53 protein-coding genes (2 of these 53 only partly in view) are annotated in these 57485 nt (G+C 58.9%); 36 read left to right on the plus strand and 17 right to left on the minus strand.

Annotated features, from left to right (window positions below; all coding sequences use genetic code 11):
* Nucleotides 1–398, plus strand: the 3' portion of a protein-coding gene (locus ACLBWT_RS08160; RefSeq protein ID WP_447662563.1) for a ThuA domain-containing protein. Its footprint begins 241 nt before the window's first position; only the last 398 of its 639 coding nucleotides appear in the window; its start codon lies beyond the left edge, outside the window; the stop codon is at nt 396–398.
* Between the two features lie 73 nt (nt 399–471).
* Here the strand turns inward: ACLBWT_RS08160 and ACLBWT_RS08165 are convergent, their stop codons facing one another.
* On the minus strand, nt 472–1137 hold the full coding sequence (locus ACLBWT_RS08165) for a DUF2306 domain-containing protein (RefSeq protein ID WP_447662564.1): 666 nt from the start codon (nt 1135–1137) through the stop codon (nt 472–474).
* A 150-nt stretch (nt 1138–1287) separates the two neighbouring features.
* Between ACLBWT_RS08165 and ACLBWT_RS08170 the strand changes: the two genes are divergently transcribed.
* From ACLBWT_RS08170 to ACLBWT_RS08235, 14 genes are all read left to right on the plus strand, one after another.
* The gene (locus tag ACLBWT_RS08170; RefSeq protein WP_447662565.1) at nt 1288–1764 is read left to right on the plus strand and encodes a MarR family winged helix-turn-helix transcriptional regulator; all 477 of its coding nucleotides are present in this window, start codon (nt 1288–1290) and stop codon (nt 1762–1764) included.
* Nucleotides 1761–2972, plus strand: a complete 1212-nt coding sequence (locus ACLBWT_RS08175) for an MFS transporter (protein ID WP_447662566.1) — start codon at nt 1761–1763, stop codon at nt 2970–2972. Before ACLBWT_RS08170 ends, ACLBWT_RS08175 begins: the two co-directional genes overlap by 4 nt.
* Nucleotides 2973–3032: 60 nt before the next feature.
* Nucleotides 3033–3395, plus strand: a complete 363-nt coding sequence (locus ACLBWT_RS08180; RefSeq protein WP_447662567.1) for a hypothetical protein — start codon at nt 3033–3035, stop codon at nt 3393–3395.
* A 174-nt stretch (nt 3396–3569) separates the two neighbouring features.
* The gene (locus ACLBWT_RS08185; protein ID WP_447662568.1) at nt 3570–4565 is read left to right on the plus strand and encodes a Gfo/Idh/MocA family protein; all 996 of its coding nucleotides are present in this window, start codon (nt 3570–3572) and stop codon (nt 4563–4565) included.
* Nucleotides 4566–4583: 18 nt separating this feature from the next.
* Nucleotides 4584–4718: a hypothetical protein gene (locus ACLBWT_RS08190; protein ID WP_447662569.1), complete on the plus strand. Its 135-nt coding sequence runs from the start codon at nt 4584–4586 to the stop codon at nt 4716–4718.
* 186 nt (nt 4719–4904) lie between these two features.
* Nucleotides 4905–5066 (plus strand): hypothetical protein, encoded by a 162-nt coding sequence (locus ACLBWT_RS08195; RefSeq protein WP_447662570.1) that lies wholly within the window; start codon nt 4905–4907, stop codon nt 5064–5066.
* 480 nt (nt 5067–5546) lie between these two features.
* Nucleotides 5547–6536 carry an ABC transporter ATP-binding protein gene (locus tag ACLBWT_RS08200; RefSeq protein ID WP_447662571.1) on the plus strand — a complete coding sequence of 330 codons (990 nt, stop codon included), beginning with the start codon at nt 5547–5549 and terminating at the stop codon, nt 6534–6536.
* Nucleotides 6533–7585, plus strand: coding sequence for an ABC transporter ATP-binding protein (locus tag ACLBWT_RS08205; RefSeq protein WP_447662572.1), 1053 nt, complete (start codon nt 6533–6535; stop codon nt 7583–7585). Before ACLBWT_RS08200 ends, ACLBWT_RS08205 begins: the two co-directional genes overlap by 4 nt.
* A 12-nt stretch (nt 7586–7597) precedes the next feature.
* Nucleotides 7598–9283 (plus strand): ABC transporter substrate-binding protein, encoded by a 1686-nt coding sequence (locus ACLBWT_RS08210; RefSeq protein WP_447662743.1) that lies wholly within the window; start codon nt 7598–7600, stop codon nt 9281–9283.
* 89 nt (nt 9284–9372) lie between these two features.
* Nucleotides 9373–10377: an ABC transporter permease gene (locus tag ACLBWT_RS08215; protein ID WP_447662573.1), complete on the plus strand. Its 1005-nt coding sequence runs from the start codon at nt 9373–9375 to the stop codon at nt 10375–10377.
* An 11-nt stretch (nt 10378–10388) separates the two neighbouring features.
* The gene (locus ACLBWT_RS08220; protein WP_447662574.1) at nt 10389–11282 is read left to right on the plus strand and encodes an ABC transporter permease; all 894 of its coding nucleotides are present in this window, start codon (nt 10389–10391) and stop codon (nt 11280–11282) included.
* A 274-nt stretch (nt 11283–11556) separates the two neighbouring features.
* Nucleotides 11557–12873, plus strand: coding sequence for an ABC transporter substrate-binding protein (locus ACLBWT_RS08225; protein ID WP_447662575.1), 1317 nt, complete (start codon nt 11557–11559; stop codon nt 12871–12873).
* Between the two features lie 31 nt (nt 12874–12904).
* A complete protein-coding gene (locus ACLBWT_RS08230; RefSeq protein WP_447662576.1) occupies nt 12905–13783 on the plus strand; it encodes a carbohydrate ABC transporter permease in 879 nt (292 codons plus the stop codon).
* Between the two features lie 13 nt (nt 13784–13796).
* Nucleotides 13797–14633, plus strand: coding sequence for a carbohydrate ABC transporter permease (locus ACLBWT_RS08235; RefSeq protein ID WP_447662577.1), 837 nt, complete (start codon nt 13797–13799; stop codon nt 14631–14633).
* On the opposite strand, the gene ACLBWT_RS08240 is transcribed toward ACLBWT_RS08235, so the two are convergent.
* A complete protein-coding gene (locus ACLBWT_RS08240; RefSeq protein ID WP_447662578.1) occupies nt 14623–15579 on the minus strand; it encodes a helix-turn-helix domain-containing protein in 957 nt (318 codons plus the stop codon). The two genes, ACLBWT_RS08235 and ACLBWT_RS08240, sit on opposite strands and share 11 nt — an antisense overlap.
* A 122-nt stretch (nt 15580–15701) precedes the next feature.
* Between ACLBWT_RS08240 and ACLBWT_RS08245 the strand changes: the two genes are divergently transcribed.
* On the plus strand, nt 15702–17009 hold the full coding sequence (locus tag ACLBWT_RS08245; protein ID WP_447662579.1) for a hypothetical protein: 1308 nt from the start codon (nt 15702–15704) through the stop codon (nt 17007–17009).
* Nucleotides 17010–17152: 143 nt separating this feature from the next.
* Here ACLBWT_RS08245 and ACLBWT_RS08250 read toward each other — a convergent pair whose 3' ends face one another.
* Nucleotides 17153–18085 (minus strand): catalase family peroxidase, encoded by a 933-nt coding sequence (locus ACLBWT_RS08250; RefSeq protein ID WP_447662580.1) that lies wholly within the window; start codon nt 18083–18085, stop codon nt 17153–17155.
* Nucleotides 18086–18200: 115 nt separating this feature from the next.
* On the opposite strand from ACLBWT_RS08250, the gene ACLBWT_RS08255 reads away from it, so the two are divergent.
* From ACLBWT_RS08255 to ACLBWT_RS08275, 5 genes are all read left to right on the plus strand, one after another.
* Nucleotides 18201–18773, plus strand: a complete 573-nt coding sequence (locus ACLBWT_RS08255; protein WP_447662581.1) for a putative glycolipid-binding domain-containing protein — start codon at nt 18201–18203, stop codon at nt 18771–18773.
* A 267-nt stretch (nt 18774–19040) separates the two neighbouring features.
* Nucleotides 19041–20087 (plus strand): ROK family protein, encoded by a 1047-nt coding sequence (locus ACLBWT_RS08260; RefSeq protein ID WP_447662582.1) that lies wholly within the window; start codon nt 19041–19043, stop codon nt 20085–20087.
* Between the two features lie 4 nt (nt 20088–20091).
* Entirely contained in the window at nt 20092–21288 is a 1197-nt protein-coding gene (locus tag ACLBWT_RS08265; protein ID WP_447662583.1) for an MFS transporter, read from the plus strand.
* Between the two features lie 20 nt (nt 21289–21308).
* Nucleotides 21309–22256 carry a hypothetical protein gene (locus ACLBWT_RS08270; protein ID WP_447662584.1) on the plus strand — a complete coding sequence of 316 codons (948 nt, stop codon included), beginning with the start codon at nt 21309–21311 and terminating at the stop codon, nt 22254–22256.
* Between the two features lie 73 nt (nt 22257–22329).
* Nucleotides 22330–22575, plus strand: coding sequence for an NHLP leader peptide family RiPP precursor (locus ACLBWT_RS08275; RefSeq protein WP_447662585.1), 246 nt, complete (start codon nt 22330–22332; stop codon nt 22573–22575).
* Nucleotides 22576–22577: 2 nt separating this feature from the next.
* On the opposite strand, the gene ACLBWT_RS08280 is transcribed toward ACLBWT_RS08275, so the two are convergent.
* From ACLBWT_RS08280 to ACLBWT_RS08290, 3 genes are all read right to left on the minus strand, one after another.
* A complete protein-coding gene (locus ACLBWT_RS08280) occupies nt 22578–22961 on the minus strand; it encodes an ATP-binding protein (RefSeq protein WP_447662744.1) in 384 nt (127 codons plus the stop codon).
* Complete coding sequence (locus ACLBWT_RS08285) at nt 22945–24456, minus strand: histidine kinase dimerization/phospho-acceptor domain-containing protein (RefSeq protein ID WP_447662586.1); 1512 nt, start codon at nt 24454–24456, stop codon at nt 22945–22947. The genes ACLBWT_RS08280 and ACLBWT_RS08285 overlap by 17 nt, the downstream gene beginning before the upstream one ends.
* Before the next feature lie 300 nt (nt 24457–24756).
* A complete protein-coding gene (locus ACLBWT_RS08290; RefSeq protein WP_447662587.1) occupies nt 24757–25731 on the minus strand; it encodes a glycoside hydrolase family 43 protein in 975 nt (324 codons plus the stop codon).
* 199 nt (nt 25732–25930) lie between these two features.
* Here ACLBWT_RS08290 and ACLBWT_RS08295 point away from each other — a divergent pair, with 199 nt between their 5' ends.
* From ACLBWT_RS08295 to ACLBWT_RS08320, 6 genes are all read left to right on the plus strand, one after another.
* Nucleotides 25931–27733: a cache domain-containing sensor histidine kinase gene (locus tag ACLBWT_RS08295; RefSeq protein ID WP_447662745.1), complete on the plus strand. Its 1803-nt coding sequence runs from the start codon at nt 25931–25933 to the stop codon at nt 27731–27733.
* A complete protein-coding gene (locus ACLBWT_RS08300) occupies nt 27730–28518 on the plus strand; it encodes a response regulator transcription factor (RefSeq protein ID WP_447662588.1) in 789 nt (262 codons plus the stop codon). Before ACLBWT_RS08295 ends, ACLBWT_RS08300 begins: the two co-directional genes overlap by 4 nt.
* 108 nt (nt 28519–28626) lie before the next feature.
* A complete protein-coding gene (locus ACLBWT_RS08305; protein ID WP_447662589.1) occupies nt 28627–30024 on the plus strand; it encodes an ABC transporter substrate-binding protein in 1398 nt (465 codons plus the stop codon).
* Nucleotides 30025–30087: 63 nt separating this feature from the next.
* The gene (locus ACLBWT_RS08310; protein ID WP_447662590.1) at nt 30088–31056 is read left to right on the plus strand and encodes a carbohydrate ABC transporter permease; all 969 of its coding nucleotides are present in this window, start codon (nt 30088–30090) and stop codon (nt 31054–31056) included.
* 3 nt (nt 31057–31059) lie between these two features.
* Complete coding sequence (locus ACLBWT_RS08315; protein WP_447662591.1) at nt 31060–31914, plus strand: carbohydrate ABC transporter permease; 855 nt, start codon at nt 31060–31062, stop codon at nt 31912–31914.
* Between the two features lie 49 nt (nt 31915–31963).
* Entirely contained in the window at nt 31964–33286 is a 1323-nt protein-coding gene (locus ACLBWT_RS08320; RefSeq protein WP_447662592.1) for an extracellular solute-binding protein, read from the plus strand.
* Nucleotides 33287–33542: 256 nt separating this feature from the next.
* Here the strand turns inward: ACLBWT_RS08320 and acnA are convergent, their stop codons facing one another.
* The gene (acnA, locus tag ACLBWT_RS08325) at nt 33543–36257 is read right to left on the minus strand and encodes an aconitate hydratase AcnA (protein ID WP_447662593.1); all 2715 of its coding nucleotides are present in this window, start codon (nt 36255–36257) and stop codon (nt 33543–33545) included.
* Between the two features lie 340 nt (nt 36258–36597).
* Here acnA and ACLBWT_RS08330 point away from each other — a divergent pair, with 340 nt between their 5' ends.
* Nucleotides 36598–37791: an AI-2E family transporter gene (locus ACLBWT_RS08330; RefSeq protein WP_447662594.1), complete on the plus strand. Its 1194-nt coding sequence runs from the start codon at nt 36598–36600 to the stop codon at nt 37789–37791.
* A 77-nt stretch (nt 37792–37868) separates the two neighbouring features.
* On the opposite strand, the gene ACLBWT_RS08335 is transcribed toward ACLBWT_RS08330, so the two are convergent.
* The 3 genes from ACLBWT_RS08335 to ACLBWT_RS08345 all read right to left on the minus strand — a co-directional run bounded on the left by ACLBWT_RS08335 (nt 37869) and on the right by ACLBWT_RS08345 (nt 40338).
* Nucleotides 37869–38219, minus strand: coding sequence for a hypothetical protein (locus ACLBWT_RS08335; RefSeq protein WP_447662595.1), 351 nt, complete (start codon nt 38217–38219; stop codon nt 37869–37871).
* A gap of 206 nt (nt 38220–38425) precedes the next feature.
* Nucleotides 38426–39283 (minus strand): sugar phosphate isomerase/epimerase family protein, encoded by an 858-nt coding sequence (locus ACLBWT_RS08340; RefSeq protein WP_447662596.1) that lies wholly within the window; start codon nt 39281–39283, stop codon nt 38426–38428.
* The gene (locus tag ACLBWT_RS08345; RefSeq protein ID WP_447662597.1) at nt 39280–40338 is read right to left on the minus strand and encodes a Gfo/Idh/MocA family protein; all 1059 of its coding nucleotides are present in this window, start codon (nt 40336–40338) and stop codon (nt 39280–39282) included. The genes ACLBWT_RS08340 and ACLBWT_RS08345 overlap by 4 nt, the downstream gene beginning before the upstream one ends.
* 161 nt (nt 40339–40499) lie before the next feature.
* Here ACLBWT_RS08345 and ACLBWT_RS08350 point away from each other — a divergent pair, with 161 nt between their 5' ends.
* Nucleotides 40500–41369, plus strand: a complete 870-nt coding sequence (locus ACLBWT_RS08350; protein ID WP_447662598.1) for a helix-turn-helix domain-containing protein — start codon at nt 40500–40502, stop codon at nt 41367–41369.
* Between the two features lie 89 nt (nt 41370–41458).
* On the opposite strand, the gene ACLBWT_RS08355 is transcribed toward ACLBWT_RS08350, so the two are convergent.
* Nucleotides 41459–42148, minus strand: a complete 690-nt coding sequence (locus ACLBWT_RS08355; protein WP_447662599.1) for an AIM24 family protein — start codon at nt 42146–42148, stop codon at nt 41459–41461.
* Nucleotides 42145–42639 (minus strand): hypothetical protein, encoded by a 495-nt coding sequence (locus ACLBWT_RS08360; protein WP_447662600.1) that lies wholly within the window; start codon nt 42637–42639, stop codon nt 42145–42147. Before ACLBWT_RS08360 ends, ACLBWT_RS08355 begins: the two co-directional genes overlap by 4 nt.
* 279 nt (nt 42640–42918) lie before the next feature.
* Here ACLBWT_RS08360 and ACLBWT_RS08365 point away from each other — a divergent pair, with 279 nt between their 5' ends.
* Together ACLBWT_RS08365 and ACLBWT_RS08370 are read left to right on the plus strand one after the other, a co-directional pair.
* Entirely contained in the window at nt 42919–44001 is a 1083-nt protein-coding gene (locus ACLBWT_RS08365; RefSeq protein WP_447662601.1) for a lactonase family protein, read from the plus strand.
* Nucleotides 44002–44126: 125 nt separating this feature from the next.
* Nucleotides 44127–45359, plus strand: coding sequence for an MFS transporter (locus ACLBWT_RS08370; protein WP_447662602.1), 1233 nt, complete (start codon nt 44127–44129; stop codon nt 45357–45359).
* Between the two features lie 219 nt (nt 45360–45578).
* On the opposite strand, the gene ACLBWT_RS08375 is transcribed toward ACLBWT_RS08370, so the two are convergent.
* A complete protein-coding gene (locus tag ACLBWT_RS08375) occupies nt 45579–46805 on the minus strand; it encodes an MFS transporter (protein ID WP_447662603.1) in 1227 nt (408 codons plus the stop codon).
* A gap of 120 nt (nt 46806–46925) precedes the next feature.
* Nucleotides 46926–47543, minus strand: coding sequence for an NUDIX hydrolase (locus ACLBWT_RS08380; RefSeq protein ID WP_447662604.1), 618 nt, complete (start codon nt 47541–47543; stop codon nt 46926–46928).
* Nucleotides 47544–47896: 353 nt separating this feature from the next.
* Between ACLBWT_RS08380 and ACLBWT_RS08385 the strand changes: the two genes are divergently transcribed.
* Nucleotides 47897–48661, plus strand: a complete 765-nt coding sequence (locus tag ACLBWT_RS08385; RefSeq protein ID WP_447662605.1) for a ThuA domain-containing protein — start codon at nt 47897–47899, stop codon at nt 48659–48661.
* Nucleotides 48662–48849: 188 nt separating this feature from the next.
* Here the strand turns inward: ACLBWT_RS08385 and ACLBWT_RS08390 are convergent, their stop codons facing one another.
* Nucleotides 48850–50454 (minus strand): catalase, encoded by a 1605-nt coding sequence (locus ACLBWT_RS08390; RefSeq protein WP_447662606.1) that lies wholly within the window; start codon nt 50452–50454, stop codon nt 48850–48852.
* Between the two features lie 166 nt (nt 50455–50620).
* On the opposite strand from ACLBWT_RS08390, the gene ACLBWT_RS08395 reads away from it, so the two are divergent.
* Entirely contained in the window at nt 50621–51985 is a 1365-nt protein-coding gene (locus ACLBWT_RS08395) for a sodium-dependent transporter (RefSeq protein WP_447662607.1), read from the plus strand.
* Between the two features lie 131 nt (nt 51986–52116).
* On the opposite strand, the gene ACLBWT_RS08400 is transcribed toward ACLBWT_RS08395, so the two are convergent.
* On the minus strand, nt 52117–53307 hold the full coding sequence (locus tag ACLBWT_RS08400) for an ROK family protein (RefSeq protein ID WP_447662608.1): 1191 nt from the start codon (nt 53305–53307) through the stop codon (nt 52117–52119).
* A gap of 213 nt (nt 53308–53520) precedes the next feature.
* On the opposite strand from ACLBWT_RS08400, the gene xylA reads away from it, so the two are divergent.
* From xylA to ACLBWT_RS08415, 3 genes are all read left to right on the plus strand, one after another.
* Complete coding sequence (gene xylA, locus ACLBWT_RS08405) at nt 53521–54834, plus strand: xylose isomerase (protein ID WP_076359798.1); 1314 nt, start codon at nt 53521–53523, stop codon at nt 54832–54834.
* Entirely contained in the window at nt 54827–56323 is a 1497-nt protein-coding gene (gene xylB / locus ACLBWT_RS08410) for a xylulokinase (RefSeq protein WP_447662609.1), read from the plus strand. The genes xylA and xylB overlap by 8 nt, the downstream gene beginning before the upstream one ends.
* Nucleotides 56324–56522: 199 nt before the next feature.
* Nucleotides 56523–56924 (plus strand): hypothetical protein, encoded by a 402-nt coding sequence (locus tag ACLBWT_RS08415; RefSeq protein WP_447662610.1) that lies wholly within the window; start codon nt 56523–56525, stop codon nt 56922–56924.
* Nucleotides 56925–57049: 125 nt separating this feature from the next.
* Here the strand turns inward: ACLBWT_RS08415 and ACLBWT_RS08420 are convergent, their stop codons facing one another.
* Nucleotides 57050–57485 carry the 3' end of an NAD(P)/FAD-dependent oxidoreductase gene (locus ACLBWT_RS08420; protein ID WP_447662611.1) on the minus strand. Its footprint extends 848 nt past the window's final position, so the window shows 436 of its 1284 coding nt (coding positions 849–1284); its start codon lies off the right edge, out of view — the gene reads right to left on this strand; it ends in the stop codon at nt 57050–57052.

Consider the following 57485-nt stretch of genomic DNA (forward strand, 5'->3'; position numbering starts at 1 on the left):
GCGGGGGCGGGGGGCTGCTTGTCGTCCATAACGGCATTTCGCTGCAGGCGGACCCCGAGCTGGCTCAGCTGATCGGCGGCCAGTTCACCGGCCACCCCGATTACGGTCCGCTGGCGTTTTCGGTGAAGCAGGATGCGGAGGCTCATCCCGTCATGCAGGGAATCCGGGCATTTACGATGGGCGAGGAGCCTTACCGCTTCACGATGGATCCGATTGGTCCGGCCCAAATTCTGATGGAATACAGCCATGAGGGCAGCAGCTGGCCAGCCGCGTGGGCGCATGAATTCGGCCTTGGCAAGGTCGTCTATTTGATGCCCGGACATCATCGGCAGTCGTTCCGGCATCCGGAATACCGCAGGCTTATCGTCCAGGCGGCGGCATGGGCCTCGCATGCCTGAGAATGGCGGAGGATAGGTAACAAGCATGAAAAGAAGCCGGAGCGCACATGGGCGCTCCGGCTTCTTCGTCTCTCTAGGCTCCGGGCAAGGCGCCGCCGTTGACCGAGGAGCGCCGGAGCCGGATGAAGAGCTCCGCAGCCGCCGCAAGAAAGGCGATGGAGGCATACACGCCGGCGATGTAGCTGGCCTCATAGGGAAGCCCTGCTCCGCGATAAAGAACAAAGGCGAAGAAGTGGATGCAGGAATTCGTGAAGCAGAAGACATAGCTGCGCAGCATCCACTCCCGGTGCGGCATGTACCGTCCTTGCCGCGCATGGCGGATGGAGATGACGGCCATCGCGGGCCAGGCGATGTTGAGCAGGTTGAATGGAACGCTCGCCCATTTCCCGCCGGTCGCGTAAGGCGCAAGATATCCTGATGTCAGGGATACGGCTAGAATCGAGATCAAGTAGGCATACCCGTTGGCGCGATGCAGCTTGACGCTGCGCCGGCGCAGCCGGGTAGAGAAGTTGAGAGCTCCGCAGGCTGCCGCCAGACAGGCGAAGGCGACGTGCACGCGCATGGCCCCGAGCCAGGCGGGTACAGGCACGGCTTGATTCAGCCCGGTTTTGACGCCAAGGAAAAAGTCGGCGCGGGGATCGAAGACATAGTTCTTAAGCAGGGAATAACCGATTACTGCAGCTGCGATAAGGGCCAGCACGGCGGGGCCGCGCCTCGGCTTGGGCTTAGTTCTGGACAAGGAAGCATCTCCTGAAATGGCTTGCTGTAAGCCGGATTTCTTCATTTTACCATGAATGATCGGCATTCAAAATGAAAGACTATGGATTGACAAAAACGAATAACAATCATATGGTTGTCATAACAACTACTTGCGAAGCGGAGGCTTTTTATGCCGGATCCGGTATTCAACGATAAGGAAGAATCAGGGCAATTGGATCAGTCCGTCGGCTTTCTGATGGGGGTCGCTTATCGCAGAATCAGCCTGCTCCTGCAGCAGCGGCTGAAGCCCTGGGAGATTACGAGCGAGCAGTGGTCGATGCTGTTCCGCGTCTGCGAGCGGGAAGGGCTCATTCAGAAGGAGCTGGCCGACTGGTCCGCCAAGGATAAGCCGACGACGACGAGGATTCTGGACAATCTCGAAGCCAAGGGCCTGATCGAGAGACGTCCGGACGACAGGGACCGCCGTTCCTTGAGAATCCATGCGAGCGAAGCAGGGCGCCGACTCATCGACGAGACCGTTTCCGTGGAAGCGGAGGCGGTTGCCGGGATCACCGCAGGGATGCGGGCTGAAGAGCAGGAGATGCTGCGCCGCTTGATCCGTCAGCTTATCCGCAACGCGAATTCACAACTGGAGGTAACCTCATGATGGAAGATGCCGGCAACGCGGGCCGATTATGGACCCGCTCTTTTATTGTTCTTACGCTTGGAGCTTTCCTGCTGTTCCTTAGCCTTCAAATGCTGCTCTCGCCTTTGCCGTCCTATGTGAAAGACACGTTCGATCCAGGCTCCTTCGTCATCAGCCTCGTCACCAGCCTGTTCGCCCTAGCGGCGATCGCCTCCCGCTTCGGTACGGCATGGCTGCTGCGGCATGTAGGCCGGAACACGATACTGTTCATCGGGCTTGGCTTGGCTGCAGCATCGACCGCGCTGTACGGCGAAGCTGCCAGCATCGGAATGCTGCTGCTGCTGAGGGTCCTGTTCGGAATCGGATTCGGCATGGCGAGCACGGTGCTGCCGACGGTCGTAACGCAGATCATTCCCCCGTCTCGGCTTGGCGAGGGCGTCGGCTATTTCGGCCTGTCGACCAGCATCGCCATGTCGCTCGGTCCGATGATCGGCCTGTCCATCATGGGCTCCTTCGGATTCGGAACGCTTTCCTTGACCGGAGGCGCTGCCGCGCTGCTCATCATTCCGCTGCTGCTGGCTTTCAGAGCGATCCCGCCCCTGCCTTCCATCGCCAAGCCTGTGCTGCCCGCAGCTGCGAATCCTTCGCCCTCCAAGCAGCGCTCCGGAAGCATCTGGATGCCGGCTGCGCTCAATGCGCTCATGGCCGTTACGTATGGATCGGTGCTCAGCTACATCGTTCTCTTCGGAGAGGAGCGCCATCTCGCGAATGTAGGGTTGTTCTTCCTATTTAACGCGCTGACCGTGCTGCTTGTAAGGCCGATCTCGGGGCGGCTGTTCGACCGGCACGGGCCGGCAGTCATTCTTATTCCAGGTGCCGTCATCCTTATGGCCAGCTTGACTCTCCTGTCCTACTCCCAGCATATGGGACTGCTCATTGTATCGGCTTTGCTGTATGGACTCGGCTTCGGTTCCATTCAGCCATCGGCGCAAGCATGGATGCTGCGCTCGACTCCCCGCGAGCGGCATGCCTCGGCGAACAGCCTGTTTTATAATTCCACCGATTTCGGCGTCGCATGCGGATCGATGGTGCTCGGGGCAGCCGCAGCTTCACTCGGCTATGCCGCCATGTATCGTTTTTCAGCTGGCGTCATGGGTCTTTTCCTTGTTGTCTATCTGATCTATTGGTCGTCCTCGAAGAAGAGTGCCGTATTGGCGTCAGCAAAATAGTCATCATTTGGATGAACATGAATTTGAACCGGCCGAATATCCTGCGTCCTGCTGCTTGTCATGGGCAGCGCCATTTCGGTCGGCCAATACGGCAGGCAGGCAGTCGCTGCGGCCAGCTACGATTCGGACAACGATCTGCAGGAAGCGCAGATCGTTGTCAGCGCGGCGGGAATCACCCCCGAACGGGTAGATTTCAAGCGGGGGGCCATGATCAAGGCGGTATTTATCGTGAAGGCCGATGCGGGAAGAGGACTCACGCTTGACGCGGGCAGCCTCGGTGCCGGAATCGCTCTGAGCAAAGGAGAGAACGTCATCGTTCTCAACAATCCCCAGCCTGGCAGCTATTCCTTGACCGTCAAGGGAGGACGCTTCGGAGATAAAGGCGTCGGCGCTCTCTTCCAGATCGCCAATGAAAAAGACTAAGCGAACCGGTATCCGCAGCTGCGGATACCGGTTTTTTTGCGGTTTCGGCGAGTGCGGAAGCCGTCTGGCACATGCCGTGGCGCTGATGATGCATGTGGCCTGTCGTGGAGGACAATAGTTGCGGATGTCGAACAAACCGTATGAAGAGCTGGATAATAGAGAGGATGAAGCCGAGTGAACGAAGGAGCACCGAGCACGATTCGTTGGGGCATCATGGGACCGGGCGGCATGTCGGGAGGGTTCGTACGGGATTTGGCGCATGCGCCCGGTGCCGTCGTAACGGCAGTGGCGGGCCGCGATCCGGAGAAGACGAAGTCTTTTGCAGAGACATACGGCATCCCCCGCACGTATGGCAGCGCCGCAGAGCTGGCCGCCGATCCGGAAGTCGATATCGTCTACATCGGAACGATCCATCCCGTGCACAAGGAGAATGTGCTGGAATGCCTGGCGGGAGGCAAGCATGTACTGTGCGAGAAGCCGTTCACGATGAACGCGGACGAGGCGCGGGAGATCGAGGCAGCGGCAGCAGGCAAAGGGCTTTTCGTCATGGAGGCCATGTGGACCCGCTTCCTGCCTCCGATTGCCGCCGTCCGGAAGTGGCTGGCCGCCGGCGCTGTCGGAGAGATCAAGCTGCTCAAGGCCGAATTCGGATTCGACGCGGGCTGGAACCCGGAGGGCAGGCTGTTGAACAAGCAGCTTGGCGGAGGCGCGCTGCTGGATGCCGGCATATACCCGGTTTCTTTCGCTTCCCTCGTTTTCGGGGCGCAGCCCTCGCGGATTCAAAGCACGGTCTACATCGGGGAAACGGGCGTAGACGAGAGATTCTCGCTCCTGTTCGATTACGAGGGGGGAGCGGCTGCTTCCCTGCATGCGTCCATCCGTCTTGGCATGAACAACGATGCCTGGATATATGGTACGAAGGGCCGTATCCATATTCCCGGATTTCTGTGGACCCGCCGGTCCGAGCTCCATATTGACGGCCAAGAGCCTGTGATCGTCGAGGACAACCGCGATTTTTCCGGACATGCCTATCAGGCGATTGAAGCGATGGATTGCATCCGCAGCAGCCGGACAGCCAGCGATATCATGCCCCTGAATGAAAGCGTGGAGATCATGGGGACGCTGGACGCGATTCGCGCCCAATGGGGGCTGGAGCATGGCAGCTTTTAAACGTACGGAACAATCGGGATGAATGCCATGATCGGCGCGGTCTTCCGCAAGCTTCTTTCCGCATATGCAGCCACGCTGCTTGCAGCTTCGCTCAGTCTATTCGTTCCGGTTTACGGAGCAGAAGCGGCAGGGGTGTTCGAGCTGGCAGGATGAGTCTTTCTGTCCATTCTAAATGGAGGTACGGTCCTGGCTGTCTGCGGCACGCTGGTCTCCTTTCTCCTGGAGTGGTCTTGCAGAAAATGGCTGCCCGGAAGAAAGGCTCCCTATATCCTTCTCCATGCGTCATGCGGTGCAGGACTCGGCACGCTGCTTCAGCCAGCCTCCGGCGGCGCAGCATGGATGGCGGGGCTGCTCGGCTGCCTCGCCGGCGCGCTGTTGGCCGGAATGGACCTGCTTCTGGACAATTGGCAGGCAAGTCCAGGCAAGCTGGCGGCTGTGATTGCTTCACCGGTCCTGATACTCGTTGTCGCGTTTTGGCTAAGCGCGCAAATGTTGAAATAGGGCTCATTCTATCCGCCATCCAAGCCAAAGGATAGGGTTGTCTTATCAAGTAAAGGAAAATTATTCTTCGAAATGAATGAGGTTTGAAATTTATGTATTGCTCTTAGCACCCGGTTTTTAGGAAAATCGGCCATCCCTTCATCGAAGGTGAAGTTAGATAAAGTACCATCGATAACCTGTTAATGGATGTGAATGCTTCCAGAGTGAAGCTTCTCCCTTTTGACATCGTTTCCATTTGAATTTTTATGTAAGAAAATTTATTTTTAAATCGTATTTACGAACCATGCATCTATGTATTACAATCAATGTTAACTAAGTTTGCATTTAATTATTGTAATTGCCAGAACAATCCGTGTTTATTTTCGATGGATTTTAATCCAAGCATTCAGCGGTATGCAGGAAATTAGTGGATGTTTGCTTTTGAGATACATTAATGCATTAAAGTACGAAACAGATTGAATGGTAAAGGAGACCGGGCGCATGGGTTCGACGCTGCTTGAGATTAAGGATTTGCGCACTCATTTCGTAACGGACCAAGGCGAGATTCCCGCGGTCGACGGCATGGATTTACTCATACACAAAGGCGAAATCGTAGGCGTAGTCGGAGAATCGGGCTGCGGCAAAAGCGTCACCTCCTTGTCGGTCATGCGGCTGATTCCGCAGCCGCCCGGCAAATACGCCGGAGGATCGATCCTGTTCAAGGGCGAGGACCTCATCAAGGCCAAGGAGAAGCGGATGAAGCAGATTCGCGGCGATGAGATCTCGATGATCTTCCAGGAGCCTATGACATCCCTGAACCCGCTGCTTACGATCGGGGATCAGATCGTCGAGACGCTGAGGGTCCACCGCAGCATGAGCCGCAAGGAAGCGTCCTCGCAAGCGCTGGAAATGTTGAAGAAGGTCGGCATCGCCAGAGCGGAGACGATTCTCAGGGGCTACCCGCATCAGCTGTCCGGCGGCATGCGGCAGCGGGTCATGATCGCGATCGCCCTCTGCTGCGAGCCGGAGCTGCTGATCGCCGACGAGCCGACGACGGCGCTGGACGTGACGATCCAGGCGCAGATTCTGGATCTCATGAAAAAGCTCAATGAAGAGACCGGAACGGCGATCATGATGATCACGCATGATCTCGGCGTCGTCGCGGAAGTATGTCACCGGGTCGTCGTCATGTATGCCGGCAAGGTCGTAGAGGAAGGAACCGTGCGCGAGATATTCGAGAAGCCCCGGCATCCCTACACGCAGGGACTGATCCGTTCCATTCCGAAGATCGAGGAGGATGTGAAGCGGCTCTACTCTATCCCCGGCAACGTGCCGAAGCCCGGCTCGGTCAAGGAAGGCTGCCGCTTCGCGGCGCGCTGCGAGCATGTGATGGACAAGTGCCTGCATTCGCTTCCGGAGCTCGTGCCGACGACAAGCCCGGGCCACCGCTCCCGCTGCTGGCTGAATGCAATCGAGGAGGTGGCAAATTGAACCCGACCCAAGTTCATGAGGACAGCCTGCTGGAGGTCCGCTCTCTCAAGACGTATTTCCCGATCCGCAAAGGATTGTTCCAGCGCGAGGTCGGACAGGTCAAAGCGGTCGACGACGTCAGCTTTCAGGTGAAAAAAGGCGAATCGTTCGGCATCGTTGGCGAAAGCGGCTGCGGCAAGTCGACGACGGGCCGCTCGCTGCTGAGACTCATCGAGCCGACAGACGGCGAGGTCATGTTCGACGGCCATAACGTGACGGAGTTTTCCGATAGCCGCATGAGAGAGATCCGCAGGGACATGCAGATGATTTTCCAGGATCCGTTCGCCTCTCTCAATCCTCGCCACAAGGTTCGCAAAATTCTCGAGGAGCCGCTGATCGTGCATGGCATCGGGAACGCCGAGGAGCGGCGCGTCAAGGTGGAGCGGGTGATGGAGACAGTAGGCCTCAGCCCCTGGCAGCTGGACCGGTTCCCTCATCAGTTCTCCGGCGGACAGCGGCAGCGGATCGCGATCGCGCGGGCGCTCATGCTGCAGCCGAAGCTGATCGTCGCGGACGAGCCGGTGTCGGCGCTGGATGTATCGATCCAATCGCAGATTCTCAACCTGATGCAGGATCTCAAGGAAGAGTTCGGACTGACCTACGTGTTCATCGCTCATGATCTCAGCGTGGTGAAGCATTTTTGCGACCGGGTCGCGGTCATGTATCTGGGGAGGATCGTGGAGCTTGCGGACAAGCATTCCCTTTACCGGGAGCCCAAGCATCCCTATACGCAGGCGCTGCTGTCCGCAGTGCCGAAGCCGGATCCGAATGCAGCCAGCGAGAGGATCATCCTGCAGGGCGAGGTTCCGAGTCCGGCCAATGTCCCGCAGGGCTGCGTCTTCAACACCCGCTGTCCGCAGGTCATGGACATATGCAGGCAGCAGCGGCCGGCGCTTCAGCAGACGTCGGAAGGCCATATGACGGCTTGTCATCTGTACGGCTCCACGGAGCCGCAACAGATTTCAACAATAGATTCAAAAGTCAAAGGGATTGGGAAAAAGAGAGATTAAGAGGAGGAGACAATTTTGAACAAATGGTATAAACCCGGAGCAGCGCTCGTGCTGGCATCCGTCCTCGCCTTGGCAGGCTGCAGCAGCAACAACAGCAACAGCAACACCGGCAATTCCCCGGGAAGCTCCCCGGCCAGCAACTCCAGCAGCCCCGCTCCGAGCGGAACCCCGGCTGACTCTTCCGCCACCTCGCAGGATACGCTGATCACCGCCCGCGGCGGCGATTCCGCTGCTCTCGATGCAGCCATCGTAACCGATGGCGAATCCATCAAGGTGACGCAGCAGATGTTCGAAGGGCTGCTGGACTACAAGCCGGGCACGACCGAGGTTCAGCCCAAGCTGGCCGAAAGCTATGAAGTCACTCCGGACGGATTGACGTACACGTTCAAGCTGAAGCAAGGCGTCAAGTTCTCGGACGGCACCGACTTCAACGCCGACGCGGTCGTGTTCAACTTCAACCGCTGGAGCGATCCGAAGAGCGAGTTCAAATTCGAAGGCGACTCCTTCGATTACTACGACTCCATGTTTGGCCCGGACGGCTCCCGTGTCATCAAGGAAGTAACCGCTGTCGATGCAAGCACGGTCAAGTTCGTCCTGAACAAGCCGCAGGCTCCGTTCCTGCAGAACATCGCGATGCCATCGTTCGGAATCGCTTCCCCGACGGCCATCAAGGAGAAAAAGGACAAGTTCAAGTCCGAGCCGGTCGGCACAGGACCGTTCGTCTTCAAGGAGTGGAAGCGCAACGACTCCATCACCTTGGAGAAGAACCCGACCTACTGGCAGCAAGGGCTGCCCAAGCTGAACAAAGTCGTCTTCAAGGTCATTCCGGACAACTCGGCCCGCCTCACGGCGCTGCAGAACGGCGAGATCGACCTGATGGAAGGCGTCAACCCCGATGATCTCAAGACGCTCGAAGGCAACGCCGACCTCCAGAAGATCGTGCGCGCATCCTTTAACGTCGGCTATCTGGGCTTCAACACCAAAAAAGCCCCGTTCGACAATCCGAAAGTTCGCCAAGCTCTGAGCTATGCCGTCAACAAAGACGCCATTATCCAGGCGTTCTACGGCGGACTGGCGGAGAAGGCAACCAATCCGATGCCGCCGTCCACGCTTGGCTACAACAAGGACGTGCAGGACTATCCTTATGATCTGGAGAAGGCCAAGTCCCTCCTGGCCGAAGCCGGTTACGCGAACGGGCTGCCGAATGAAATGGTCTTCTACGCGATGCCGGTGGCACGCCCTTACATGCCGGACGGCAAGAAGGTCGCGGAAGCGATCCAGGCCGACTTCGCCAAGATCGGCGTGAAGACGAAGATCGAATCCCCGGAATGGGCGACGTACCTTGATGATGTGAAAAAAGGCGACAAGGAAGATCTGTTCATGCTCGGCTGGACGGGCGACAACGGCGACCCGGACAACTTCCTCTTCACGCTGCTGCACAAGGACGCTATCGGAAGCAACAACTACAGCTTCTACTCCAATGAAGAAGTCAACAAGCTGCTGAGCGAAGGCCAGTCGGAGACCGACAACGCCAAGCGCGAAGAGCTGTACAAGCAGGCGCAGGTGCTGATCAAGCAGGACGCTCCATGGATTCCGCTCGTCCACTCCACGCCGCTGCTGGCAGGATCGGCCAAGCTGGCGGGCTACACGCCTTCGCCGACGGGCTCCGAGCCGTACACCGAGGTCTACTTCAAGTAAACCGTTGACTCGTCGCTTCATCAAGCGGACGGCAGGCTGGCCTGCCGTCTATTCTATTGATACGCCTATTGGCTTAAGGGGAGACATTGATGCTGAACTACACGATTCGACGTCTGCTCATGTTGATTCCGGTTCTGCTGGGAATGACGATCATCGTCTTTTCCATCATCCACGCGATTCCCGGCGATCCCGCGGAAGTCATTCTCGGCGAGAAGGCCAGCAGCAGTTCCAAGGAAGCCCTGCGCAAGGAGCTCAAGCTTGACCAGCCGCTTCTCGTTCAGTACGGGGATTATTTGAAAAAGCTCGCCTCCGGCGATCTGGGCACGTCGATCCGCACCCGCGAGCCGATATCCGCCGAAATTACGCCGTACCTGGCAGCCACACTGGAGCTGACGCTGGTCGCGATGGCCTTCGCCGTGTTCTTCGGGGTGAACGCCGGCATTCTCAGCGCCTGGAAGCAGAACTCCTGGTTCGATTATCTCAGCATGCTGATCGCCCTCATCGGGGTGTCGATGCCGATCTTCTGGCTCGGACTCATGGAACAGTGGCTGTTCGCGCTGGAGCTGAAGTGGCTTCCGTCCATCGGCCGGGTGAACGCGCGCGACCCGGTGGAATCGGTGACCAACCTGTATCTGATCGACTCGCTGCTCTCGGGCAGGGCGGATCAGTTCTGGACGGTCGTCAAACATCTCATCCTCCCGGGAATCGCGCTCGGCACGATCCCGATGGCGATCATCGCCCGGATGACGCGCTCCAGCATGCTGGAAGTGCTGCGGTCCGACTATATCCGCACGGCCAAGGCCAAGGGCTTGTCCCAGATGTTCATCATCTACAAGCATGCCCTGCGCAACGCCTTCATCCCGGTGCTGACGGTCATCGGCCTGCAGTTCGGCCTGCTGCTCGGGGGAGCCGTCCTGACCGAGACGATCTTCGCCTGGCCGGGTGTCGGACGGTATATTTTCGATGCGATTTCCTCCCGGGATTATCCGGTCATCCAGTCCGGCATCCTGATCATCGCTTTCATCTTCGTGCTCATCAATCTTCTGGTCGATCTGCTGTACGCGGCGGTTGATCCGAGAATCAACTTCAAGTAGGAGGAAAGCCCATGTCACAACCGGCAATCAAGCTTGCGCCGACGCCCCCGGCCAAGACCGAGGTTTCCTCCTCCTGGAGGGACGGCTGGCGCAGCTTCCGCAAAAACAAGCTGGCCATGGTCGGTCTCGGCATCATCGTCTTCTTCGTACTGATCGCCGTGCTGGCGCCGTTCATCGCTCCCTACGACTATAAGGAGCAAGAGCTGGTCAACCGGCTCCACAAGCCGAGCGGAGAGCACTGGTTCGGCACCGACGATCTGGGCCGCGACATCTTCACCCGCATCATCTACGGAACCCGGATATCACTCTGGGTAGGCATCAGCTCCGTTGTCGGCTCGATCATCGCAGGCACGGTGCTCGGCATCGTTGCCGGCTATTACGGCCGCTGGCTCGATGCGCTCATCTCCCGCTTATTCGACATTCTGCTTGCATTCCCCGGCATCCTGCTGGCGATCGCCATCGTGGCCGCTCTCGGGCCTTCGCTGCAGAATGCGCTGCTCGCGATCGCCATCGTGAACGTGCCGGTGTTCGGCCGGCTCGTTCGCGCCAGGGTGCTCAGCCTGCGCGAGGAGGAATACATCATGGCCGCGCGGGCGATCGGCATGAAGAATTCCCGCATTCTGTGGCATCATATTCTTCCCAATTGTCTTGGTCCGATCATCGTGCAGGGAACGCTCGGCATCGCGACGGCGATCATCGAGGCGGCAGCGCTCGGCTTCCTCGGCATGGGTGCGCAGCCGCCGGAGCCGGAATGGGGCAAGATGCTGTCCGATTCCCGGCAGTTCATCCAGAACGCGCCGTGGACGGTCATTTTCCCGGGCTTGTCGATCATGCTGACCGTGCTCGGCTTCAACCTGATCGGGGACGGCCTGCGCGATGTGCTGGATCCCAGGATGAAGAGCTAGCTGCAAGAAAATCAGAGATGCATGCAGGCACATCAATAAACAAGCACCGGTCATCCATGGCCGGTGCTTGTTTTTGTTTCCTGGGGAACTTGGAGGGATGCCTCCCGCGTGAGGAAAAGGGAAAAAAGGTCGTCAAAGTCCACCGGAGTGCTGGATTTCTCCATTTGTAACCGCTGTCATTTCCCGTAAACTGACGTTGCGGCAATAGGGAAGGCTGTACCTGATGGTCCGCTCCCATTCCGTGAACTTATTTCTGAAAGGGGTCGACGATCAGATGAAAGTGGCCTGGAAACTGTCCGCCTTATCGATGCTTGCGCTCTCCATTACTATGGCTGGATGCTCCGACAATTCGGGAAGCGGCTCCGGAACCTCGGGCAAAGTCGTCAAGCTCAAATGGAGCACATGGGGAAATCCCGGCGAGCTCAAGAAATTCTACGAGTTCACGGATCAGTACAACAAGGATCATCCCAACGTGAAGTGGGAGCTCGTGCCGGTGCCCAATGACGGCTACGAGGAAAAGATCATTACCCAGCTCCAGGGCGGCACGGCGCCCGACGCATTCTACGCGGGGGATCAGACGGTGGTCAAGCTGATCGCCAACGGCTCGATCAGCGAACTGACGCCGATGATGAACGCAGCAGAGAGCGTCATCAAGCCGGAGGACTATGCGGAGGGGCTGTGGGGCGGCGCCAAGAAGGACGGCAAGATCTACGGCGTGACGGTGGACTGCAATCCGCTCGTCATGTATTACAACAAGAAGGTTCTGGCCGACGCCGGCATCGCGGACGATCCTCAGAAGCTGTTTGAGTCCGGGCAATGGAACTGGCAGAAGCTGCAAGAAATCACCGGCAAGCTCAAGGCTGCTGGCAAGTACGGACTCGTGCTGGAGGACTGGTCGGCTCCTGTCTACTCCTGGGTGACGACAAACGGCGGCAAGGTGTATGACAAGGAGCAGGGAGGCACGTTCATCGGCGATAAGGATCCCAAGACGGTGGAAGCATTCAAATACCTGGCCGACAATACCGCGAGCAAGAACTTCGTCTTCACCGGATCGCTGCCCAAGGGTCAGGGGGCGGATGCGATGTTCATGTCCAATCAGGTCGGATTCGGCATCGCCGGGCGCTGGTGGGTGCCGCAGTTCAACGCGAACAAGGCGCTTCAGTACGACATCGTGCCGCTGCCGACGAATACCGGCAAGCCGATGGAACCGGCAGGCATACCGACCGCCTACATCGTCATGAACAAGAAGACGAAGCATGAGAAGGAAACCTATGATTTCCTATCGGCCTTCGTCTCGAAGGATGGCCAGAGCTTCCGCTTGAACGGCGGCAACGCGGTTCCTTCCGTCAAGGGCGTCGACGATCTGGTGCTCGACAAGAATGCCCAGCCGGCGCATGCCCAGTATTTCCTCGACGCCAGGGAGATCGGGTATGCTCTGTGGCCATCGGAATCTGCGGTCCCTGGAGCATCCGACGTCATCAAGGACAATTATGATCTAATGCTGCTCGGCAAGCAGGACGCGGAGACGACGCTCAAGAAGATGGCCGAAGGCGTAGCCAAGAAGATCGCCGATGCCGGAGGAAAGAGCTGATCCCAGGAAGCAAGAAAGGAGAGAAAGCCACATGAATCCGAAGCGCTCCAACGTCCTATGGGGATTCCTGTTCATCTCCCCGCAGCTGATCGGCCTGCTGGCCTTCTCCCTGATCCCGCTCGTCTCTTCCTTTGTTCTCAGCACCTTGGACTGGGACGGGTTCCAGGCTGCGGCCTTCGCCGGGCTAGACAACTTCGCCTTCGCCTTCCACAACCCGGACTTCCGCAAGGCGATTCTCAACACCGCTTATTATTCCGTGCTGACGGTCCCAGCGGGAATCTTCCTTGCGATCCTCGCGGCCGTGGCCCTGAACCGGGTCCGGTTCAAGGTCGTCTACCGCCTGTTCTTCTTCATGCCGGTCGTGACGAGCTCCGTCGCTGTCGCTATTGTCTGGATGTGGCTGCTGAACGGGGACTTCGGCATCATCAATTCGCTGCTCAAGTCAGCCTTCGGCGTGAAGGGTCCCCAGTGGCTGACCGATACGAATCTCGTCCTGCCCTCCCTCGCCCTCGTCAGCATCTGGAAGGGGCTGGGCTTCAACATGGTCATCTTCCTGGCGGGCCTGCAGGGAATATCCAAGGATTATTACGAAGCCTCGATGATCGACGGAGCGTCCAGGCTGCAGCAATTCTGGAAAATCACTGTCCCCCTGCTCTCGCCGACAACGCTGTTCGTGACGATCATCTCTGTCATCGATTCCTTCAAGGTGTTCGATACCGCGTTCGTCATGACGAGCGGCGGACCGGCCAAGGCCAGCTATACGATCGTCTATCACGTCTATGAGCTGGCGTTCAAGAACTTCCAGTTCGGAAGAAGCTCCGCGGCAGCGGTCGTCCTGTTCGGCATCATCCTGGTTCTCACGCTGACCCAGACCTACGTATCCCGCAAGTGGGTCCACTATACGGAATAGGAGGGAGAACGATATGAATCCGCAGGCTGGAAAGCGGCTGTCCGGAGCCGCGCTGCATGTCGTCCTGATCATCGCTTCATGCGCGATGTTCGCTCCATTTCTCTGGATGCTGTTCAGCGGGCTCAAGGATCTGGCGCAGATCTTCGCCGTACCTCCGACGCTGCTGCCGAGCCCTTGGGTATGGAGCAACATCTCGCGTTCGCTGACGGCGATGCCGTTCGACAAGGCGTACTTCAACAGCGCCTACATCTCCGTCGTCATCGTCATCTGCCAGCTGCTTACCTGCTCCATGGCCGCATTCGCGTTCGCCCGCATTGATTTTCCGGGCCGCAATCTGCTGTTTGTCCTGTTCCTTTCCATGCTGATGGTGCCGGAGCAGGTCACGATCGTGCCGCTCTATATCATCTTGAAGAACATCGGCTGGCTCGACACTCATCTCTCGCTCATCGTGCCGGATTCCCTGTTCAGCGCCTTCGGAGTGTTCCTGCTGCGGCAGTTCTTCATGAGCATTCCGCGCGATCTGTCCGAGGCGGCTTATGTGGACGGGGCCAACCAGTGGACGATCTACTGGCGCATCATGATTCCGCTCGTCAAGCCGGCTCTGGCCTCGCTTGCGATCGTGGCCTTCCTGGGCACATGGAACAGCTTCTTCAAGCCGGTCATCTTCCTCAGCTCGACCGACAACTTCACGGTGCCGCTCATGCTCAGCACGTTCAAGGGACTGTACGTGACGGACTGGACGCTCATGATGTCGGGGTCGACGATCGCCATCCTGCCCGTGCTGCTCGTCTATCTTGTCCTGCAGCGCTATATCATCGAAGGCATCTCCACGACAGGCATCAAGGGCTGAGATGGAAGTATACGTTCAGAGGATACGGAGTGGATAGGCTCTCGTCCAGGACCACATGCTGGAGGGCGGAGTCGCCGTATTTCTCCCGGAACAGGGTGGCAGGCAGGCCGAAGCGCTCCGCGAATGACCGGGAAAAATAATGGGGATCGGAGTAGCCGCATTCAAATGCGATTTCCTTGATGCTGCTGCTTCCATGCCGGAGCATATGTGCGGCCTTCTCCAGCCGCAGCTGGATGATGAGCGGCCTGATCGGCATTCCGATCGCGGATGCGAACATCCTCGTCAGATGCTCTTGGGAGAAGCAGAAGTGCTCGGCGATTTGGACGACGGTCAGCGGCTCGGCCAGATGGTTCCGGATATAGGCGAGAACTTGTCTGACAACAGCCGGATAGAGGGGGGATGGCGATGTGGCTTCCGGACTGGCTGCAGCCGGGTAGGAGGCAGCGGATACGGAGCTTCGGCAGGGGGGCGGAGAAGATGCGGGGCTTGGCAGCAAGGACCCGCGATGCAGATACTCCAGCTCCCCCAGCAGAGCGGCCAGCCACAAGGAGCAGAGACGCTCGTCCCTCTGCGAATGGGCGATGTTGAGTATATGGCGGAGCGCCTCTGCGGTGCCCCCGCCCTCTCTGATATTCAGCCGGTCAGGACCATCCGGCGCCAACAGCAGAGGAGCGCAGGCCTCGCCGCCGCTGAAATGCAGGAATTGATGGCGGGTGGTCGAATCTCCGCTGAACTGGTAGGCGTGCTCCTGGCCTGGCCGGGTCAGAATCCAGCAGGGCTCGTTCAGAACATAGCAGGAGGGTCCGCTGCGGTAACTCGTTCCGGATGCTTCGGGAAAATAGACGAGCTCATATTCCTCCAATACTCGGCTCTCCAGCTTCCAATGACGCCTTACGATGAAATCTCCTCCATAACGGAGAGTCGGCAACTGAACACGAATGGCCATCACGCTCCCTTTCTCGTCATCGTTTGCAGTATGCAAAAGCAGTATGCAAAATACCAAGAGGAGTCTTAATTGTAAGCGATTTCGTTTTAGTTAGGAAGAGCACTAGGCGGGAGGAATGTCCGATGGGAACTGCTTACACTGGCATCGCTGAGCCTTTCCAGCTTGGGGCTTTCGGCGTGGAGGCCAATGCGAGGATTCTGCAACGGCTGCGCTTCGTTCATGAACGGCTGCTGTTCATAGGTGCCGCTCAGTTGCCGGCAAGGCGGGATTGGGACCTGAAGGCAGCAATGGGCAGGCATGTCTACGAAGATGCGGAGGCGGCGGATGGGCTGCGTGATAGAATTCGGCAGCTGCGCAAGCCTGCCCCTGCGGTCGGCCATGAGCCGGATCCGTCGCTGGCGCTGATGATGGAGGAGCTATTGCATGCGCAGAGCGATTGCGAATGGCTGGCTGGGTCGTATGGAACCGTGCGCAAGGCGCTTGCGGATGCTTGCCGATCCCATATGAAGCGGACGCAGAGCATAGTGGACCAGCCGACGATCCGCTTGCTGAGAGGGATGCTGCTGGATCTGGATCTGCAGCTGGACTGGGCCGCGCAGGAACAAGAGCGGCTGCAGGATGCGGGGGAGTGGGATCAGGAGGCTGCAGACAGCTTTTCCAGCCGGCTGCGATCCTATCTGAAAGCGGCGGGCGGAATCAGCGGAGAAGGGCCGAGGGCATCCCAGCTTCCGCAGCGGTTCCGCTCGGCCGACGCCTACCAGCTGCCCAGGAAGTCGGTCCGGCACAGCTCGTCGGGAGGAACCGTGCTGTACCGCTCCGGCATGGGAGAGCCGTCCGGCGATCCGCTTCGGGAGCGGCTGATCGGGATGATGCGGGTCCGTCAGGAGGAGATGACGGCAGCAGAGCTGATTGCGGCCGTCATTTGGTCGCAGAAGGGCATGCCATGGGATTTCTACCGCGATCTGGCGCGGCATCTATGGGATGAAGTCCGCCATGCGCTGTTCGGCCAGGCGGCTCTGGAGGCGGAAGGCCTGGACTGGCATTCGCGGCCGCAGTACACGGCGGATTACGATGTCAACATCGCCAAGCTACCCGGATCGCAGTACGCCTGGCTGTCGATCGGCATCGAGGAGGGAGCGATGAAGCGCCCCGGCAAGGCAGGTGAATACGAATTCTGCCGCAACGAGGCCAGGCATCCCCTCATGATGCAGTTCCAGGATTATGATTGGGCCGACGAGGTCACCCATGCCGCCTTCGGCCGGACCTGGACACCGGAGCTGTTCGGGGAGGATCTGGCCTTTATACGGGAGGTAGCCGCTCATGAGCTGCATCATTTTTTCGCAGCGGTGAGCAAGGCCGAGACGGAAGCAAGCGCTGGAGATGCGGGAGTATCTCAGGAGACAAGCCCATCCGTCAAAAAACAGGACTGATCTATGTCGGATGGCCAAAGAGGTCGAGACCGGGGCGATTGCCCTGGACTCGACCTCTTTGCCTTTGCCTTTATTCGTACACGACCGCTTCCAGAATAGAAAATCCGTAAGCAGGTCTCCCACTTGGTTCGGCAGTCGCGGATCTAGAGTCCTTTTGAGCGGCGGCTGAAGCTGACCGCATAGGCATCCTTCCGGAATTGGAGGATGGGATCCTCGCTGACTTCGATACCTTCCCCGGTCACGGTCGGATCCATGAGCAGCCCTTCCGGTTCCTCGACGATGCGGGTCACGAGAAGCTGGCCGGCGTCGATGACTTCCCGGTCCCTCGGCCATTCCGTGGTCGGATCGTCGACGGGATCCCATTCCTCTCCCCGGATGACGCGCAGCGTAAAGCTGACAGGCGATGACTCCAGCCGCCCGGCCAATTCCTTTTCCAGATAGTCATGCCCGGCGAAAGGCGCCTTCACAAGCGCAAGATGGTCCTCTCCCGCATCGGGAATCCATTCATATTTGACCGGACGCCGCTTGCCCGCTCCATCGACGAAATAAAACGCATGAATGGAATAATACGGGCGGCTGGCGAAGCTTGCCGGTGGCTTCAGTGCGGAGATGGATGCGATGGCGCTCTTCGCATGGGGGAACCGGCCGATCAGATCGGTGAAAATCTCCTTGATGGAGATGCCGCCGCTCTTCGCCTCCTGGAAAGCCTGCATCATCTCCAGGAAGGATTCGGGCGTCCGGGCGAAGAAGACAGGAGTCGTGGCGGCAACGATGACCGGTCTCGATCTCTCCGGCAGAAGAAACTGAACCGCAAGCCCCTTGGCGGGAGAGAGCAGATCGCGGTTGTCTGGATCGGGATTCGTATTGGAGAAGCGCACGATGGCGCGCGTCTCCTCTTGCTGCAGGTGGGGGGCCGTCGTCCACTCCGAGACAGCTCCGCTGGGACGGAATACAGCCTCGCAGCAGATGCCCTTGGCATGAGCGCGCCTGTAGCCGGGATGAGTGCCGGAGATTTGCTCGATGGCATTGACGGCTTGCTCGGGAAGCCTGCTTCCCGGTTCTTTTTGCGTCGACATGAATTTCATTCTCCTTCCATAAACCGGCGATTGCCTGCATGGGTCGTAAACGTATTTACCTCATCATTGCCCGAATCCAATCTCATTCATTCTCTAGCTCAGGAGGACAATCCCCATGACGATGAAATCCAATCCGCCTCTTCTTCTCCAATCCCGGCTATGGAAACGGCTGGACGAGCCGTTTCTCGAGCACTGCCGCCTCTTCCGCGGCAACGACGGTTATCTTCTGGAAGGCAGCATCGTCGGAAGGCTCGGCTCCGAGCCTGTCAGCTGCACATACCGGATCAGGACCTGCCCGGACTGGCTTACGCGGGAAGTGATGGTCGAATTTGCCCATGGCGACGAGGAAGCCCGTCTTCATCTAGAAGCGGACGGCCGGGGAAACTGGCTGATGGACGGCCGGGAGCTGCCCGAACTGCAAGGCTGCCTGGACGTCGATATCGAGCTGACGCCCGCGACGAATACGCTGCCGATCCGCAGGCTGGGACTGCGCAAGGGGCAGGAGGCGGACATGACCGCGGCATGGGTCCGCTTTCCTTCGCTCGCGGTCGAGCCGCTCAGGCAGTCTTACTGCTGCCTGGAGGATGAGTGCAGCTACCGCTACCTCAGCTCATCCTTCGAGGCCGGGTTGGATGTCGGCGGCGAAGGGATGATCCATCGCTATGGCGATCTATGGGTTTCGCTATAAGGATATGAACGTCCCGGTTTCCGCGTCGTCGGGAAATTCAAAGCGGGAACGGCCGAGTTCGAGGTGATGGAGATGCCTGCTCGGGAGCATTTTCCGGCTGGGAACAGATGACCGCGAAGGGACAGCCATGCGGATGTCCTGCTAGGGACGGAAGCGGGCTTTATCAACGGAAGCAGGAGAAATGTGTTGCCTGCCAGCTGATTCTCTGGTAGGATCGAACCGACTTAATAAACGGGTTTAAAAAGTTAGGGAAGGAAGGTTGGGTCGATGAGCGAGCCTCGGACGGATCCGAATGAAATCCGCAGGACCATTACGGCAGCGATTCGATCCTGCCTGATCGCCAAGGGGCATGCGACCAAGGCCGAGCTGAGCCGCAGCTTGTCCCTCAGCTTTCCTACGATCAGCAAGTTCGTTACGCTCATGGAGAAGGAAGGAGAGCTGCGGTCCATAGGGCTGGACGATTCGAGCGGCGGCCGGCGGGCGGGCAGGTATGCGTACAATCCCGATTTCATGCTCGGCCTGGCGGTCTATCTCGAGAAGGAAGAAACCCGCTACTCCGTCTTCGACTGCTTGGGAGAGGCCAGGGAGGAAGGAATCGCCCCGAGCGTGCTCACCGAGGGCATCGAAGCGCTGCAGCTGCAGGTGGAGGAGCTGATGGCGAAATATCCGAGGATGCGCTCGCTGGCCATCGGCGTTCCGGGATCGGTGAAGAATGGGAAGATCGGTTATATTCCGGGTTACGGCCGCTACGAGGGTTTGGAGCTGAAAGCATACTTCGAGGAGAGGCTTCAGATTCCGGTCCGGGTCGAAAATGACATGAACGCCGCGGTGCTTGGCTTTGCCGCCAAGGAGGACGAAGCCGAATCGGCTTCGCTCGTGTATCTTTATTTCGGCAACAATGGACCCGGGGCCGGCATTATGGCGAACGGCACCATTTTGCGCGGGAACACCTCCTTCTCAGGCGAAATCTCCTTTGTCCCCATGGACGGACTGTGGAATTTCGGGGAGGCTTTGCAGGAGCGCGGATTTCTGGACGGGAGGACGTTGGATGAGGTCCATGTCGATGCGGTCGCCCGGCTGGTGGCGGCATTTACGGTCATCCTCAACCCGAAGCGGATCGTGTTTTGCGACTCCGAAGCCGATGGGAAGCTGCTGGAACAGATCGCGCATAAGAGCCGGAGCTATGTTCCCGCTGAACATCTGCCCGAGCTTGTGAGCAGCCATTGGCCGTCCGACTACCTTGGCGGACTGAAGACCCTTTCCCTTGAAGCGATGATTTCTCAGGATATATCTTCAACAAGAACGGAAGGGTGAAACGATGGCAGCTTTCTTTTTGATCATCATCTACTTGGCCTTCATCAGTCTGGGCTTGCCCGATTCGATGCTCGGAGCGGCATGGCCGGCCTTGCACCGGGACATCGGAGCGCCGGTCTCCATGGCCGGGCTCATCTTCATGACGGTCACCGCCGGTACAATCGTATCCAGCCTGGCCACCGGAGTCCTTCTGAGGCGCTTCGGCACAGGCAAGGTGACCTTGTTCAGCTGCCTTGTCACGGCGGCAGCCTTGCTCGGATTTTCCTATGCTCCGGCGACGGCATGGCTGTTCGTCTTTGCCGTTCCGCTCGGGCTTGGAGCCGGCTGTGTCGATGCCGGGCTGAACAGCTATGTCGCGGAGCATTACAAAGCCCGGCATATGAGCTGGCTGCACTGTTTCTGGGGCGTCGGAGCCACACTGGGACCTGTCATCATGGCCCATTCCATCTTGGAGAGGTCGTGGAGGAACGGTTATCTCAACGTCTCGCTGATCCAGTTCGGGCTTGTTCTCATCCTGCTGCTGACGCTGCCGCTATGGGCCAAGGTCGCGCGATTGAATCGTACGGACCCTGCGGGCGGTTCCGAGGAAACGGGAGAGCATGACCGAGCAGGAGGCGTCATGCCCTTCAAAATCAAGGGCGTCAAGCTGGCCTTGCTCTCGTTCCTGTTCTATTCCGGCGTGGAAGCCACGCTCGGCCTTTGGGGCAGCACCTACTTGTCGGAATCCAAAGGCGTGTCCGCGACGGATGCCGCGAAGTGGATTTCCTTCTACTACGGGGGCATTACCGCAGGCAGATTCCTGGCCGGATTTGTCACCTTCAAGCTGAGCAACCGCGCGATGATCCGCGGCGGGCAGCTGCTGGCCGTGACGGGAATCGTCCTCATGCTCCTGCCTTTGCCGACCGTGTTTTCGCTGATCGGGTTCGTCGTCGTGGGACTCGGGCTCGCGCCTATATTCCCCTGCATGCTGCATGAGACGCCGGTTCGCTTCGGTAGAGGACCGTCCCAATCGATCATAGGCTTCCAGATGGCGGCTGCTTATACGGGAAGCACGCTCCTGCCGCCGCTGTTCGGCTTCATTGCCGCCTGGTCGGCCAACGGGATCCTGCCGCTGTATCTTCTGGTCATGGCGGCCGGTCTGATGCTGTTCTCCGAGCGGATCAACTTGTTCATGAAAAAAAGGAATTCATTTGGACGCTGAATGACTAGGAGACGGGCACAATGCTGGAATTGGAAGAGGACCGCGAGGAATTGGTGCTGATCTTTTCGCAAGCCTCGGAGGAGTTGGCAGAGCTTCCGACTGGACTTCGCGAACGGGGGCAGGAGCTGCTGGCGCTCAGCGATCCGCTTCGCAACGGAGGCCGGGCAAATAGGATCAGCTACATGCTGCCTTACTGGATGCGGGATCAGACTGATACCCCGATTGAGCTGTGCCGCGATTTGGCGGTCGGCAATATTTTCGCCATGCTGCGTTATTTTCTGCTGGACGATGCGATGGATGGGCAGGAGAGAGGCGCGGGAGGAATTAGAGCCTCCTTGGCGCTGGGCCAGCTTTTGGAGGAGCTGTTCAGACGGCGCTATCAGCGCCATTTTCCTCAGGAGAGCATGCTCTGGAGCTGCTATCGCCGATATGTCGGGGAGTGGGCATCCGCAGTTCATACGGAAATGGAGCTTCCCATGAGTCCGAACGAGCCGGGTCTATTGGCCCGCAAGGCGGCTCCAGTGAAAATAGGCGCCAGCGGAATGCTGCTTCTTGCGGGAATGCCGGAGCGCATCCCGGATGCGGAGCAAGCCGTCGATCTGGCGCTAGCGGCGCTCCAGCTGTCCGATGATTGGGACGATTGGCAGGAAGATCTGCCCGCTCCGAACGGCAACGCGTTCCTATCGATCGTCCGGGCCAGGCTCCAATTGCCTGCCGGTCAGGCTTTGGATGAGCGAGCCGTCCAAACGGCGATCTACCATCATGAGGCCGTAGGCGAACTATCGGACGCGGCCGATAGTTATGCCGAGCGGCTCAGGCAGATTCCCCATCGTCCGGATCGGCTGGCCGCCTTTGCCGATGCCATTGCGACGGGAATCCGCGAGGAGGCTCGGAAGATCGAGCAGTCCCAAGCCAGTCTTGCTGAAGTAGGCGGATTTACCTATTTATTGTCGAAAATTATTCAATAAACAGGGACAATTTACCTATAAAATGCTATGATAAGAGGGCTAATCCACTTATTCAATGAAAGGTTGTTGTTTGATGTCGATGGACTCCTTGAAGGTACAGATTATTCAAAAGGCATGGAAAGATCCTGAATTCAAGGCCAAGCTGCTGAGCGATCCGAAAAGCGCGCTCCAAGCTTTCGGCATCATGGTTCCGGAGGAAATCGAACTTCAGGTCATGGAAGAAACGCCTTCAAGCTATTTCTTGATCATTCCTCCCAATCCGGCCGATCTTGCTGGCTCGGGGGACGAGTCGGACAATCTCCGATACAATTGGGGTTGATTTTAGCGCACGAGAGGGAACCGGATCATGGCTTCGGTTCCTTTTCCTTTTTCACTGCGGTATGTCAGCGTTCCTTTCATAGCTTCAATAATTTGGAAGGTGACCATAAGCCCAAGACCTGTACCTTCGGACTTGGATGAGAAGTAAGGATTGCCCAGCCTGGCGAGCTGCTCTTCGCTCATTCCTTGTCCGTTATCTGTAATTCGTATCACCGCCTCGTCATTCTCCTCGTAGGCCTCCAATTCAATCTTTCCGTTTTCTTTCAGGGACTCGATGCTGTTCTTCATAATATTGATAAGGGCTTGCTTGAATTTGGACGTGTTTCCGATGATCGTGAGATGCTCGGAAGCTTTGACGAGCAGCACTCCGCTATGCATCATCACCATGGGCAGCAAAATGGTTTCGATGGTGCTCAACTTGTTTCACGTCGATCGCAGCCGGCGTTTCCTGCTCGGGCTTGGCGAACGTCAAATAGTCCGTGATGATGCCGGCTGCCCGATCGAGCTCGCTGATGGCGATATCGTACTGATACTTGTTCGCCTCAGTGGATTTTCTCGAAAGCAGCTGGAGAAACCCTCTCGTCACCTGCAGCGGATTTCGGACTTCATGGGCAATGGAAGCAGCCAGTTGGCTTATAATCTGCATTCTTTCCGATTTCTGCAGCTGAAGGTTGTACAGCTCCAGTTCGTTGGAATAGGCTAGCAGCTTGGCATAGTCGCCGGCTATCCTTCGATTCAAAGCCATGACCAGACACGCGACGAGAAACACGATACCGAATTTCCACAGCTCAAATTCATACGGACTCTGACGATAGGAAAGCACGATGAAGTCCGCGACGCCGGAAATGACGAGCCCGATAATTCCCATCGATAAAAGCATGGAGCTGCGGGATTTCCGAAAGAGGTTCCGAATGGCAACAATCAGGATGACAACCAGTTGAGCCAGAACGAGAGGAGCCAGGATCCAGAAGGTAAAGAGCTTGTAATAAAAATAGAAGGACCCGCCAGCAGCTTTATAGACAAGCATGACGAGGAAGCTTGCGCCAGAATAGCCGATCAGCCAGCTTTGGGACATTTTCAGCCAGCCATTGGTGAGCTCGAAGGAATGGCAGACGAAATAAAATAAGGAAGGAAAAAGGATCAGCAAAAATGTATCGAACAAAAAGAACAGCATCGGGCCGTAATCGGGAAAATAGAAATAGGGCAAGGATGAATTCGTGACAATCAGCAGGCCGGTAGACAGGATGAACAGACTGAGAGCGTTGGCCGGCTTGGTAAGGGAACGAACGAAGAAGCCGGTGGATAAAAGCATAATAAATCCGAGGAACGCTATCGCGGCTCCAAGCAGGACATTCGGCAGCTGCTTGCGAGCATTCGATGAAGATAGATCGGCGAATTCGCCGACTCGAATCTCGCTGCTGATTCCGGCGCCTTCCTTGGATTCCATAACAATGTATATCTCCGAAGCAGCCGACTTGGAGGTCAACGGGACCAAGAGGATATTGCGCTCAAAATCGTAGTTCCGCGAGGAGTGATAGATCGCTCGGGCATCCTCGTATACGGTGACGTCAAGCCCGTACAATTTCCGGATATACAGTCCCGGGTCATTGAAGGCGGCTGTAGGCGGAATCGGGACACGAATCCAGGCGCCGACAGCTCCGTCCGGCAATGCGGTAAGGGGACGCTGTGCTGTAGCAGAATGCCAGGATAGATCCGCAGGCGGATTCGGTCCGGACGGATTCGGCTTTTGGATCCAGGCGATGCTCCATTCGGAGACAGGTAGATCCGCAGCGTCGTCATGGGAATTGGAGACGAGAGACATGACGGAAATGAAGATGCTGAACAGGAGAAGGACAAGTATAGGTTGCCGGAACGCTAGCATGGTGCACCTCTCGATGGATTAGCGAGCCAAAAAGCTCCTTTTCGACATTATACCAATTAAATCTATATATAATGACAAAATATTTTCATAGTCGACATGACCTGCGCTTGAATTTAGGATGATGGAATCATCGACGAGTCTCTGGCCCGATACCATCATTCAGGCTGGAACGAAGCTCAAAGCCTGGCCTTGAAAAAGAACATAAAGGCAGCTGAAAACACGAAAGGCACCCTGGCGGGGTGCCTTTCGTCGGTTGATGCTCCTGCTGCAAGCGCTGCGGCGCAGACAGGCCCGCCGCGTTCACTCGTACGGATCGATCGTCTGGATCGTTCCGTCCTCGTTGTACTTGAGCTCGGCGAACTTCACGCAGCGCTTGTTGTCGGCGCCGCCGGACAGGGAGCTGTCGTGATAGAACAAGTACCATTTGCCCTCGAATTCCACGATGGAATGATGCGTCGTCCAACCGACAACCGGGGTCAGAATCGTTCCCTGGAAGGTGAACGGCCCGCAAGGGCTGTCGCCTACGGCATAGACGAGCTTGTGCGTCGTGCCGGTCGAATAGGAGAGGTAATACTTTCCGTTGTATTTGTGCATCCATGGACCTTCGAAATACCGCCGGTCCTCGTCGCCGGCGAGGATCGGCCGGCCGTCGCCGTCGACGATGGAAATCTCGCTCGGCGGCTCCTGGAACGACAGCATGTCGGCGCTGAGCCGGGCCACTCGCGGGCCTAGCGCCGGAGCGTCCGGCGCTGGACCTTCGGCTTCGGCGAGGAATTCGCCGGTCTGCCATTTCTCGAGCTGGCCGCCCCACAAGCCTCCGAAGTACATGTAGGCCTCGTCGCCTTCGACGAACACGGCCGGATCAATGCTGAAGCTGCCGGGAATATAGCTTGGCTGCGGCTTGAACGGGCCGGCCGGCGAGGTGCCGGTCGCGACGCCGATGCGGAAGACATGATCATGGTCCCGGGCCGGGAAGAACAGGTAGTAGATGCCGTTCTTGCAGGCAGCGTCCGGAGCCCACAGCTGCTGCTTGGCCCAAGGAATGTCCCGCAGATGAAGAGCCTCGCCGTGGTCGATGCAAGGGGAGCTCTCATCCTCCATCGACAGGACATGGTAGTCCTCCATGTCATATTGGTCGCCGTTGTCGTTCGACACCTGCTCATGGTCCAGATCATGAGACGGATAGATGTACAGCTCGCCCTCGAATACATGCGCCGACGGATCGGCGGTGAAGATGTGGGTTACGATAGGCTCCTTGAATTTAACCGTTTTCATTTTAGTCATCCCCGATGAATAGAATCCATTTCTCCCCTTATTTTAACAGATCCGTCCCCTTCCCCGGCAGTCTCAGATGCTTGTGAAAAATACCGTTAAAATTGGTTTTTGGAGGATCAACAACCATTTGACACGCTTATCCGAATCCATTACGTTGATCCTAGCATTCTAGCATGTACGGAAGCGAGGACTGTTGCCAGTGAGAGGGTGGGGCAATCGGCTGCTGAGCCAGCTGCGAGAGACCAACACGCTGAGAAATCAAATCTTCATCAGCTTTACGCTGACGATGATTCTCGTTCTGACCTTTGCAGGAGCATTTATTTACGGCGAGGTGTCCGTGCTCCTCAAGCAAAGCGCGGAAAAGCATATCCAGCAGACCGCCATCCAGGCCAATGGGCGGCTGGATGCGCTGCTGAAGGGGATCGACTCGCTCACGACTCAGGTCGCTGCGGATTCCTATGTGCAGAAGCTGCTTTCCCAGGATGTGCAGGGAATCCGCTCCAATTTCAACGAGCGCCAGTCGCTGCTGCAGATCGCCAACAATTACATGGCCTATTCCTCCGGCATCAGCTCGCTCGAGCTCTACACCATCGGCAACAAGCGGCTGTTCCCGCTCGACGATACGAGTCTGAACCGCATTTCCGGGGATGCGCTGGCCGCAGCGGACGGTAAGAAGGGCCGCCTCGCCTGGATCGGAATCGATCCGCGTTCGCCGGACACGGTGCTCGCCGTCCGCCGCATCAACCTGCTCGACCATGCCTACTCACCCGGCGGTTACGTGGTCGTCCACGTCAACCGGGATTACTTCAGGATGGATCAATCGGAAGGCAGAGGTGACCCCTCCAAAGGAAGGGAGTCCATGCTGCTGAGCGACGGCGAGGGCAATCCGATCCTGTCGGATATGGATGACGAGACGGCGTCGGCGGTCATCGCCCAGACGGGAAGCACCGTGACGGTCGGTCAGGAGCGGATGCTCGCCGTCCGCCAGCATTCCGGGGTCACGGGCTGGAAGCTCGTGCTGCTCCTGCCGGTCGAGGCGGCGACGGAGGGGATATCGGTGCTGCGCATGGCCATCTATGTGTCGATCGGAATTGCGGCTTTTGCCTTCCTGCTGCTGACGCTGCTGCTGTCGACGATGATCACGCGGCCTATCCAGCAGCTCATGAGAACGATGCGCAGCGCCAGGTTCGGTGGACTCAAGCCGATTCCGGCGAGCGACAACCGCCTGCGGACGATGGAGATCAACGAGCTGAACCACACGTACAACCGGATGGTCGACCATATGAACGAGCTGATCCAGGTTGTCTACGAGAAGGAGCTTACCCAGAGCCGCACCGAGCTCAAAGCTCTGCAGGCCCAGATCAATCCGCATTTCCTGTTCAACACGCTGGAAGCATTCTATTGGTCGCTGGAGGAAAAAGAGGAAAGCGAGCTGGCGCGGACGATTCTCGCGATGTCGGGATTGTTCCGCTACGTCATCGGCAGCGCGGCTGCAGACGATGAGTTGGTCACCGTCCGCGACGAGGTGGAGCATACGCAGCGCTATCTGCAAATCATGAAGATGCGCCTCATCGACCGGCTGAGCTGGGACATCGACGTCGAGGAGGAGCTGCTTCAGGTGCCGATTCCCAAGCTCATCCTGCAGCCGCTCGTGGAGAATGCGATCTTGCACGGGGTGGAGAGCCGCATCGTCCCGGGATCCGTCAAGGTCCGAATTCATTCCGCCGAGCCCGGCTTCGCGACCGTGGCCGTCATCGACGATGGAATCGGAATGGACAGCGAGACGGTGATCCGGCTTCTGCAGAGCCTGGATGCCGTCGCTCCCCAGGATTCCAAGAAAGGGGCTGGAGTGGCCATGTCCAACGTTCAAAGGCGCCTCAAGCTTCATTATCCCGGCCCCCCGGATCGCGTAGGAGGGCTGCATATCGAGAGCAAGGCCGGCTCAGGCACGACTGTAAGCTTTGAGATCACGATTCCTTCGGGAGGAGACGAACGGGTATGAAAACGTTGTTGATTGTGGACGATGAGCCTCGCACGCGGCTGGGTATCCAGAAGACGCTCACCGCCTGGTCGGCGGGCCGGCACCGGATCGAGACGGCGGCGAGCGGGGTCGAGGCGCTGGAATGGTTGAAAGCGAATACAGCCCATATCATCATCACGGATGTGCGGATGCCGGAGGTGGACGGGCTGCAGATGCTGGAGACGCTGGCGGGGCGCGGGCCTCTGCCCGTCATCATCGTCATTTCCGGCTACGCCGAGTTCGACTATGCGCGGAAGGCGCTGCAGCTCGGGGCCTTCGACTACATTCTCAAGCCGCTGGACAAGGATATTCTGGCGGAAACCGTGCAGAGAGCGTTCGAGCTCGACGACGGCCGGGACCGCATCGATGCGATGGAGAAGCTCGTCGACGCCAAGCTGCTGGAGGTCGGGCGCGGCGAAGCGCGTTACGGCACGCCGATCAAGGATGCCATCAGCTATATCGACGCCCACTTGGAGGAGCCGATCAGCATGAAGCAGGTCGCGGAGCTGACGCATCTCAATGCGAGCTATTTCAGCGTGCTGTTCAAGGAGCAGACCGGCGTCACCTTCAGCGATTATCTCACGCGCCTAAGGCTGCAGCGGGCCAAGGAGCTGCTGGTCTCGACCCGGATGCCGATCTCTGAGATCGCCGAGAAGGTCGGCTACGGTACAGCCAAATATTTCATCAAGGTATTCAAGGACAACGAGGGCACAAGTCCGAGGCAGTACCGGAGCCAGGTGCTGAACGCCGATTCATCGATCCGATAAAAGTGGAATTTCTCCCAATCGCTGTTACTGTTGCGCTTACATGGCAAATTTTATAATTATGTATGCGGTTACAAGAACAGTTCGTCACAAAAAGGGGAGGAAACACACATGAAGCGCGTTTTATCGGCCACGACGGCAATCGTCCTGTTGTCATCTGTTCTCGCTGCATGCGGCGGCAACTCGAATTCGCCCGCCGACAATGCAGGGGCAAGCAACTCGGGTACAAACTCCAATACGGGATCCGCGACGAGCAAGCCTGCGGAGAAGGTCACGATCAATCTGTGGAGCTTCACGGATGAAATTCCGAACATGACGAAAAAATACCTCGAAACCCATCCTGATGCGAACGTCGACTTCAAAACGACGGTCATAGCGACGACGGACGGAGCTTACCAGCCGGCCCTCGACCAGGCGCTCGCCGGTGGCGGCAAGGACGCTCCGGACATCTATGCGGCCGAGTCCGCCTTCGTCCTCAAGTATACGCAGGGCGACGCTTCCGACTACGCGGCCAACTACGCCGATCTGGGCCTGGACGACCAGCTGGTGAAGGATGCCGGCATCGCCCAATATTCCGTAGACATCGGCAGCAAGGAAGGCCAGCTCAAGGCTCTCGCTTATCAAGCGACCGGCGGGGCGTTCATCTATCGCCGCTCCCTCGCCAAGGACGTATTCGGCACGGACGATCCCGCTGCGATCAAGACCGAGATCGGTCCCGGCTGGGATAAATTCTTCGATGCGGCCGCGAAGCTGAAGGCGAAAGGCTACGGCATCGTCTCTGGAGACGGCGACATCTGGCATCCGATTGAAAACAGCTCCGACAAAGGCTGGCTCGTAGACGGCAAGCTGCATATCGATCCGAAGCGGGAGCAGTTCCTCGACTACTCCAAGAAGCTGAAGGACAACGGTTATTCCAACGACACGAAGGACTGGACCGAGGGCTGGTACGCGGATATGTCCGGCACCGGCAAGCAGCCGATCTTCGGCTTCTTCGGCCCCGCTTGGCTCATCAACTACGTCATGAACGGCCAAGTGAAGGCCACTAGCGGCGACTGGGCCGTAACGGAACCGACGACAGGCTTCTTCTGGGGCGGCACCTGGCTGCTCGCGAACAAGGAAGCGGCCAAGGACGACGCCAAAAAAGCGGCTGTCGCGGACTTCATCAAGTGGGTCACGCTTGATTCCTCTGAGACGGGCCTCCAGTACTACTGGGCAAACGGCACGATGAAGGAAGGCGAGCAGGGCACGAAGGACAGCGTAGCCTCCTCCGTCGTCATGTCCAAATCGGACGGCAAGGTCGATCTGCTGGGCGGACAGAACATGTTCGACATCTTCGTTCCGGCCAACGCCAACGCGACAGGCAAAAATCTCACCCAATACGACGAATCGATCAACCTCATCTGGCGTGATCAGGTGCGCGAATACTCCGAAGGCAAGAAGAGCCGGGATCAGACGATCAAGGACTTCAAGCAGAAGGTCCAGGATCAGCTCGGAATCGAAAGCGAGTAATAGCGCCAAAGGGGCGGGTCATCCCGCCCCTTATCTGAATTTGATCGATATGGGGTGAGTGCCATGCGCCGCAAGGGCGTCAGCTATTCAAAATTCGGCTATCTGTTCAGCCTGCCATTCCTGCTTGCGTTCCTGGTATTCTCGTTCTATCCCGTTCTGTATACCGCGGTCATCGGGTTTACGGATATGAAGGGAGTCATCCCGAAGCCGGTCCATTTCCTGGACCAGCCGTTCGAGAACTTCAGGTACCTTATCTTCGACAACGTCTCCTTCCGCAAGTCGCTTTCCAACACAGCCCTCATCTGGATCCTCAACTTCATTCCCCAGATGTTGTTCGCGCTGCTGCTCACCGCCTGGTTCACGAGCCAGCGCACGAAGGTGCGGGGGCAGGGCCTATTCAAAGTGCTGCTCTACATGCCGAACATCATTACGGCGAGCACGATCGCCGTCCTGTTCAACTCGCTGTTCTCCTATCCGATGGGACCGATCAACAGTCTGCTGGAGTCGCTCGGCTGGATCGACTCTCCCGTCAATTACCTGCAGGACAAGACGACAGCGCAGGGAATCGTCGCGTTCATCCAGTTCTGGATGTGGTACGGCAACACGATGATCATCCTCATCGCAGGCGTCATGGGCATCAACCCCGCGCTGTTCGAGGCGGCTTCCATCGACGGCGCCAATGGATGGCAGATCTTCTTCCGCGTGACGCTGCCGAGCCTGCGGACGATCATGCTCTACACGCTGATCACGTCGATGATCGGCGGCCTGCAGCTGTTCGATATTCCGCAGCTGTTCCTGTACGGCGGACCGGACGACGCGACGCTTACGACCTCCGTGTTCATCTACGGGCAGGCGTTCAAGGGCAGCTACATGTACAACCGTGCCGCAGCCGCCAGCATGATCATGTTCGTCATTGCGGCCGTGCTGTCTGCCCTGCTGTTCTACTTCATGCGCGACCGCGATGCGGCTAAAGCCAAAAAAGCGGCTAAAAATCGGAATAAAGCTGCTAAAGCGGCGGCAAGGGGGATGTAAGACGTGGCCAACCTTCAAAAAAGCGCGGGAGTCTCCCTTCGCATCAACAAAACAATCGTCTATGTCGTCTGCATCATCCTGTCGCTGCTGAGCATCCTGCCCTTCTGGATCATGTTCGTCAATGCCACCCGCTCCACGGCGGAAATACAAAGCGGCCTGTCCCTGCTGCCTTCGGTCCACATGAAGACTAATCTGGACGTACTGCTCAGCAAGAGCTTCGATCCGCTCAAAGGCTTCTTCAACTCGCTGATCATCTCGGGCTTCTCCACGATCTGCGCGGTCTACTTCTCGTCCCTGACCGCTTACGCTCTGGTCGCCTACAACTGGAGGATGCGCCAGGCGTTCTTCACCTTCATCATGCTCGTCTTGATGATTCCGGCCCAGGCGAGCGCAATCGGATTCTACAAGATGATGTACCAGCTGCACTGGACGAACAACTTCCTGCCGCTCATCCTGCCGTCCATCGCAGCGCCGGCGATCGTGTTCTTCATGCGGCAGTATCTGCTCGCGACGCTGTCCATCGAGATGGTGGAGGCATCGCGGATCGACGGCGCGGGCGAGTTCTACACCTTCAACCGCATCGTCCTGCCGATCATGGTTCCGGCGATCGCAACTCAGGCGATCTTCGCTTTCGTGGCGAGCTGGAACAACCTGTTCATGCCGCTCATTCTCCTCACGGACAAGAGCAAGTACACCTTGCCGGTCATGGTCAGCCTGCTCAAGGGGGATATCTACAAGACGGAGTTCGGTTCCATCTACATGGGACTGTCCCTGACCGTGCTGCCGCTGTTTGTGATATACTTCCTGCTGTCGAGATATATTATCGCGGGCGTGGCGCTTGGCGGAGTGAAGGAGTAAGGCGCTCATTCCGTCCGGAGCTCATCCTGCAAGCGGGTTGGTGGAGGCTATGAACGTTAACAAAAAAATCCGGGCGGTCGCGGTTCTCGCTGCCGCCCTGGCTCTCATGATGTCAGGATGCGTAAAAGGCTCGGGCGGCGATTCCGAAGAGACTGGCGGGGAAGTCGCCGAGCAGGTGACGATCAATATGATGCATCTGTGGCCGGAGGCGGGCGCATCGGGCCAGCACCAGATCGTGAACAAGATCATCGCCGAGTATGAGGCGGAAAATCCCGGCGTCGCGATCAAGCAGGAAGTGCTGGACAATGAGCGGTACAAGGCCAAGATCAGGGTGCTTTCCGCCGTCAACGAGCTGCCGGATGTCGGCCTCACCTGGGCGGCCGGCTATTTGCAGGATTTCGTCCGTGGCGAGCTGTTCACGCCGCTCGACGATCTGCTGCACGGCGAGCTGCAGGACTCGTTCATACCGGGCACGACGGAAGCCTATATGGTAGGCGGCAAAACCTACGCGCTGCCGCTGGAGTTCAATATCGCTCCCGTTTATTACAACAAGCGCATCTTTGAGAAATACGGCCTGCAGCCTCCCGCCACCTACGACGAGTTCTTGCGGATTGTGAAGACGCTCGCGGACCATGGCGTCGTGCCGATCGCGCTGGGCAACAAGGACCGCTGGACGGGCTCTCTCTGGTACATGTACCTGGCGGACCGCATCGCCGGAACGGAGAAGCTGGCGAGCGCCATCAAGGGCGGCGCCTCCTTCACAGAGCCCGGTCTGGTCGAGGCGGCCAGGCGCGTGCAGGATCTGGTCGCCATGAATGCCTTCAACAAAGGCTTCAACGGCCTGTCGAACGACGAAGTGAAAGCGGAATATATGAACAGCGAGGCGGCCATGTATCTGATGGGCACCTGGGAGCTCCCCAACTATACGACGAGCGCCAATATTCCGCAGGACTTCCGCGACAGCATGGGCTTTTTCAAATTTCCGACGATAGCCGGCGGCAAGGGCAACATCGACGGCTGGGTAGGCGGTCCTGGCGTCGGCCTGTTCGTCGCCGAGAACTCCCCGGTCCGGGAAGAAGCGAAGAAATTCGTGAAGTACTTCGTGAAGCGTTGGGGAGAGGAGTCGGTCAACGGCGCCGGCGTCATCCCGGCCACCAAGGTGGACACGTCCAAGATCGAGCTGCCGCAGCTGTACGTCGACCTGCTCAAGGAAGTGAACAAGGCGACGAGCATTACGCTGTTCGCCGACGTACAGATGGCAGGCGGCGCCGCCGAGGTTCACCTGAACCAGATCCAGGCGTTGTTCGGGGGCGAGATTACTCCGGCCGACTTCGCCAAGGCGCATGATGCGGCCATCAAAACGGGAAAATGAAATGCAGGTTAAAGAGGCTGTCCGAAAGGAAGGCCTCTTTGCCTTTCATAAAGGGAAAAGGATCGGAATGAAGCTGGCTTGAGGTCGGATGGCTCTGACTTGCCCTTAATCTGTCTAAAAAGCAGCCTTAAAAACACAAAAAGGGACGAAACCGATCAACTTCCGGTTTTGCCCCTTTTTGCTGTATCAACATGAATATCAGCCGTTTTTTAGATTCAGGGGCTTTTGGGAAAGCCCCGTCTCTGTTTTGGAAAGCTTATTTTTGCTCGCTCAGCATCTGGCGCAGAACGGTCTGCAGGATGCCGCCGTTGCGGTAGTAGTCGACCTCGACCAGGGAGTCCAGACGGACGGTAACCTGGAATTGGAAGGTGCTGCCGTCTTCGCGCGTAGCGACGACGGTCACTTTGTCGCCAGGCTTCACGTCGTTGTTCAGGCCCTCGATGTCGAAGGTCTCGCGTCCCGTGATGCCGAGCGTTTTCCAGCCTTGGCCGTCCTGGAAGCAGAGCGGCAGAACGCCCATGCCGACCAGGTTCGCCCGGTGGATCCGCTCGAAGCTCTCGGTGATGACGGCTTTGACGCCGAGCAGGAACGTGCCTTTGGCTGCCCAGTCGCGGGAGCTGCCGGTGCCGTACTCTTTGCCGCCGATGACGATGAGGTTCGTCTTGTCGGCTTGATATTTCATCGAGCCTTCGTAGACGGACGTCACTTCATCCGTAGGCAGGTAAGTGGTGTAGCTGCCCTCGGTGCCTGGAGCGACCTGGTTGCGGATGCGGATGTTGGCGAACGTACCGCGAACCATGACCTCGTGATGGCCGCGGCGGGAGCCGTAGGAGTTGAAGTCCTTCTTCTCGACGCCGTGCTCGATGAGGTACTTGCCGCCAGGGTAGTCGGCGCGGATGCTGCCTGCAGGGGAGATATGGTCCGTCGTGACGGAATCGCCCAGCAGCAGAAGCGTCTTGGCATGCTTGATGTCCTCGACATCGCGGATGCCGTCCGCCAGACTGTCGAAGAACGGCGGGTTGGCAATGTACGTGGAGTTCTCATCCCACTCGTACAGCTCGCCCTGCGGAACCGGAATCTGGTTCCAACGCTCGTTGTGCGTGTACACATTGTCATACTTGTCGCGGAACATCTGAGGCGTGATCGCGGAGCTTGCCGCGTTCGCGATCTCCTCGGAGGACGGCCAGATGTCGCGCAGGTAGACAGGCTCGCCCTGCTGGTCGTGGCCGATCGGATCGTTCGCGAAGTCGATGTCGACCGTGCCGGCCAGAGCGTAAGCGACTACGAGCGGCGGAGACGCCAGGTAGTTGGCTTTGATCTGGGCATGGATGCGGCCTTCGAAGTTCCGGTTGCCGGACAGTACGGCCGCGACCGTCATGTCGTTGTCGGCAATCGCTTGGCTGATCTCGTCAGGCAGCGGGCCGGAGTTGCCGATGCATGTCGCGCAGCCGTAGCCTGCCACGTAGAAGCCGAGCTTCTCGAGGTAAGGCAGCAGGCCGGACTTGGTGAGGTAGTCGGTTACGACAAGGGATCCCGGAGTCAGGGAGCTCTTCACGTATTCCGGCTTCACGAGGCCTTTTTCCACGGCTTTCTTGGCTACAAGGCCGGCGCCCAGCATGACGCTAGGGTTGGACGTGTTCGTGCAGCTCGTGATTGCGGCCAGAACGACGGCGCCAGTGCCCATTCGGCTCACTTTGCCGTTTTTGTGCTTCACTTCGACAACTTCTTCGATCTTGGCGTCGGACAGGCCGTAGCCGCCTTTGTCGACCGGTGTGCGGACCGTGTTGCTCCAAGCTTCCTTCATGGCGGTCAGCTCGATGCGGTCCTGAGGACGCTTCGGACCGGCCAGGGAAGGAACGATCGTGGAGAGGTCGAGCTCGATGACGTCGGTGAACGTCGGATCCGGCGTGTCGTCCGTGCGGAACATGCCTTGAGCCTTGTAGTAAGCCTCGACCAGCTCGATCTGCTCTTCCGTGCGGCCAGTCTGGCGCAGGAAGTTCAGCGTGATGGCATCGACCGGGAAGAAGCCGACCGTGGCGCCGTATTCCGGAGCCATGTTGGCCACCGTCGCGCGGTCAGGCAGGCTGATGTTGGAGAGGCCGTCGCCGAAGAACTCGACGAACTTGCCGACAACGCCGCGCTTGCGGAGAATCTCGGTAACCGTCAGGGCAAGGTCGGTCGCCGTAGCGCCCTCTGCCAGCATGCCGGTCAGCTTGAAGCCGATGACCTCAGGAGCGACGAAGTAGAGCGGCTGGCCGAGCATGCCGGCTTCCGCCTCGATGCCGCCGACGCCCCAGCCTACGATGCCGAGGCCGTTGATCATCGTCGTATGGGAGTCCGTGCCGACGAGGGAGTCCGGGAAGACGACCGTTTCGCCGTCAATCACCTTCGTAGTGGCTACGGAAGCGAGATACTCCAGGTTGACCTGGTGGACGATGCCGGTATCCGGCGGTACCGCGCGGAAGTTGTCGAACGCGGTTTGCGCCCAGCGGAAGAACTTGTAGCGCTCGGCGTTGCGCTCGAATTCGATTTTCTGGTTGATTTCCAGAGCGTCAGGCGAGCCGAAGGCGTCAACCATGACGGAGTGGTCGATGACGAGGTCGACCGGCACGAGCGGGTTGATCTTCTTCGGATCGCCGCCGGCTTTCTTGACGGTCTCGCGCATCGCAGCAAGGTCGACGACAACCGGCACGCCGGTGAGATCCTGCAGCACGATACGGGACGGAATGAACGGAATTTCCTTGTCTTCGCGCTTCTCAGCCCAGCTCATGAGCTGTTTTACGTGGTCGGCCGTGATGCCGCGTCCGTCGAACTGGCGCACGGCGCCTTCGAGCAGGACTTTAATGGAGACTGGAAGCTTGGAGATGGCTCCGTGTCCCTTCTCTTCCAGACCTTGAAGGCTGTAGTAAGTGTAGGACTTACCGCCGACTTCAAGCGTAGAACGGACCGAGTATTGATTTTGCAATGGCATCTAGCTTTGCTCCCCTCAGGCAATTTGCAATTAGGAAACGAAAAGTACGGCTGCGGGAACAGATGTGGCCGCAGCTGGGTTTCCGGAATGAGACGTGGCAAAAAAACGGCGCTTGATCGCGACCGAGTTAATGTTTCATTCCATGAAACTTCATTTCAAAACCGCTATATCCTCATTATAGACTGAAAAGAAAAGAACGTAAAGGGAAGAAAGCGGAATCCAAACGGCTTTTGCTGCGTATGAACCTTGGTTGAGCCGCCTTAGTATTTGCAGTTGGCGGCGGGGAAGATTATCATTTGGAGGAAGGCAATAATTGGCTGACTCTCGGGAGGGACTTTGAGTGGACCTGACGCAGGAAGACCGCCAGTCGGAAGCCAGACTGGACCGGTTCAAGAAGTTCTTCATCAACAACAAATTCGTGCTGTTCCTGCTGGTCCTGCTGCTGGTCGGGATCAACATTCTTGTGTTCGCGCATATTACGTTCATCTTTGTTCCGCTGCTCGTGCTGGCGAAGACGGTGCTGCTGCCGATGCTTTTGGCTGGCGTCGCTTATTACCTCCTCAATCCGCTCGTGGATTGGATGGAGAAGCAGGGCATGAAGCGCGGATGGGTCATCGCGGCGCTGTACGTCATCATCATCGGCCTGCTGACGCTGCTTATTACGATCGTCGTTCCGATCATCCGGGAGCAATTGACGGGTCTCGCGGACAATATTCCCATCTATACGAAGTATGTCCAAGACAAGACGACTTATTACCTGGGAAGCGACCTCGTGACCCAGCTCCAGACGAGCCTCAATTACGATCCGCAAAAGATCGCGCAGGAGCTGTCGAGCAGAGCCGGCAGCATCCTTCAGAGCACGTTGAACAACATCGGCGGCTTTCTCGGCACGGTGACGGAATTCGTCCTGGCGATCGTCACGCTGCCGTTCATCCTGTTCTACATGCTCAAGGACGGCAAGAAGCTGCCGATCTTCATCACGGCAATGCTGCCTACGACGATAAGAGGGGAGACCCGCCGGGTATTGACGGAGTCCAATCATCAGATCAGCTCCTATATCCGCGGCCAGATCATCGTGAGCCTATGCATCGGAGCGCTGCTGTTCATCGGGTATTTGATCATCGGCCTGGATTACGCGCTTGTGCTCGCCATCGTAGCGGCTTGCACGGCCGTCGTTCCCTACATCGGGCCTGCCATCGCCATTACTCCGGCGCTCGTCGTAGCCGCCTTCACCTCTCCGATCATGCTGCTGAAGATGGTTGTCGTATGGACCTGCGTGCAGCTGATCGAAGGCAAGTTCATCTCGCCGCAGGTGATGGGCAAGACGCTGAGCATCCACCCGATTACGATCATCTTCGTCATCCTCACCTCGGGCAAGCTGTTCGGTTTCCTCGGGATCATTCTCGCGGTGCCCGGCTATGCGGTGCTCAAGGTATTCGTCACTCATCTGTTCCAGTGGTTCATGGTCCGATCCAAGCTGTACGGTCCCGAGCCGGAATACAAGATTCTCGGCGTGAAGCGCAACGAGGACTAGCTGGCGGTTCCATGAGAAAAAGCCTCTGCGTGAGCAGAGGCTTTTTCTCATGGCCGGCCGGCGAAGGCAGCGGCTGATTACTGGGCAGGGTTGCTGCGCGCCTGCGACAGATGGCAGCGCAGCTGGTAGGCCTTCCAGCGGGAGAGGGGCACGCGCTTCGATTCGGGTCCGGTGCTTCCGAAGTAAACGGCTCCTTCCTCAATGCCGCTGATCTTGGCTGTATTCACGTAACATCCCGAAGCGACCGGATAGAACAGTCCATTCCGGCACAACCGGTTGATCTGGTCGGCAGACATTTTCTTTTTAATGTTGTAGTTGCTGCCGTGGAAGCTTACAAGTCCGAAGGAGCCGAGCCTGTAATACAGAATGTCCGTCTCAACATCAAAGTCCTCATACACATTGCGGTCGTTTGATGGCACGTTAATCATTCCGTTATCCCCCTTGCTTGGTTAAGAAAGTGGCGTTTGATAACGCTTACATATCATAACATAGGGCAGAGATTTTGGGAAGGATAGGATTCATAACGCTAGGATGCGATTGCTTTGCGGCGACAGCCTGATGCTAAAACGAAAAAGCGCCCCGAAAAGGGCGCTTTTCTTGTTGCTGCAGCTCAGGCTTTTGTTCCTGCGGATGCTCAGGCTTCTTCCCATAGGCGGCGCAGGTTGGCGAGCCCGGCTCTGGCGCCGAGGCGGCAATCCTCGAGGCCCTCGAACTCGACGGATACGTACCCGTCGTAACCGGACGACTTGACGATGCGGACAACCTCCGGCATGTCGATGTCCCCGTTGCCGATCACCGCGCCGCGCAGGTGGTTGCCGCCGGCCGTACGGAACCAGCCCTCGCCTGGATTGCGGTAGGAAGGACGCAGATAGAAGTCCTTGAAGTGGACGACGGAAGCGATAGGAAGATTGGCCTTCACGGCCGCGACCGAGTTTTCGTCGGCGCACATGAAGTTGCCCACATCGAGCGTCGTGCGGAAGTTGGGACGGTCCACCGCTTCGACGAGAGCCTGGACGCGGTCGCTGTGCTGGATGAAGTAGCCGTGGTTCTCCACGCTCGTCGTAATGCCGAAGCCTGCGGCGTAATCGGCGATTTCGCGGCAGGCCGCAGCAAGCTTATCCAGGGAACGGTTGAAGTTGCCGATCGACAGATCGGTGTCGCTGGCCACGTCATGCCGCATGAAGCGGGCGCCGAGCGCGGCGGCGATGTCGACCTGCTCCTTGACCCGCTGGATCTCGGCACGGCAGCCCTCCTCCGACAGGCCCTGGAAATTAGCTCCGATGGCATAGTTGGAAATATCGATTCCGCGCTGAGCTGCCCGCTCCACGATCCGGCTGACGAGCTCGGGATTGCCGGTAAGCTCATAACCGAGAGGAACGATCTCCACATGCTCGCCGCCATGCTCCGCGGTGAAGTCGATGACGTCGAGAACGGTCATCTCTCCCGACCTGAGCGCCTGGTAGAGGCTGTAGGTGCTGAGTCCGAGCTTCATGGGAACGTCACCTCGCGTCCTTGGGCAGCCGATTCATAGATCGCGCTCAGTATTTTCATGATCTCGACGCCGTCCTCGACCGGGCTGATCGGCTGCTTGCCGCTCGCCGCGCAGTCGACGAAATGGTCGATCTCGCTCTGGAAGGCACGGCTTATCTGCATGCCTTTGCTGTCCGTCTGCGGGTAGGTGTTGAGGATGATGTCGTTCTTCTCCGTGACCATGACGACCTCGGGATCGATCTCGAAGCCGCCCTTCGTGCCGAACAGCTTGACGATGCCTTCATCCTTGACCGTATGCAGGGAGAAGCTGACGTCGACGAGCAGGGAGGCGCCGTTCTCGAATCGGATCAGCGCGTTGGCCATATCCTCGACATCGTTGAGATCGGCGTTGTAGTCCGCGGCCTGATAGCGGGACAGATGCTTGATGTTGGCGCGGTTGCCCAGATGCTTGTATTCGTTGGCGCTGACCGACTTCACCTTGGGACGGCCCATCAGATACCAGCACAGGTCGATGACATGCACGCCGATATCGATGACAGGTCCGCCGCCGGAGCGGGACTTGTCGGAGAACCAGCCGCCGGGATTGCCCATGCGGCGGATATACGAAGCTTTGGCGAAGTACAGGTCGCCGAACTCGCCGTTCTCCACGAACGAATGGAGCATCAGGGCGTTGGGATCGTAGCGGCGGACGAAGCCGACCATCAGCTGCTTGCCGGAGCGCTTCACCGCATCCTGAATCTGATAAGCCTCTTCGACGGTACGGCAGAGCGGCTTCTCCACGAGGACATGCTTGCCGGCGTCCAGCGCGGCGATGCTGATCTCCGCGTGGGTGTTGTTCCACGTGCAGATGCTGACCGCGTCCACGTCCGGATCTCCGAGCAGCTCGCGGTAATCACCGTATACCTTGGAGGCGCCGTATTTGTCCGCGACGGACTGTGCTCTCTCCCGATTCATGTCGCAGATGGCATAGACCTCGCTGTTTTTGTTGGCCGCATAAGACTGCAGGTGGAACTCGGAGATGGATCCGGTCCCGATGACGCCGATTCGGATACTCATGCTTGCTTCACTCCCCATTGGCTTGGTAACCTTATATAGTGAAAGTATAGCGGCGCCATCCCCATTCGGCATGGGTGATCATGCGCTCTATTAGTACAATTGTGCGGTTCGCGGCTGCCCCGGCAGCCGGCGCAGACCAGCCTTAGAAGGAGGACCGGCCGATGGAACGCCCTCTATCGCTACTGGAGGAAATGAGCATGCCCGACCCGAACTTCCCGGTCAAGCTGTGCACCTCGCGCTTCGCGGGACGCGGCCGGATTCTGTTCGAGGCTCATTGGCACAATCATATGGAGCTCCTCTACATCCGTTCGGGACATGCGGTCGTGGAATGCAATTACGTTTCCTGCGAAGCCGGACCCGGCGATCTGATCGCGGTGAACAGCAACGATATCCATATGGGCATCCTGCTGTCGGACGAGATCGAATACGACTGCCTGATCGCCGATCTGGGCTTGCTGCAAAGCCTGTCTCCCGACGCGGCCGAAACCAAATACATCACGCCGATCGTTCAGAACCGCATCCTCTTCCGCAACGTCATCCGCGGAGACGAGCAGCTGAATGCCTGCATGGAGCAGCTTGAGGGCGAGTTCGCCTGGCGCCAGCCCGGCTTCGAGCTGTCGGTGAAATCGCTGCTGTACCGGCTCCTGACGCTGCTGCTGCGGGGCTATGTCGAGGTCAGGCTGACCGAGCCGGAGTCGCACGCGCGGCTGCGCAACCTGGAGCGGTTCCAGCCGATTTTCCATCATATCGAGACGCACTACACGGAGGAGCTGACGGTGGATTCGCTGGCAGGGCTCGCTTCGCTCAGCCGCTTCCACTTCAGCCGGCTGTTCCGCCAGCTGACGGGGCGCACCGTCACCGACTACGTCAACCGGATCCGCATCAACAAATCCGAGGATCTGCTCCGCAATACGGAGAAGACCATCGCCGAGATCGCGATGGCGGCAGGCTACAATGATCTCAGCTATTTCAGCCGCACATTCCGCCGCTACCGGGGGCTGGCGCCGTCCGAGGTCCGGGTGCAGCGGTAGAACGTCCGGAGAGATCGAGAACGTTTCAAGAGATGATCGAATACGGCCAGACCAAAACAATCCTGCCCATGGGCAGGATTGTTTTGGTCTTATTTGATGTAGACGCCTCCGAACGGCAGCAGCTCCCGCAGCGTCCTCCGCAGGAAGCCGTCCCGCTGCAGAGGCTCGACAAGCCCCGGATCGAGCGATCCGGTCTGCACCAGCACGGAGCCGCGTCCCTTCAGCTCCCACTGGACGTTCATATGCTGGGTAGCCAGCGGGTTGCCGTAGACGGCGAGCTTGACCCGCGCCGACTCCGGGAAAGCGACGAGCGAGGCGGTATCGACATAGAGCGGCTGCTCCTCGGACAGCTTCATGGAGGCAAGGCCGCCCGCCGTAAGGATGCCGAGCGTGCCGGGGCCCGTGAAGCGCATCCGGGTCAGCTCCCGCGTGATCCAAGCGGTCTTGAGCTTGTGGATGCGCGTCTTCATGGCCATGCCGTCGCTGTAGAAGACGATATGCCGGAAGTCGAACAGCAAGTCGCTGTCCTCGGGCAGCGCCACCGCTTCCAGGCCGCAGCCGGGCGGCAGGCCGAGCAGGAACTCGCTCGGTCCTTGGATCCGGGAGCGGATCCATTTGCGCTTGCGGTAGACGCCGGCGGCATCCATGAACCGGTCCTCGCGCGCACCGGCCGGGCCGCGGAACGCGATGATGGCCTTCGGGTGCAGCACCTGCAGCTTGTCGGCTTCTTCAAGCTCGATCCGCACATGCCCGTGAGGCGGCGGCGCCGTCACGATCATAAGCCGGCTGCCTTTCCTTGGTCGCGCCGCTGAGCGCGGTAGACGCGGTAGCGCCACACCCGTACGGCCGCGATATAGGCCAGCAGGGCGGAAGCTCCCACGAGCACGGCGACAGCGATGCCGTGCTTCAGCGAAGCCTGCTTCTGCCTGGCGGCCGCCATGCTCTCTTCCAGCTGCCGGTTCTGCTCCGCCAGCGCTTCGTTCTGCTTGCGGAAGTCCTCGTTCTGCTGCTGCAGCTCCTGCTGCCTCGCTTCGAACTCCGCCTGCTTCTGCTCGTAATCCTGCTTCAGCCTCTCCTGCTGCTGCTCCAGCCGGGCAATCGATTCCGTATATTGCTTCTGCAGCTCGTCCACCTTGGCCGGCGTGTCATAGATGTCCTTGAGATTGTCCCAGATGCCGGCATGCGCCTGCCCGGGCCAGTCGGCTCCGGCTAAGGCGACGATGAGTATTGCGGCAGCCAGGCTTGTCCGCTTGATCCGTTTCGACCTCATATGGATCCATCCCCTCTCGCGGCGCTCTTCACTATCTATTACCCAGTATAGCAAGAGTCGGATGCTGCTGTAAGAGACTGGGGACAAATGTCGGATTATCATGGACTGCAAGAGGGGCTTATCCGTTTCCTGCTGCTGCGAGATGTCGTTCTAGAGCTCGAAATGACAACGAATGGAATGGTTTGGCCGCGCTTACGACTGTTGGGCGGCATTGTCTGAACGGCTGAAATAAGGTATATTCACTGACAAAAAGGCCCAGGCCGGAAAAGAGGAGAGAAAATGGCAGAAGCATCCATGACCTATACGCTGTACATAGCTTCTTACGGGGAGGCCCAGGAGCCGACCGTTCATGCATGCCGGCTCGACGGCGGCACAGGAGAGCTGTCGGTATTCCAGAAGCTCGCCGGAATCGAGCAGGCTTCGTTCCTGGCCGTCCATCCCGCGGGCAACATGCTCTACGCCGCCAGCGAAACCGGCGAGACGAGAGGGCAGTCCGGCGGCTCCGTCCATGCGCTGGCCATTGATCCGCAGAGCGGCGAGCTCGAGGTGCTCGGCGACCAGCTGACTCACGGGGAGCATCCTTGCCATGTCAGCCTGTCCCTTGATTGTCAAAGCCTGTACGTCTCCAATTACAGCGGAGGCAATGCGGCAATCTTTCCGCTTGAAGCGGACGGCCAGCTGTCGGAGCCGGCTTCGGCGCTCGTATCCGGGGAAGGCGAGCTCGGACCGGCAGCCGACCGGCAGGAAAAGCCTCATGTCCACAGCGCCGGACCGGTTCCGGGCACTCCCTTTGCATACCTGTGCGATCTGGGCACCGACTCGGTCTATATCTACCGGCAGTCCGCCGACGGGCGCTCTCTGCTCAAGACCAGCACCGCCAGGCTGGAGCCGGGAACCGGCCCCCGCCATGCGGCGATCCCAGCCAGCCTTCCCTATGTCTATGTAGCCGGTGAGCTCGATTCGTACGTGAACGTGCTTCGGATGGACAAGGAAACGGGCACGCTGGAAAGCGTGCAGCGGATTTCCGGCCTCCCGGAGGAATTCGCCGGCACCAGCTGGGCGGCGGATATCCATCTCTCTCCGGACGGCCGGTTCCTGTACATGTCCAACCGGGGCCATGACAGCATCGCCGTGTTCGCGGTCGACGCCGGCGACGGGACGCTGACAGCGGTGGAGCACTGCCCGACCGGCGGCCGCACGCCGCGCAACTTCGCCATCTCTCCGGACGGCAGATGGCTGCTCGCCGCTAACCAGGAGAGCGGCACGATCCATTCCTTCCGGAGGGATGCGGACAGCGGCAAGCTCGCTCCTGCGCCTGCATCCTTGCGGATTCCGGCGCCGGTATGCATCTGCTTCGCCTGAGGAGACTGTCCTCTGTCTAAGCGCGGGCAGCGCCGGACTCTGCCCAGGCGGCGCTGCATGCCCGCGCCCCTCTCATTTACTGACGAACATACAATCCATCCACGCGACGAAAGGAAGTCCTGTCCATGTCCGCTTCGCAATCGGCCCGGATCGGCGCAGCCCGCACCGGGACCATCTATGCGATTCTGATCGCCATCAGCGCCGTCCACATGCTCAACGATTCCATGCAATCGGTCATCCCCGCTCTATATCCCATCTTCCAGGATACGCTGAACATCAGCTACACCCAGATCGGGTGGCTGACATTCACGCTGCAGATGACTTCATCGGTCATGCAGCCGGTTGTCGGGCTCGTCTCCGACCGCAAGCCGTCGCCCTGGATGCTGCCGGTCGGCATGCTCATGAGCATGATCGGCATGGCCGGCATGGCGTTCGCCCCGAGCTTCGGCATGCTTATCTTCTTCATCGTGTTCGTCGGACTGGGCTCGGCCGTCTTCCATCCGGAAGGCTCGCGCGTCGTTTATTTCGCCGCCGGGGGCAGGCGCGGCTTCGCCCAGTCGATCTACCAGGTCGGGGGCAACTTCGGCCAGTCGCTGGCGCCGCTCATGACGATCTTCATCTTCATCCCGCTCGGGCAGCGCGGCGCTGTCTGGGGCACGCTGCTGGCTGCCGCGGCGATCCTCATCCTGCTGAAGGTGGTGCCGTGGTACCGCAAGCAGCTGGAGGAGCATGGCAAGCCGGTGAAAAAAGCGGCCGTGCCGAGAGGCGAGCTGTCCCTCGATGCGCGGAAGCGTAAAAATGTCGTCGCCTTCGCGCTGTCCGTGCTGATTCTGCTTGTGTTCGCCCGTTCCTGGTACGGAGCGGCGATCGGCACGTTCTACCAATTCTACCTGATCCACGACTACGGCCTCAGCAAGCAGGCCGCCCAGGTGCCGCTGCTGCTGTTCATGATCGCGGGAGTCGTCGGAACCTTCTTCGGCGGGATGGTTTCGGACCGAATCGGGGCCAAGCGCACGATGCTGCTGTCCATCCTGGGAGCGGCGCCGTTCACGCTGCTGCTGCCGCATCTGCCGCTCGTCTGGATGTATCCCGTCGCAGCGCTGATCGGCCTGATCATCCAGGCGAGCTTCTCGGTCAGCGTCGTCTACGCGCAGGAGCTGATGCCGGGCCGGGTCGGCATGGCATCCGGACTCATCACGGGCTTCGCCTTCGGGATGGGGGCGCTCGGCGCCGTCGTGCTGGGCAAGCTTGGAGACATCTACGGCCTGCAGAGCGTCATGTACTGGACCAGCGTGCTTCCGGTCGCAGGCGCGCTTGCGTTCCTGCTCCCCCGCGACCGGAAGCAAGCAGCGGCCTGAAGCCGCCTGTTTGCAGAGGGAAATACGGGAGAGGCTCCCGGAATGACCGCTTGCATGCCGGTCATCCCCGGGCGGGCTGCTGTGCGACACGCTGCCGGCTTGCTTCAATGCCGCATGGTTGTGCCAAGGAATTCAAGCGGCACAGAGCGACAAAAAAGGACTGCCCCCGCACCGTTGCTGAAAACGGGGGGCAGTCCTCTTCTATGTTCATCGGGATGTTCAGCGGGCGGCGGCGCTCCGGCGGTCCCATGCCGCCAGGCAGAGCGCCAGCAGCAGGGCGATGAAGGAGAATGCCGATGCCGTCCACGGCAGCACGCCGTAGTCGTACGCTCCGGGAGCTGTCTCGAAGAACAGCACGATCCAGCCGCCGAAGAAGGCGCCGAAGGCGTTGCCGAAGTTCAGGACAGCGTGATTGGATGTCGAAGCCAGGGCAGGCGCATCCTTGGCAAGGTTCATGATGCGGACCTGCAGCCCCGGCATGGCGGAGAAGCTCGCCGCTCCCCACAGGAAGATGAGGGCAAGCGTAGCGGGCAAGGAAACGTCCGCGAAGCCGAGCAGCGCCAGAATGACCGCTTGGGCCAGGAAGGAGACGATGACCGTCGGCATCAGCTTGAGGTCTGCCAGCTTGCCTCCCAGGATGTTGCCGATCGTGACGCCGCAGCCGAACAGGACGAGGATCCAAGGCACGTTGCCCTCGCCGACGCCGGTTACTCCGGTGAGCAGCGGCTTGATGTAGCTGAACAGGCTGAACAGGCTGCAGCAGCCGAAGGCGCCTGTGATCAGCACGAGGAACAGCTTGGGCTGCAGGAGAGCCCTGATCTGCCTGGCTGCGTTGGTGTCGTCCGTCTGCTTGATCGAAGGAATCATGGCGATCAGGCCGACCAGCGTGACGGCGCCCATCGCCGCGACGACGAAGAACGACATCCGCCATCCAAGCTCCTGCCCGATGAAGGTTCCGAACGGCACGCCGAGAATGTTGGCGATCGTCAGGCCGGCCATCATGACCGACACGGCTCCGGCTCGGCGTCTGGGAGAGACGAGGCTCGCCGCGAGCACGGCTCCGATGCCGAAGAAGGTGCCGTGGGCAAGCGAGGTGAAGATGCGGGCCGCCAGCAGGAGGCCGTAATTCGGAGCCAGTGCGGCTCCCAGGTTGCCGATGATGAACAGCACCATCAGCAGGGAAAGCAGCAGTTTCTTGGGGAAGCGGGCCGTTGCCAGCGCAAGCACGGGAGCGCCGATGCCGACTCCGAGCGCGTAGCCGGTAATAAGGTTGCCCGCCTTCGGCACGCTTACGCCAAGGTCCGCGGCTACTTCGGGAAGCAGGCCCATGATGACGAATTCCGTCAAGCCGATCGCGAAGGCTCCGACCGTGAGGGAGTAGAGAGAGAGCGGGTACCGATCCTTGTCGGTTTGCGAGGCTGCAATCGACGGTTGATCTTGGTGCATGAATGTCTGACCTTCTTTCTGAAAGCGCTGACTGTAAATAGCAGGAAATGACTTACATTTGGAAATCAACTTCCGCCAGTATAGCAGATTTTGCGCTTCGGGAAAGAGGAATTTCACTCCTTAATCGTAATAGACCGGCATGTCCGGCTGCCGTCCGTACCGGAACATCATGCGCAGCTGGCTTTCCGTGTTGCGGCTGAGCGACAGGGGAGGCAGCTCATCCTCGCCGAAAAACTTCACCTCGCTTGTCTCCACGCCGCCGGAAGCCTGCCCGCCCGTGATTTCGCAGTGGAAAAAAAGCTTATAGATATGATGCGCATCGGGAGGATGCCCGTGGCGGATCTTGTCCATGACGGCAAGCAGCCTTACCGTCCTGGCTTCGAAGCCCGTCTCTTCCCTGATCTCCTTAATCACGCATTGACTCGGGGTCAGGCCGATATCCGCCCAGCCGCCGGGAAGGCACCAGGCGCCGTCCGATCTTTCCCGGACGAGCAGGATGCGGCCTTCCCGGAAAATGGCTCCCCGCACGTCCACCTTTGGCGTGGCATAACCGGAGCCGCTGGCGAAAGCGAGCCGAATCTCTTCCCTGCCCGCGGACGTATGCGTCTCCATGATCTCCACGCTCAGCTCCCGCAGGGCTTCAAAACGTTCGATGTCATAGACGTCACGCCCGTAGGCAAGCCCGGTCTGGGCTATGGCTTGGATTTGTTTTGCCCATTCGAGCCACTTCGGTTCCATTTCTGTTCCTCCTCGCAGGTATTGCTTGCAGATATGCATGAATATGCATTTGAAGCCGGCCACAGGGACCAGTTCTCGGTCCGCGCTCCGGAATCCTGTTTCGCCTTGCGTCCAAGCGGGTAAAAATCCGTATTGTTGTTCGAGCTTCCGACGCTCCTCGCGGAATCCGGCAGCGCCGCAGGGCATGACAGCTTTGCGGCCGGCTGCCGGTTTGTCGTCTTTATGGACCGGCTTCAAGATGTTGACGAGGACGGGAAGGGATTTGCTTCAAAAAGTGGAATAGATTAGTTGATAGATCCGTTAGACGCTTATCGCTTTATTTCATTCAATCGACCTGAAGGGAGAGACAGGGCATGGTTGTCGAAGTCGGAAGGGGAGGCACAGTCTATGTGCCGGATACAGGGATGGCGGGGGCCGGAAGCCCTCGCATGGGCATCTTGACGGGGAGGCAGACCGCTGCCGGGCGCGTCAAGCCTCAGCCTGCAAGGCGCGCCGTGCTGCTGGGAGACGGCTCCGGCGCCTCTTATCATCCCTTGCAGGCTGTGCAGGAAATGATTCTCGGCGCCTTGAAGGATGATTTCGACGCGGCAGCGACGGAGGATTACAGCGTTCTCGAAGGACCTGCTTCCGGAACGGGATTGATAGCCGCTTATACCGACCGTTGGGAAGATCCCGTCACACCCGAGCAAGCCAAGGGCATCATCGATTTTGTCGGCCAAGGCGGCGGACTCGTCCTGATCCATTCCGGCATCTCTCTCGCAGCCGATCCTCGGCTTGAAGAAATGATCGGAGCGCGTTTCATCGGGCATCCCCCTTATCAGACCCTTTCCTTCGAACCGGTCGTAGGCAAGGGCGGAGCGCATCCGATCGTACAGAATATCGAGCCCTTCGATTCCCCTGACGAGCCTTACCGTTATTCCTTCAGCAGGTCGAAGGACCGCGAGGTCATCCTGGAGTACTGGCTGGATGGCTGCTGTTACCCTGCAGCCTGGGTGCAGCGGTACGGGGAAGGCCGGATCGCCGTCCTTATGCCGGGCCATGACCGGGCTTCCTTCGAGAGCGGCCAGGTGCAGCGGCTGATCCGCTCGGCGAGTCTGTGGGCAGCAGGCAGAATTTAAGCTCTTTGAAAGCAAGCGGGTCTTCGGGCCCGTTTTTTAATGTACATTTATGACATAGGCCCTAATTGTCCATCCCGAAAATGTCGATGTGTACTTTACGGCAAGTAGTGATATCGATATTGAACGCAAAAAAGAAGCGGCGGTCCGTCCGGCATTCCATGCCGGGCTGACCGCCGCTTTGCTGTGTTTCAGTATCCGTCTGTCTTGTGCCCGGAGCGTTCCGCCTTCTCCGCTCCCTCGCGCATGCCGGAGGATCCGATATGCTCCATGTCGGCCTTCGCCTTGGCCAGCCCTTCTGCCACGCGGCGGCCGTAGTCGGCATCCGCCTCGCTGAAGTGGGCGATCATGTTCTGCTGGATGACAGGCGCGCTGATCTTGAGCGCATCGACGAGATTGGAGATGAGCTCCTCCCGCTCCCACTCCTCGAACTTCCGGTACGTCTCTCCGGCTTGCTTGAAGTCGTTCGGCCGGGATATCTTCTCCCGCACCAGAGCGGCATGGTACATCGGCTCATGCTCCTTGCCCGACGGGGCCGCTTCCTTCAGTCCGCCAAGAGAGGAGGGCTCATAGTTGACATGGGGATTCTGATGCTGTCCCTTGTCGACATTGAAGGCCATCTGGCCGTCCCGCTGATTCGTCGCGACCGTCGTTTTCGGCGCGTTGATCGGCAGCTGCAAGTAGTTCGTGCCGACCCGGTAGCGCTGCGTGTCGGAATACGAGAATGTCCGGCCCTGCAGCAGCTTGTCGTCGGAGAAATCGAGGCCGTCGACGAGCACGCCGGTTCCGAAGGCCGCCTGCTCCACCTCGGCGAAGTAGTTGTCCGGGTTGCGGTTGAGCACCATTTTGCCGACGGGAAGGAAGGGGAACTTGTCCTGGTCCCATAGCTTGGTCGGGTCGAGCGGATCGAAGTCGAGCTCGGGATGCTCGTCGTCGCTCAGAATCTGCACGTTCAGCTCCCATTCCGGATAGTCGCCGCGCTGTATCGCCTCGTACAGATCCTGGGTCGCATGGCTCGTATTTTTGGCCTGGATTTCGTCGGCTTCCTTCTGGGTAAGGTTTTTAATGCCGACCTTCAGAGGCTCCCAGTGGTACTTGACGAGAAAACCCGTTCCTTCCTTGTTGACCCATTTGTAGGTATTGACGCCGGAGCCTTGCATTTGCCGGTAATTGGCGGGAATACCCCACGGAGAGAAGAGAAAGGTAATCATGTGCGTCGCTTCCGGGGAATTGGAGACGAAGTCGAACATTCTCTCCGGGTTGCCCAGGTTCGTAACCGGATCGGGCTTGAACGCATGCACCATGTCCGGGAATTTGAGCGGATCGCGGATGAAGAAGATTTTCAGGTTGTTGCCGACGAGATCCCAGTTGCCGTCCTCGGTATAGAATTTGACGGCGAAGCCGCGAGGGTCGCGGAATGTCTCCGGGGAATGGCCGCCGTGCACGACAGTCGAGAAGCGGACAAATACGGGCGTCTGCTTGCCGGCCTCCTGGAACAGCTTGGCGCGGGTATACTTGGATACGGCTTCGCTCCCCGCCTTGCCATAGGCTTCGAAATACCCGTGGGCGCCGGCACCTCGGGCATGCACGATCCGTTCCGGTATTTTTTCCCGGTCGAAGTGGGAAGTCTTTTCAATGAAATGATAATTCTCAAGCGTAGATGGCCCGCGGTTTCCGACTGTGCGGATGTTTTGGTTGTCTGTAATCGGATGGCCTTGCCTGTTGGTCAAGATATCCTTCGGATCGTTGTTTTCTGTAGAGGGACTCATTATGCAGCACTTCCTTCCTGTCTTCATCTTTCGTTCCTGGTTAACTTTTTCCATTTGACTTTTTTCTATACCAGATAAGGGAAAGGTTGATCCGCCTAGAAAAAGATGAGACCAATTGCTTCTCGACATTAAAGCGTTTTTTCGATAAATTAATAATCTCTTACCAACATGAAAAGCTGGAGGCAAATCATCCATGAGCAAGCAGTCATCAAGCAACTCCCCCGTCGGGTCCTTGAATAAGGCAGAGCGTTTTTCCTCGTCAGGGTTCATTCTGGCTGCGATCGGCAGTTCGGTCGGGCTGGGAAACATGTGGAAATTTCCGTATATTACCGGTGAGCATGGAGGCGCGGCCCTTTTTCTTCTTTTCATCGTTTGCTTGATTGTGGTCGGCTTGCCCGTGCTGCTGGCCGAGATGACGATCGGACGCGGAGGCCGGGGCAACGCAGCGATGTCGCTGTTCAATCTGACCGGCAACAAATACTGGAAATGGTTCGGCGCCCTGTCCGTTCTGACTGCCTTCCTGATCATGTCCTACTATGCCGTCGTGGCCGGCTGGACGTTCCAATACACGCTTGATTCCCTTACCGGCGGCCTGTCGCATAAGGGAATGAACTACGAAACGCATTTCACCGATTTCGCCGGCGGCCTCATGCCGATCTTCTGGCAAGCGGTCGTGATGCTCATCTGCGGTTATGTCGTGGGCAGAGGCATCTCCGGCGGCATCGAGAAATTCAACAAAATTCTGATTCCCGGCTTCTTGATCATCCTGCTTGTTCTGATGGCCCGTTCTCTCACGCTGCCCGGCGCAGCTGAAGGCGTCGAGTTTTTCCTGAAGCCGGACTTCGCCCAGCTGGACAGCGAATCCGTGCTGGTCGCTCTCGGACATGCCTTCTTCTCGCTATCCCTGGGCATGGGATGCATGCTGACCTACGGCTCCTATGTACAGAAGGAGCAATCGCTCGGCAAAGCGACGCTCGCGATCGGCATCGGCGATCTCGGGTACGCCTTCATCGCCGGCCTGATCATCTTCCCGACCGTCTTTTCGTACGGGCTGCAGCCGGACAAGGGTGTCGGGCTCGCGTTCATGGCGCTGCCGGCGGCTTTCTCGCAAATGCCTTTCGGCGCCTTCTTCGGGGGCTTGTTCTTCATCCTGCTGGCCATCGCGGCGCTGACATCGGCCGTGTCCATCCTTGAAGTGCCGGTAGCCTTCGCCATGACCCAGTGGAAATGGTCTCGCCAGAAGGCCGCCACGATCGTGACATCCGTCTGCTTCGTGCTCGGCATTCCTTCGGCGCTGTCCGTGACGGGCTCGCTGAGCGACTTCCTCATCTTCGGCAAAACGGTGTTCGACTGGTTCGACTTCTCCACGGCATATCTGCTCATGCCGATCGGGGGACTCGTCGTCACCTTGTTCACCGGGTATGCCTGGAAGCGGGCCGGGGAAGAAGCCGGCCTTACGGGCTTCTGGTACAGGGCGTGGATGGTTACGCTGCGCTACGTCGCACCTCTCCTCATCCTGGTGGTGCTGCTCTACTCGCTGTTCGTCAAGCCGGTATAACGGCAATAAAAAAAGAGGCTGTTCCCTTCGTCATCTCATTGACGCAGGGAACAGCCTCTTTTAATTGGTGGAATTTCAGGAAAAGCAGCGGCTTGATCATCGAGAACTGCGATGTTCACCGGGCACGAATTTCACATGGAAGATAGAAGCTGAACCCTGCCGGCCTTGACCCGGTCCAAAAAGGCGCTTGCGGCCAAGTGCGCGGCTCCCCTCACGGCCGACGCATCGCCGAGCTCCGCGAACAGGACGCGCAGGCGGCTGCGGTGGTAAGGGAGCGCGCGGCTCTCCAGCTCGCGGGCAAGCGGGACTTCGAGCCAGCGCTTGGCCCGGCTCAGCCGGTTCCCGATGAGCACGGCTTCCGGATTGAAGACATTGGCGATGGTCGCGATTCCGACTCCAAGCATAGCCCCCGTGCGCTCCATGACGTCGATGATCGCCTTATCGCCTGCGTTCGCTCGTTCCATGATTTCATCCAGCGTGCGGCATCCAAGAGGAAGAGCGTTGTCCAGCAACGCTTGTTCGGAGGCGTACAGCTCCCAGCAGCCCCGGTTGCCGCAGCGGCAAGGCGGGCCGGCATAATCGACGGAGAGATGCCCGAGCTCGCCGGAGTGGCCGGTGGAGCCGCGGTACAGCTTGCCGTCAAGCACGAGGCCCGTCCCGATGCCGATGCCCGCGCTGACGTAGACCAGATGACGGATGCCCGAGCCCGCTCCGAATACCTGCTCCCCGAGGGCGCCGAAGTTGGCTTCGTTGTCGACCCGCACCGGCACGCCGAAGCGGGCTTCCGTCAGCCGGGCCACTTCGGTAGGCTCCCAGTCCATATTCGGGGCGAACAGCAGGGCTCCCGTCTCGTCCACGATGCCGGGAAGGCCGATCCCGATGCCTACGAGGCCGTAAGGGCTGGCTTCGGCGACAGCTGCAAGCTCCTCGATAAGCGCGAACAGCAGCTTCATGATGGAAGCCGCCGAACGGGCTTGATGAGGACGCCTGATCTCCTCGAGGACAGCGCCCTCCAGATCTGTCAGCACGCCAAGGATGTAGTTCGCCCCGACGTCGACGCCGACCGTATGTCCGGCCCGGTTGTTGAATACAAGCATGACCGGCTTGCGGCCGCCGCTCGATTGTCCTTGACCGGTTTCGAGGACGAGCTGCTGGTCCAGCAGATCCTGCACGAGGGAGGATACCGTCGCTTTGTTGAGGCCCGTCTTCTCGGATATCGCCGCTCTGGACAAGGGGGCATGCTTCAGTACGGCTTCGAGCGCGATGCCCGTATTGATGCGCCGGATCATTGCCGGATCTCCGGTGGCGGTAGTCGGTTTCATAGGTGCAGCTCTCCTTCTATGTTGCGGCCTGCGGCCGGTTGCTGATCAAGACAAGTATATATCGGATGAGAGAGGAAACAAATGCGGCTTGGATTCGCTTCCGTTAAGTATACCAAAAACAACTTAGTTTGTTTAGTAGACAAACTAAGTTGAACGATGGTAAATTAGATTCCGTAGAGCGTTTACATTTCCGTACTCGGGAGGCAATCATTCATGGGATATTTTGATGGAATCGGCAGCATTCGCTACGAAGGCAGGGACACGGACAATCCGCTCGCTTTCCGGCATTACAACGCAAATGAGGTCGTGCTGGGCAAAACGATGGCCGAGCATCTGCGCTTCGCCGTCGCTTACTGGCATACGTACGTAGCCGACGGCTCCGATCCGTTCGGCTCCGGCACAGCGGTTCGTCCGTGGGACAAATTCGCCGGCCTGGACCGCGCCAAGGCGCGCGCGGAAGCGAACTTCGAATTCATGGATAAGCTGGATCTGCCGTTCTTCTGCTTCCACGACCGGGATATCGCTCCGGAAGGCGACACGCTCCAGGAAACGAACAAAAACCTCGACGTCATCGTCGCCCTGCTGAAGGACGGCATGAAATCGAGCGGCCGCAAGCTTCTCTGGAACACCGCGAACATGTTCACCAACCCGCGCTTCACGCACGGCGCCGGTACGGCTCCGAACGCGCAGGTATATGCCTATGCAGGAGCCCAGCTGAAGAAAAGCCTGGAGATCGGCAAAGAGCTCGGAGCCCAGAACTACGTGTTCTGGGGCGGCCGTGAAGGGTACGAGACGCTCCTCAATACCGATGTGGAGCTTGAGCTCGACAACCTCGCACGCCTGTACCAGATGGCGATCGCCTATGCCGACGAGATCGGCTTCGACGCCCAGTTCCTGATCGAGCCGAAGCCGAAGGAGCCTTCCAAGCATCAATACGACTTCGATGCCGCGACGACGCTCTCGTTCCTGCAGAAGTACGGCTTGAAGGACCGCTTCAAGCTGAACCTGGAGGCGAACCATGCGACTCTGGCCGGCCATACGTTCGAGCATGAGGTCCGCGTCGCGGCGATCAACGGCGCGCTCGGCTCGCTGGACGCCAACCAGGGCGACTTGCTGCTCGGCTGGGATACGGACGAATTCCCGACCGACCTGTACAGCACGACACTGACGATGTACGAGGTGCTGAAGGCAGGCGGCCTCGGACGCGGAGGCGTCAACTTCGACGCCAAGGTGCGCCGCGGCTCCTTCGAGCTGGACGATCTGTTCCTCGGCCATATCGCCGGCATGGACAGCTTCGCATGGGGGCTGAAGGCAGCCGCCAAGCTGATCGAGGACAAGGTTCTCGACAAAGTCGTGGAGGACCGATACGCCAGCTTCGGAGAAGGCATCGGGGCAGAGATCGTATCGGGACGTGCGACGCTGGCTTCCCTGGAGCAGTACGCGCTCCAGAACAACCCGATCGTCAACGCCTCCGGACGTCTGGAAGCGATCAAGGCGAAGCTGAACGAAGTGATCTTCCGTGTCTGAGTACGTCATCGGCATCGATCTGGGCACCAGCAGCGTCAAGGCGCTGCTGGTCGACCGGAAAGGGAATGTAGCGGCAGAAGCTTCTCGCGAATATCCGCTGCATAGCCCGAAGGCCGGCTGGAGCGAGCAGGATCCGGAGCAATGGGTAGAGGGAACGCTGGCTGTGCTGGGCGAGCTCGGAGCTTCCGATGCTTTGAAGACAGGAGTTGTGGGTGGCATCAGCTTCTCCGGACAGATGCACGGCCTTGTGCTGCTGGACAAGGACAATCGCCCGCTGCGGCCGGCCATTCTGTGGAACGATACGCGCACGACGGCGCAGTGCCGGGAGATCGAGGCCAGGCTCGGCGGCAAGCTGCTGGACATTACCCGCAATCCGGCCCTGGAAGGCTTCACGCTGCCCAAGATTCTGTGGGTGCGCGAGCAGGAGCCGGAAATCTTCGGGCAGGCGGCGCTGTTCCTGCTGCCGAAGGATTACGTCCGCTACCGGCTGTGCGGAACGATCCGCATGGATTACTCCGACGCCGCCGGAACGCTGCTGCTGAACGTGCCGGAGCGCGCATGGAGCGCGGAGATCCTGGAAGCATTCGGGCTGGACGCATCGCTATGCCCGCCGCTTGCGGAGTCTGCCGAGCAGACGGGAGCTCTGCTGCCGGAGCTGGCCGAAGAGGCAAGGCTTCGAGGGCCGCTGGCCGTATTCGCCGGCGGCGCGGACAATGCCTGCGGCGCCATCGGCGCAGGCATTCTGCAGGAAGGGGAGGCCTTGTGCAGCATCGGCACTTCCGGCGTCATGCTGTCCTACGAATCGGATCGCGGACGCGATTACGGCGGCAAGGTCCACTTCTTCAACCATGGCGAGAAGGACGCTTATTACTCTATGGGCGTGACGCTTGCCGCGGGTTATTCCATGAGCTGGTTCCGCCGGCTGATGGGCGGCTTGCCTTACGAGGAGCTGCTTGAGGGCGCGGATCAGGTGCCGGCAGGCGCCGGCGGACTGCTGTTCGCGCCTTATCTTGCCGGCGAGCGGACCCCACATGCGGATGCGGCCATCCGGGCCAGCTTCATCGGGCTGGACGGCTCGCATGGCCGCTCCCATATGGCGCGGGCCGTCATGGAGGGAATCACATTCTCCTTGAACGAGACGCTTCATATGTACCGGGAGGCGGGGAAACAGATGAGCGCCGTCATCTCGATCGGCGGAGGCGCCCGCAATCCGCTGTGGCTGCAGATCCAGGCGGACATCTTCCAGGTGCCGGTAACGGCGCTTGCCAACGAGCAAGGGCCGGGCATGGGGGCTGCGATGCTGGCCGCCGCCGGCTGCGGCTGGTACGGCGATCTGCGCGATTGCGCCGCAGCTTTCGTACGCCGAGGCCGAACATACGAGCCGAGTGCAGCTGCAGCCGAAGTATATGAGCAGTTGTTCCCGGTATACCAGCAGGTGTATGGAGCGACCCGATCATTGAGCGAGGCGCTCATGCCATTCAGAAGCTGAACGCACCTATAGCCGCCGCCTTGGAAGATCACATCTTCCGGGGAGGCGGCTTTTTGCAGCGGATCGGGAGAGGATAGCAGCTGAACGGCCCGATTTGGACGGCCATTTGGAGAGATATCCCGGCCGGCATTCATATTTTTATCGCCAATTGGTTACCGTAATGCTGCCCAGAAACATCCCAAAAGGAGACCCGATCCCGATGACCGAACGCCATGACCATTCCCTGCTCTTCCGCTTCACGGATTCAGCCTCTGCTTCCGTCGCCGTATCGACGCTTCGCGAGCTTGGATACGATGCCGTCGCTGCGGGTAACGCGGAAATCCGCTTGTCTCTCCACGGCAACGACCTGACGTCCGCCCTTGAAATCGCCTTCGCCCATGGAGGCGAGCTGGACGTTCCGGAAGACACGATTACGATTCCGGCGCATATGGTCAATGAAGATCTGGTCGCTTGGGAGGAGGGCTTCTCCCTGAATTCCTCCTTGCCCGGCGACAGCGCCGATTCCGGCCTCCGCAACCGGGACGAAGCTATGGAAGGCGAGGAGGCTTTTCCTGAACAGGACGCCACGCTCAACTATTTTTCGGGGGACGTCCACATCTGAACCGATGTTGAATCAACTGAATTAGAGCAGGACATCCCGTCATGCACAGCCAAAAAGGCCGTCACCGATCTCTGCCCGTGCAATAGGCTGGAGACCGGAACGGCCTTTTTGGCGATTCAAGACAATCATCGTTGCCGCAGCACCGCTTCCGCCGCGCTGCGGCCGGCATGGTACCCGGTCGTGAAGGCGGCGGTAATATTGTACCCTCCGGTGAAGCCGTGAATGTCGAGCACTTCTCCGCAAAAGTAAAGGCCTTGCTGCAGCTTGGACTCCATTGTGGCCGGACTGATTTCCTTCACATGGACGCCGCCGCCGGTAACGAAAGCTTCCTCGATCGAGAGCGTGCCGTTCACCATGACGGGCAGCTGCTTGAGCAGCCTCGCGAAGTCCATCCATGCCGCCCTGTTCAGGTTGTCGTAAGTCGTCATGGGATTGATGTCCGCACAGAGAAGGGCGTATTCCGCCATTCGATCCTGCATGACGGCGGGCAGCACGTTTTTGACCGCCTTCTTCGGCTCGCTGGCTGCCAGTCCGAGCAGCTCGGCATAGAGGGCATCGGCG

It is taken from the genome of Paenibacillus sp. D51F, from assembly GCF_053345695.1.

Bases quoted from the DNA above. Each gene is read 5' to 3' on its own strand.
- ACLBWT_RS08170 (WP_447662565.1), top strand. From the start codon at position 1,288: ATGCCGGATCCGGTATTCAACGATAAGGAAGAATCAGGGCAATTGGAT.
- ACLBWT_RS08175 (WP_447662566.1), top strand. From the start codon at position 1,761: ATGATGGAAGATGCCGGCAACGCGGGCCGATTATGGACCCGCTCTTTT.
- ACLBWT_RS08180 (WP_447662567.1), top strand. From the start codon at position 3,033: ATGGGCAGCGCCATTTCGGTCGGCCAATACGGCAGGCAGGCAGTCGCT.
- ACLBWT_RS08190 (WP_447662569.1), top strand. From the start codon at position 4,584: ATGAATGCCATGATCGGCGCGGTCTTCCGCAAGCTTCTTTCCGCATAT.
- ACLBWT_RS08195 (WP_447662570.1), top strand. From the start codon at position 4,905: ATGGCGGGGCTGCTCGGCTGCCTCGCCGGCGCGCTGTTGGCCGGAATG.
- ACLBWT_RS08200 (WP_447662571.1), top strand. From the start codon at position 5,547: ATGGGTTCGACGCTGCTTGAGATTAAGGATTTGCGCACTCATTTCGTA.
- ACLBWT_RS08215 (WP_447662573.1), top strand. From the start codon at position 9,373: ATGCTGAACTACACGATTCGACGTCTGCTCATGTTGATTCCGGTTCTG.
- ACLBWT_RS08220 (WP_447662574.1), top strand. From the start codon at position 10,389: ATGTCACAACCGGCAATCAAGCTTGCGCCGACGCCCCCGGCCAAGACC.
- ACLBWT_RS08225 (WP_447662575.1), top strand. From the start codon at position 11,557: ATGAAAGTGGCCTGGAAACTGTCCGCCTTATCGATGCTTGCGCTCTCC.
- ACLBWT_RS08230 (WP_447662576.1), top strand. From the start codon at position 12,905: ATGAATCCGAAGCGCTCCAACGTCCTATGGGGATTCCTGTTCATCTCC.
- ACLBWT_RS08235 (WP_447662577.1), top strand. From the start codon at position 13,797: ATGAATCCGCAGGCTGGAAAGCGGCTGTCCGGAGCCGCGCTGCATGTC.
- ACLBWT_RS08240 (WP_447662578.1), bottom strand. From the start codon at position 15,579: ATGGCCATTCGTGTTCAGTTGCCGACTCTCCGTTATGGAGGAGATTTC.
- ACLBWT_RS08245 (WP_447662579.1), top strand. From the start codon at position 15,702: ATGGGAACTGCTTACACTGGCATCGCTGAGCCTTTCCAGCTTGGGGCT.
- ACLBWT_RS08250 (WP_447662580.1), bottom strand. From the start codon at position 18,085: ATGTCGACGCAAAAAGAACCGGGAAGCAGGCTTCCCGAGCAAGCCGTC.
- ACLBWT_RS08255 (WP_447662581.1), top strand. From the start codon at position 18,201: ATGACGATGAAATCCAATCCGCCTCTTCTTCTCCAATCCCGGCTATGG.
- ACLBWT_RS08260 (WP_447662582.1), top strand. From the start codon at position 19,041: ATGAGCGAGCCTCGGACGGATCCGAATGAAATCCGCAGGACCATTACG.
- ACLBWT_RS08265 (WP_447662583.1), top strand. From the start codon at position 20,092: ATGGCAGCTTTCTTTTTGATCATCATCTACTTGGCCTTCATCAGTCTG.
- ACLBWT_RS08270 (WP_447662584.1), top strand. From the start codon at position 21,309: ATGCTGGAATTGGAAGAGGACCGCGAGGAATTGGTGCTGATCTTTTCG.
- ACLBWT_RS08275 (WP_447662585.1), top strand. From the start codon at position 22,330: ATGTCGATGGACTCCTTGAAGGTACAGATTATTCAAAAGGCATGGAAA.
- ACLBWT_RS08280 (WP_447662744.1), bottom strand. From the start codon at position 22,961: ATGGTGATGATGCATAGCGGAGTGCTGCTCGTCAAAGCTTCCGAGCAT.
- ACLBWT_RS08285 (WP_447662586.1), bottom strand. From the start codon at position 24,456: ATGCTAGCGTTCCGGCAACCTATACTTGTCCTTCTCCTGTTCAGCATC.
- ACLBWT_RS08290 (WP_447662587.1), bottom strand. From the start codon at position 25,731: ATGAAAACGGTTAAATTCAAGGAGCCTATCGTAACCCACATCTTCACC.
- ACLBWT_RS08300 (WP_447662588.1), top strand. From the start codon at position 27,730: ATGAAAACGTTGTTGATTGTGGACGATGAGCCTCGCACGCGGCTGGGT.
- ACLBWT_RS08305 (WP_447662589.1), top strand. From the start codon at position 28,627: ATGAAGCGCGTTTTATCGGCCACGACGGCAATCGTCCTGTTGTCATCT.
- ACLBWT_RS08310 (WP_447662590.1), top strand. From the start codon at position 30,088: ATGCGCCGCAAGGGCGTCAGCTATTCAAAATTCGGCTATCTGTTCAGC.
- ACLBWT_RS08320 (WP_447662592.1), top strand. From the start codon at position 31,964: ATGAACGTTAACAAAAAAATCCGGGCGGTCGCGGTTCTCGCTGCCGCC.
- acnA (WP_447662593.1), bottom strand. From the start codon at position 36,257: ATGCCATTGCAAAATCAATACTCGGTCCGTTCTACGCTTGAAGTCGGC.
- ACLBWT_RS08335 (WP_447662595.1), bottom strand. From the start codon at position 38,219: ATGATTAACGTGCCATCAAACGACCGCAATGTGTATGAGGACTTTGAT.
- ACLBWT_RS08340 (WP_447662596.1), bottom strand. From the start codon at position 39,283: ATGAAGCTCGGACTCAGCACCTACAGCCTCTACCAGGCGCTCAGGTCG.
- ACLBWT_RS08345 (WP_447662597.1), bottom strand. From the start codon at position 40,338: ATGAGTATCCGAATCGGCGTCATCGGGACCGGATCCATCTCCGAGTTC.
- ACLBWT_RS08350 (WP_447662598.1), top strand. From the start codon at position 40,500: ATGGAACGCCCTCTATCGCTACTGGAGGAAATGAGCATGCCCGACCCG.
- ACLBWT_RS08355 (WP_447662599.1), bottom strand. From the start codon at position 42,148: ATGATCGTGACGGCGCCGCCGCCTCACGGGCATGTGCGGATCGAGCTT.
- ACLBWT_RS08360 (WP_447662600.1), bottom strand. From the start codon at position 42,639: ATGAGGTCGAAACGGATCAAGCGGACAAGCCTGGCTGCCGCAATACTC.
- ACLBWT_RS08365 (WP_447662601.1), top strand. From the start codon at position 42,919: ATGGCAGAAGCATCCATGACCTATACGCTGTACATAGCTTCTTACGGG.
- ACLBWT_RS08370 (WP_447662602.1), top strand. From the start codon at position 44,127: ATGTCCGCTTCGCAATCGGCCCGGATCGGCGCAGCCCGCACCGGGACC.
- ACLBWT_RS08375 (WP_447662603.1), bottom strand. From the start codon at position 46,805: ATGCACCAAGATCAACCGTCGATTGCAGCCTCGCAAACCGACAAGGAT.
- ACLBWT_RS08380 (WP_447662604.1), bottom strand. From the start codon at position 47,543: ATGGAACCGAAGTGGCTCGAATGGGCAAAACAAATCCAAGCCATAGCC.
- ACLBWT_RS08385 (WP_447662605.1), top strand. From the start codon at position 47,897: ATGGTTGTCGAAGTCGGAAGGGGAGGCACAGTCTATGTGCCGGATACA.
- ACLBWT_RS08390 (WP_447662606.1), bottom strand. From the start codon at position 50,454: ATGAAGACAGGAAGGAAGTGCTGCATAATGAGTCCCTCTACAGAAAAC.
- ACLBWT_RS08395 (WP_447662607.1), top strand. From the start codon at position 50,621: ATGAGCAAGCAGTCATCAAGCAACTCCCCCGTCGGGTCCTTGAATAAG.
- ACLBWT_RS08400 (WP_447662608.1), bottom strand. From the start codon at position 53,307: ATGAAACCGACTACCGCCACCGGAGATCCGGCAATGATCCGGCGCATC.
- xylA (WP_076359798.1), top strand. From the start codon at position 53,521: ATGGGATATTTTGATGGAATCGGCAGCATTCGCTACGAAGGCAGGGAC.
- ACLBWT_RS08415 (WP_447662610.1), top strand. From the start codon at position 56,523: ATGACCGAACGCCATGACCATTCCCTGCTCTTCCGCTTCACGGATTCA.